50 protein-coding genes (2 of these 50 only partly in view) are annotated in these 57,671 nt (G+C 61.2%); 16 read left to right on the top strand and 34 right to left on the bottom strand.

Annotation, left to right across the window (positions count from 1 at the left end; genetic code table 11):
* Positions 1–443, bottom strand: partial view of an ABC transporter permease gene (locus I6E58_RS11330; RefSeq protein ID WP_197133687.1) — the 5' end (the start) only. It extends 1,102 nt beyond the left edge of the window; 443 of the gene's 1,545 nt are visible here — the first part of the coding sequence; the start codon lies at positions 441–443; its stop codon lies off the left edge, out of view.
* 123 nt (positions 444–566) lie between these two features.
* Positions 567–2,336: an ABC transporter family substrate-binding protein gene (locus tag I6E58_RS11325; RefSeq protein ID WP_197133685.1), complete on the bottom strand. Its 1,770-nt coding sequence runs from the start codon at positions 2,334–2,336 to the stop codon at positions 567–569.
* Between the two features lie 320 nt (positions 2,337–2,656).
* Between I6E58_RS11325 and I6E58_RS11320 the strand changes: the two genes are divergently transcribed.
* On the top strand, positions 2,657–3,244 hold the full coding sequence (locus I6E58_RS11320) for an antibiotic biosynthesis monooxygenase (protein WP_197133683.1): 588 nt from the start codon (positions 2,657–2,659) through the stop codon (positions 3,242–3,244).
* A gap of 9 nt (positions 3,245–3,253) precedes the next feature.
* On the opposite strand, the gene I6E58_RS11315 is transcribed toward I6E58_RS11320, so the two are convergent.
* Together I6E58_RS11315 and I6E58_RS11310 are read right to left on the bottom strand one after the other, a co-directional pair.
* Positions 3,254–3,541 carry a transcriptional regulator gene (locus I6E58_RS11315; RefSeq protein WP_197133681.1) on the bottom strand — a complete coding sequence of 96 codons (288 nt, stop codon included), beginning with the start codon at positions 3,539–3,541 and terminating at the stop codon, positions 3,254–3,256.
* Between the two features lie 4 nt (positions 3,542–3,545).
* The gene (locus I6E58_RS11310; RefSeq protein ID WP_197133679.1) at positions 3,546–4,214 is read right to left on the bottom strand and encodes a hypothetical protein; all 669 of its coding nucleotides are present in this window, start codon (positions 4,212–4,214) and stop codon (positions 3,546–3,548) included.
* Between the two features lie 140 nt (positions 4,215–4,354).
* Here I6E58_RS11310 and hrpA point away from each other — a divergent pair, with 140 nt between their 5' ends.
* The 4 genes from hrpA (at position 4,355) to I6E58_RS11290 (ending at position 11,290) form a co-directional block, all read left to right on the top strand.
* Positions 4,355–8,290 (top strand): ATP-dependent RNA helicase HrpA, encoded by a 3,936-nt coding sequence (gene hrpA / locus I6E58_RS11305; RefSeq protein WP_197133677.1) that lies wholly within the window; start codon positions 4,355–4,357, stop codon positions 8,288–8,290.
* A gap of 98 nt (positions 8,291–8,388) precedes the next feature.
* Positions 8,389–9,243 (top strand): CoA ester lyase, encoded by an 855-nt coding sequence (locus tag I6E58_RS11300; protein ID WP_197133675.1) that lies wholly within the window; start codon positions 8,389–8,391, stop codon positions 9,241–9,243.
* 137 nt (positions 9,244–9,380) lie between these two features.
* A complete protein-coding gene (locus I6E58_RS11295) occupies positions 9,381–10,535 on the top strand; it encodes an acetyl-CoA C-acyltransferase (RefSeq protein ID WP_129073177.1) in 1,155 nt (384 codons plus the stop codon).
* The gene (locus I6E58_RS11290; RefSeq protein ID WP_197133672.1) at positions 10,535–11,290 is read left to right on the top strand and encodes a 3-hydroxyacyl-CoA dehydrogenase; all 756 of its coding nucleotides are present in this window, start codon (positions 10,535–10,537) and stop codon (positions 11,288–11,290) included. The genes I6E58_RS11295 and I6E58_RS11290 overlap by 1 nt, the downstream gene beginning before the upstream one ends.
* 77 nt (positions 11,291–11,367) lie before the next feature.
* Here I6E58_RS11290 and I6E58_RS11285 read toward each other — a convergent pair whose 3' ends face one another.
* The 7 genes from I6E58_RS11285 to I6E58_RS11255 form a co-directional block, all read right to left on the bottom strand.
* On the bottom strand, positions 11,368–12,120 hold the full coding sequence (locus I6E58_RS11285; RefSeq protein ID WP_197133776.1) for an amino acid ABC transporter ATP-binding protein: 753 nt from the start codon (positions 12,118–12,120) through the stop codon (positions 11,368–11,370).
* Between the two features lie 26 nt (positions 12,121–12,146).
* Positions 12,147–13,196: an amino acid ABC transporter permease gene (locus I6E58_RS11280; protein WP_231595516.1), complete on the bottom strand. Its 1,050-nt coding sequence runs from the start codon at positions 13,194–13,196 to the stop codon at positions 12,147–12,149.
* A 4-nt stretch (positions 13,197–13,200) separates the two neighbouring features.
* Complete coding sequence (locus I6E58_RS11275) at positions 13,201–14,094, bottom strand: ABC transporter substrate-binding protein (protein ID WP_197133669.1); 894 nt, start codon at positions 14,092–14,094, stop codon at positions 13,201–13,203.
* 241 nt (positions 14,095–14,335) lie between these two features.
* Positions 14,336–14,863, bottom strand: a complete 528-nt coding sequence (locus I6E58_RS11270; protein WP_246837320.1) for a hypothetical protein — start codon at positions 14,861–14,863, stop codon at positions 14,336–14,338.
* Between the two features lie 75 nt (positions 14,864–14,938).
* Positions 14,939–15,418, bottom strand: a complete 480-nt coding sequence (locus I6E58_RS11265) for a GNAT family N-acetyltransferase (protein ID WP_197133666.1) — start codon at positions 15,416–15,418, stop codon at positions 14,939–14,941.
* Positions 15,415–16,413: a ribonucleotide-diphosphate reductase subunit beta gene (locus I6E58_RS11260; RefSeq protein ID WP_129073172.1), complete on the bottom strand. Its 999-nt coding sequence runs from the start codon at positions 16,411–16,413 to the stop codon at positions 15,415–15,417. The genes I6E58_RS11265 and I6E58_RS11260 overlap by 4 nt, the downstream gene beginning before the upstream one ends.
* 82 nt (positions 16,414–16,495) lie before the next feature.
* A complete protein-coding gene (locus I6E58_RS11255; RefSeq protein ID WP_197133663.1) occupies positions 16,496–18,934 on the bottom strand; it encodes a ribonucleoside-diphosphate reductase subunit alpha in 2,439 nt (812 codons plus the stop codon).
* Positions 18,935–19,181: 247 nt separating this feature from the next.
* Here I6E58_RS11255 and I6E58_RS11250 point away from each other — a divergent pair, with 247 nt between their 5' ends.
* Entirely contained in the window at positions 19,182–20,390 is a 1,209-nt protein-coding gene (locus I6E58_RS11250) for an MFS transporter (RefSeq protein WP_197133660.1), read from the top strand.
* Positions 20,391–20,464: 74 nt separating this feature from the next.
* Here the strand turns inward: I6E58_RS11250 and I6E58_RS11245 are convergent, their stop codons facing one another.
* The 3 genes from I6E58_RS11245 to I6E58_RS11235 form a co-directional block, all read right to left on the bottom strand.
* Positions 20,465–21,463 carry an aldo/keto reductase gene (locus tag I6E58_RS11245; protein ID WP_129073169.1) on the bottom strand — a complete coding sequence of 333 codons (999 nt, stop codon included), beginning with the start codon at positions 21,461–21,463 and terminating at the stop codon, positions 20,465–20,467.
* 104 nt (positions 21,464–21,567) lie between these two features.
* Positions 21,568–22,344: a polyphosphate polymerase domain-containing protein gene (locus I6E58_RS11240; RefSeq protein ID WP_197133657.1), complete on the bottom strand. Its 777-nt coding sequence runs from the start codon at positions 22,342–22,344 to the stop codon at positions 21,568–21,570.
* Positions 22,341–22,982, bottom strand: a complete 642-nt coding sequence (locus I6E58_RS11235) for a DUF4956 domain-containing protein (protein ID WP_197133654.1) — start codon at positions 22,980–22,982, stop codon at positions 22,341–22,343. The genes I6E58_RS11240 and I6E58_RS11235 overlap by 4 nt, the downstream gene beginning before the upstream one ends.
* 153 nt (positions 22,983–23,135) lie before the next feature.
* Here I6E58_RS11235 and I6E58_RS11230 point away from each other — a divergent pair, with 153 nt between their 5' ends.
* Complete coding sequence (locus I6E58_RS11230) at positions 23,136–23,843, top strand: M50 family metallopeptidase (RefSeq protein ID WP_197133651.1); 708 nt, start codon at positions 23,136–23,138, stop codon at positions 23,841–23,843.
* A 20-nt stretch (positions 23,844–23,863) separates the two neighbouring features.
* Here I6E58_RS11230 and I6E58_RS11225 read toward each other — a convergent pair whose 3' ends face one another.
* Positions 23,864–24,691 (bottom strand): alpha/beta fold hydrolase, encoded by an 828-nt coding sequence (locus I6E58_RS11225; RefSeq protein ID WP_197133647.1) that lies wholly within the window; start codon positions 24,689–24,691, stop codon positions 23,864–23,866.
* A 51-nt stretch (positions 24,692–24,742) separates the two neighbouring features.
* A complete protein-coding gene (locus tag I6E58_RS11220; protein ID WP_197133645.1) occupies positions 24,743–24,955 on the bottom strand; it encodes a hypothetical protein in 213 nt (70 codons plus the stop codon).
* Between the two features lie 241 nt (positions 24,956–25,196).
* On the opposite strand from I6E58_RS11220, the gene I6E58_RS11215 reads away from it, so the two are divergent.
* Positions 25,197–26,177, top strand: coding sequence for a DUF4349 domain-containing protein (locus I6E58_RS11215; RefSeq protein ID WP_231595515.1), 981 nt, complete (start codon positions 25,197–25,199; stop codon positions 26,175–26,177).
* Here I6E58_RS11215 and I6E58_RS11210 read toward each other — a convergent pair.
* Complete coding sequence (locus tag I6E58_RS11210) at positions 26,174–27,214, bottom strand: LLM class flavin-dependent oxidoreductase (protein ID WP_197133643.1); 1,041 nt, start codon at positions 27,212–27,214, stop codon at positions 26,174–26,176. The genes I6E58_RS11215 and I6E58_RS11210 overlap by 4 nt on opposite strands.
* Positions 27,215–27,347: 133 nt before the next feature.
* Positions 27,348–28,349: a LacI family DNA-binding transcriptional regulator gene (locus tag I6E58_RS11205; RefSeq protein ID WP_197133641.1), complete on the bottom strand. Its 1,002-nt coding sequence runs from the start codon at positions 28,347–28,349 to the stop codon at positions 27,348–27,350.
* A 217-nt stretch (positions 28,350–28,566) separates the two neighbouring features.
* Between I6E58_RS11205 and I6E58_RS11200 the strand changes: the two genes are divergently transcribed.
* The 4 genes from I6E58_RS11200 to I6E58_RS11185 all read left to right on the top strand — a co-directional run bounded on the left by I6E58_RS11200 (position 28,567) and on the right by I6E58_RS11185 (position 34,150).
* Positions 28,567–29,838, top strand: a complete 1,272-nt coding sequence (locus tag I6E58_RS11200) for an ABC transporter substrate-binding protein (RefSeq protein WP_168187249.1) — start codon at positions 28,567–28,569, stop codon at positions 29,836–29,838.
* 64 nt (positions 29,839–29,902) lie between these two features.
* Positions 29,903–30,892: a carbohydrate ABC transporter permease gene (locus I6E58_RS11195; protein WP_197133639.1), complete on the top strand. Its 990-nt coding sequence runs from the start codon at positions 29,903–29,905 to the stop codon at positions 30,890–30,892.
* A 10-nt stretch (positions 30,893–30,902) separates the two neighbouring features.
* Complete coding sequence (locus I6E58_RS11190) at positions 30,903–31,784, top strand: carbohydrate ABC transporter permease (protein ID WP_129073158.1); 882 nt, start codon at positions 30,903–30,905, stop codon at positions 31,782–31,784.
* A 50-nt stretch (positions 31,785–31,834) separates the two neighbouring features.
* Entirely contained in the window at positions 31,835–34,150 is a 2,316-nt protein-coding gene (locus I6E58_RS11185) for a glycoside hydrolase family 3 N-terminal domain-containing protein (RefSeq protein WP_197133637.1), read from the top strand.
* Between the two features lie 166 nt (positions 34,151–34,316).
* On the opposite strand, the gene I6E58_RS11180 is transcribed toward I6E58_RS11185, so the two are convergent.
* The 3 genes from I6E58_RS11180 to I6E58_RS11170 all read right to left on the bottom strand — a co-directional run bounded on the left by I6E58_RS11180 (position 34,317) and on the right by I6E58_RS11170 (position 39,615).
* The gene (locus I6E58_RS11180; RefSeq protein ID WP_197133635.1) at positions 34,317–36,170 is read right to left on the bottom strand and encodes a S9 family peptidase; all 1,854 of its coding nucleotides are present in this window, start codon (positions 36,168–36,170) and stop codon (positions 34,317–34,319) included.
* A gap of 86 nt (positions 36,171–36,256) precedes the next feature.
* Positions 36,257–37,774, bottom strand: a complete 1,518-nt coding sequence (gene glpK, locus I6E58_RS11175; protein ID WP_197133633.1) for a glycerol kinase GlpK — start codon at positions 37,772–37,774, stop codon at positions 36,257–36,259.
* A gap of 68 nt (positions 37,775–37,842) precedes the next feature.
* The gene (locus I6E58_RS11170) at positions 37,843–39,615 is read right to left on the bottom strand and encodes a glycerol-3-phosphate dehydrogenase/oxidase (RefSeq protein ID WP_197133630.1); all 1,773 of its coding nucleotides are present in this window, start codon (positions 39,613–39,615) and stop codon (positions 37,843–37,845) included.
* A 150-nt stretch (positions 39,616–39,765) separates the two neighbouring features.
* On the opposite strand from I6E58_RS11170, the gene I6E58_RS11165 reads away from it, so the two are divergent.
* Entirely contained in the window at positions 39,766–40,788 is a 1,023-nt protein-coding gene (locus I6E58_RS11165) for a sugar-binding transcriptional regulator (protein ID WP_374189193.1), read from the top strand.
* Positions 40,789–40,840: 52 nt separating this feature from the next.
* Here the strand turns inward: I6E58_RS11165 and I6E58_RS11160 are convergent, their stop codons facing one another.
* Positions 40,841–42,277 carry an NAD(P)H-quinone dehydrogenase gene (locus tag I6E58_RS11160; RefSeq protein ID WP_129073152.1) on the bottom strand — a complete coding sequence of 479 codons (1,437 nt, stop codon included), beginning with the start codon at positions 42,275–42,277 and terminating at the stop codon, positions 40,841–40,843.
* Between the two features lie 164 nt (positions 42,278–42,441).
* Between I6E58_RS11160 and I6E58_RS11155 the strand changes: the two genes are divergently transcribed.
* Entirely contained in the window at positions 42,442–43,278 is an 837-nt protein-coding gene (locus I6E58_RS11155; RefSeq protein ID WP_197133624.1) for a purine-nucleoside phosphorylase, read from the top strand.
* Complete coding sequence (locus I6E58_RS11150; protein WP_197133621.1) at positions 43,275–44,942, top strand: phospho-sugar mutase; 1,668 nt, start codon at positions 43,275–43,277, stop codon at positions 44,940–44,942. Before I6E58_RS11155 ends, I6E58_RS11150 begins: the two co-directional genes overlap by 4 nt.
* Positions 44,943–44,983: 41 nt before the next feature.
* Here the strand turns inward: I6E58_RS11150 and I6E58_RS11145 are convergent, their stop codons facing one another.
* The 5 genes from I6E58_RS11145 to I6E58_RS11125 are packed head-to-tail and all read right to left on the bottom strand — an operon-like array spanning position 44,984 to position 48,745.
* Positions 44,984–45,256, bottom strand: coding sequence for a PTS sugar transporter subunit IIB (locus I6E58_RS11145; protein ID WP_100389574.1), 273 nt, complete (start codon positions 45,254–45,256; stop codon positions 44,984–44,986).
* Positions 45,253–45,702: a PTS sugar transporter subunit IIA gene (locus I6E58_RS11140; protein ID WP_197133618.1), complete on the bottom strand. Its 450-nt coding sequence runs from the start codon at positions 45,700–45,702 to the stop codon at positions 45,253–45,255. The genes I6E58_RS11145 and I6E58_RS11140 overlap by 4 nt, the downstream gene beginning before the upstream one ends.
* A gap of 2 nt (positions 45,703–45,704) precedes the next feature.
* The gene (locus I6E58_RS11135) at positions 45,705–46,826 is read right to left on the bottom strand and encodes an adenosine deaminase (RefSeq protein WP_197133615.1); all 1,122 of its coding nucleotides are present in this window, start codon (positions 46,824–46,826) and stop codon (positions 45,705–45,707) included.
* Between the two features lie 57 nt (positions 46,827–46,883).
* A complete protein-coding gene (locus I6E58_RS11130) occupies positions 46,884–47,567 on the bottom strand; it encodes an IclR family transcriptional regulator (RefSeq protein ID WP_129073146.1) in 684 nt (227 codons plus the stop codon).
* Positions 47,567–48,745: an adenosylhomocysteinase gene (locus tag I6E58_RS11125; protein WP_197133612.1), complete on the bottom strand. Its 1,179-nt coding sequence runs from the start codon at positions 48,743–48,745 to the stop codon at positions 47,567–47,569. Before I6E58_RS11125 ends, I6E58_RS11130 begins: the two co-directional genes overlap by 1 nt.
* A 48-nt stretch (positions 48,746–48,793) precedes the next feature.
* On the opposite strand from I6E58_RS11125, the gene I6E58_RS11120 reads away from it, so the two are divergent.
* Positions 48,794–49,741: a nucleoside hydrolase gene (locus tag I6E58_RS11120; RefSeq protein ID WP_197133609.1), complete on the top strand. Its 948-nt coding sequence runs from the start codon at positions 48,794–48,796 to the stop codon at positions 49,739–49,741.
* A 70-nt stretch (positions 49,742–49,811) separates the two neighbouring features.
* On the opposite strand, the gene I6E58_RS11115 is transcribed toward I6E58_RS11120, so the two are convergent.
* The 7 genes from I6E58_RS11115 to I6E58_RS11085 form a co-directional block, all read right to left on the bottom strand.
* Complete coding sequence (locus tag I6E58_RS11115) at positions 49,812–51,347, bottom strand: MFS transporter (RefSeq protein WP_197133607.1); 1,536 nt, start codon at positions 51,345–51,347, stop codon at positions 49,812–49,814.
* A 68-nt stretch (positions 51,348–51,415) separates the two neighbouring features.
* Complete coding sequence (locus tag I6E58_RS11110; protein ID WP_197133605.1) at positions 51,416–52,732, bottom strand: thymidine phosphorylase; 1,317 nt, start codon at positions 52,730–52,732, stop codon at positions 51,416–51,418.
* Positions 52,725–53,141 (bottom strand): cytidine deaminase, encoded by a 417-nt coding sequence (locus I6E58_RS11105; protein WP_129073143.1) that lies wholly within the window; start codon positions 53,139–53,141, stop codon positions 52,725–52,727. The genes I6E58_RS11110 and I6E58_RS11105 overlap by 8 nt, the downstream gene beginning before the upstream one ends.
* Before the next feature lie 4 nt (positions 53,142–53,145).
* Positions 53,146–54,426, bottom strand: coding sequence for an ABC transporter permease (locus I6E58_RS11100; protein WP_197133568.1), 1,281 nt, complete (start codon positions 54,424–54,426; stop codon positions 53,146–53,148).
* Positions 54,426–55,697: an ABC transporter permease gene (locus I6E58_RS11095; protein ID WP_197133566.1), complete on the bottom strand. Its 1,272-nt coding sequence runs from the start codon at positions 55,695–55,697 to the stop codon at positions 54,426–54,428. Before I6E58_RS11095 ends, I6E58_RS11100 begins: the two co-directional genes overlap by 1 nt.
* Positions 55,694–57,208, bottom strand: a complete 1,515-nt coding sequence (locus tag I6E58_RS11090) for an ABC transporter ATP-binding protein (RefSeq protein WP_197133564.1) — start codon at positions 57,206–57,208, stop codon at positions 55,694–55,696. The genes I6E58_RS11095 and I6E58_RS11090 overlap by 4 nt, the downstream gene beginning before the upstream one ends.
* Before the next feature lie 124 nt (positions 57,209–57,332).
* Positions 57,333–57,671, bottom strand: partial view of a BMP family protein gene (locus I6E58_RS11085; protein WP_197133562.1) — the 3' portion only. The gene runs 801 nt beyond the window's last position; the window shows 339 of its 1,140 coding nt (coding positions 802–1,140); its start codon lies off the right edge, out of view; it ends in the stop codon at positions 57,333–57,335.

Here is a 57,671-nt window from a genome sequence, read left to right as displayed (position 1 = left end):
GAGTAGAAGACAAAGGTGAGGAACGTGACGACGTAGTCGTAACCGCTGTACTGGCGAAGCGCGGTGGTCATTCCGATGGCGACACCGATCACGATCGCGAGAATCGTGGCGGCGAGCACGAGTTGAAGCGTGGAGCCGAGCGCTCCACCAATGGCTTCGATCACGGGCTGCTGGCCGCGGGCGACGGAGATGCCGAGGTCGCACTGGCCGATGAAGCACGCCCCTACTCCTCCGAGCCAGGAGAAGTAGCGCAGCACGGGAGGCTGATCGAGGTTGAGCAGCCCGCTCAAGTACGCAATCTGGTCTTGAGCGCTGGGATCTCGACTGCCTCGAAGATCTCGAAGCGGATCACCGGAATTGGCGGTTAGTACATAGACGATGAATGAAGCCACGAGGAGAACAAGAAGAGTGGCTACAAGGCGTCTGGCGACAAAGGTCAGCACCGGAGATCCTCATTTCGGGGGCGTGCACAACAGAACAAAAACAGTGCCGACGAGCGGCATGACGACGGACTCACAAGTGGGCCGGGCGTGAAGCCCGACCCACTCGTGAGCGCTACCGAGGAGTTACTCGGAGTCGGCCGGTGCCCACTCCCAGAAGTTCCAGAAGTAGGTCGGCGACAGCGGACTCGGGTCCACGTTCGTTACTGAGTTGTTCCAGACGGTGATTCCGGGGAACTGGAAGATGGTGACGCCATAGGCGTCTTCCCACACCAGCTTCTCGACCTCGACCTGGATCTCGGTCTGAACCTCGGGGTCCAGCTCGGTCTCAAGGTCCTTGAGGAGTCCGTCTACCTCGGTGTTGGAGTATCCACCGAAGTTGCTGGGCTGGCCACTACCGAGGTACTGGTCAGAACCGGTGAGCGCGAGGCTCGTTGACTGCCACGCGAAGATGACCGCATCGTGCGGGTTGATCGGCAGTGCTTCCTTGTCGGTGAAGGCCCAAGTCGGCTCGGAGTCGTCAACTACCGTGAAGCCGGCGAGAGCAGCCGACTGCTGGATGAATTCGAACTCCGATGCGCGACGGACGTTGCCCTCGGGGTACCAGAACTTGACCTCAACCGGAGTGGTCACTCCAGCGTCAGCGAGCAGCTTCTTCGCACCGTCGATGTCAACCTCGGCGTAGGCATCCGAACCGTTCGCCTCTACGATCGCTTCATAGCCGGGAGCACCCGGGATCTGAAGAATCGAGTCACGCAGGGTGGCGTTTTCGTTCAGCGGAGTGATCAGCTTGTCGAGGATTTCCTGACGAGGAACAACCTTGAGGAATGCCTGACGAACGGCCTTCGCCTTGTCTTCGTCTCCGCCGTAGGTGGCGGGGTCGAAAGGACCGCCGTTGTTGAACGTGAGGTCGATGTGCTCGTATGTTGCTTCATCCGCGGTGACGTAGTCAGCGTTGCCGAGTCCCTTGACGAGCTCAAGCACGTCAGGAGTCGGCTGGCCTGCAGCAATCTGAACGTCGCCGTTCTCGATGGCCTGAACCTGAGCGGTTGAGTCTTCGATCTGGCGAACGATGATGCGTTCGTACTTGGGCGACGGGCCCCACGTGTAGAGCGGGTTGGCCTTGAGCGCTACGTACTCGTTCTCGACGAGTTCATCGAGAACGTAGGCACCGCTCGAGAGAGCAACGAGGTCGCTCTCGGGGGTGCTCGGCGCCTGGTACTCGTCGTTCCATGCCTTGGCGACCGGGGTGAGCCAGTCAACGTCGTCGTTCTGAACTGCCTCGACGAACATCTCTTTGGCTTCCTCGGGATCCGTGATCTCGGGGTACGCCAGCGACACGACACCGTGAGCGGCAACACCGAGGTCGAACTGGATCTCCCAGTCAACGTAGGCCTTGTCGTACACGATCGTGATGCTCTTGTCGTCGATCTCCGGCAGAGCCGAAGCGAGGTCGCCACGCGGGTTGGCGTGGGTGAAGAGCGGAGCGCCTTCAGCATCCTCAACACCGGCAAAGATGGTGGTCCACGCGAGCAGCAAGTCGGCGGAGTCGATGGGGGTTCCATCAGACCAGGTGACGTTGTCGTTCAAGGTGTACTTGACCGTCAGGGGGTCATCGCTGGTCTTCTCGAAGGTACCGAAGTCGGTGTTACGAACGAGAGCAGGTTCGCTGTTGTAGTACAGGAACGACGAGTTCATCATGTACAAGACAACGGCGTTAGCGGTGTTGTTACCCGCTGCGCTGCTTCCGTTGAAGTTGTCGATCAGGTCATTCCACGCCACCGTGATTTCGGTGTCGGCAATTACTTCTGATTCATACGGCGGAGTACACCCGGTTAGGGCGAGGGCTCCAGCCGCGAGTACAGCTATGGCAGCTGAGACGCGCTTCTTCTTCATCTTTCCTCCAGTAGAAAGGTGGTCGAAGGGACGGCGTAGACCAATCCCATGGCCGCCATTACACCGTATTGCTGAACGTGAGAGCAATAGAAACTGACGATTCGCACAATTCGCAACAAGAACGACACAATCCTGCGTGGATTCCTGTGTCTACCCCACAGCGGGGGTAACGATCGGATGACGGACATTAGCAGTTTTCGCGTTGCGAGAACTTAACATATACACAGGCCCGAAGCCGCGCATCCAACTTAGAATTGAAGTCTGCGAAGCCCACACCGGACGTCACTGTTGCCGCTGGACAACAGAGAAGGAGGGCGCTCATGTCGCCCGAAAATGCCCCGATCACGATCTCGATCGAACGCACCGTCGACCCGGCCCGCATTGCGGAAGCCACCGCCTGGATGCAAACCGGCATTAACCTTGCCACCAGCTATCCCGGCTTTCTCGGCTCGGGTTGGGTGCGCGCTGGCACCAACAGCACCACGTGGCACATGCTGTACCGATTCGCGGATGACGCCGCACTCTTGCACTGGGAGCAATCGCCCGAACGCGCGTGGTGGCTGCAGAGCGGCAGCGGGTTCGTGCACGATCAGCGCACCGAACGCCGCACCGGAATCGAAGGCTGGTTCGATGAGCCAACCGAGGTCACCGTTGAACAGGCGGGCCTCGTTTCGCCCGTGCCCGCCGCTCCCCCGCGCTGGAAGCAAGCCGTGACCATCTGGCTGGGTTTCTTCCCGCTCAACCTTCTTTTCACTCTGCTCGTGACGATGCTGGTTCCCGGCTGGGATGCGCTGCCGATCGTCGTGCGAGTGCTCCTCACGACGCTCTGCCTGACGCCGATCATGACGTACATCTTGCTGCCCGGGGTCACACGGATGCTGCGACGTTGGCTGTCGCCGAGGAGCTGACTGGGCGCGCTAGCCCAGTAGTTTTTTGAGGCTTGCGGTGTAGACCTCGAATGCTGCACGGCCGCGGGCAGTCAGGTTGAGATAGGTGACGGGGCTGCGCCCCTGATGGGCTTTCGTAACCTCGACGTATCCAGCGTCTTCAAGTTTTCGCAGGTGCGTCGAGAGGTTGCCGGGCGTCATCTCGAGCAGCTGCTGCAAGCGCGGGAAAGCGAGGCGATCGCCAGCGGGAAGGGTCGCGAGAGCTGCCGTGATGCGAAGCCGTGCAGAGGCATGGATGACGGGATCGAGTTCATCCATCGTTCTAGGCCATCCGTCGCAGCCGAAAAGCGAAGACGATCGCAGCGATGAGCATGCTGCCACCACCCAGCACTGCCATCACGATATTGTTGGCTGGCGCCCCGAAAAACGGCGACGCTGAGCCCGCGAGCAGCAAGATACTCCCCAGCACCAACTGGCTTTTCTCCTGCCAGAGGGCGGCTCCGAGGAAGTACAGGATTCCGGCCATCAGCGCAAAGGCGGAGGGGAAGTAGAGAGAGGCGAGCTCCTGAGACATACCGTTCTGGATGAGCGCAACGCCGACCGCGACGAACGCGCTGCTCGCTACCGACCACGAGATCCCGTACACCGCCCCGGAGAAAGTCGAGTTGCCCTGAACCCCGCGGCTGATGCGAATTCCCAGCACCGTCGAGATCACGATGGCGCTAGCGATGAGCACCCCGAAAGCGATGCGGGCGGGAATCACAGGGACGGAAAACCACGGGTTACCCCCATCGGCCGCTGACCAGAGCAACACGAAGCCCAGCGCCCACGCGAACCCCCACACGCCCAGCATCCACGGAATGGGTGAGAGCTGCTCGCGCATCATTATGTTCTGCTGATCATCCACCAGCCTCAACATATGTTCCGGGGTCAGCGCGGATTCATCGTCAAGCTCAGCGACGGTGCTAGCAGTGGGATCGTCGTTCGCCATGAGGGCTCCTTTGTTGCGGATGTCGCGCACCGATGCGGTGCCGGATTCGCTATCTACTTTGTAACACAAAGTACTTTGCGAGCGCAACGAAACTCCACCGATTCCATCGCCACAAGGCACAGCGCGTAAGCTGAAGGGCTATGTCTGCCTCCGACGTTCACTCCGCCAGCACTGCATCCTCCGCGCCCGCTGACGTGGTCGTGACGTACCCGCCCGAGCTGCCCGTCAGCCAGCGCAAAGACGACATTCTGGCGGCCATCCGCGACAACCAAGTCGTGATCATCGCGGGAGCGACCGGTAGCGGAAAAACCACCCAGCTGCCCAAGATTTTGCTGGAACTGGGTAAGACATCCATTGGGCACACGCAGCCGCGAAGGATCGCGGCGCGCACCGTAGCGGAGCGCATCGCCGAAGAGCTCGGCACCGAAATGGGTGACCTCGTCGGTTACCAAGTGCGTTTCACCGACCGTGTGGGCAAAAACACGCGCGTGAAACTCATGACCGACGGCATTCTGCTGAACGAGATTCACCGCGATCGCGATCTCAAGAAGTACGACGCGATCATCATCGACGAGGCGCACGAACGCAGCCTTACCGTCGACTTCCTCCTCGGCTACTTGAAGCAACTTCGCGCCCGGCGCCCCGATCTCAGCATCATCATTACGAGTGCCACGATCGATCCCGAAAGCTTCTCGAAGCACTTCGATGGCGCGCCGATTATTGAAGTTTCTGGCCGTACCTTCCCCGTTGAGATTCGGTATCGCCCGCTCGTCGCCGAAGAGCTAGAAGCAGAGGATGCCGAAGAAGAGGCCGCCAACCGCGCCGACCGTGACTATCTTGAAGGCATCAACGACGCCCTCGATGAACTCTCCCGCGAGAGCGACGGTGACGTACTCGTGTTCCTCTCGGGCGAGACCGAGATTCGGGATGCCGAAGAGTCGATCCGCGGGCGCATCAACGCGGGCAAGCTCCCCGAAGGCACTGAGGTGCTCCCCCTCTACGGTCGACTGAGCGCGGCCGAGCAACACCGCGTCTTTGAGTCACGGCGCACTCCCGGCACGCGGCGCCGTATCGTGCTGGCCACCAACGTGGCCGAAACCAGTCTGACTGTGCCCGGCATCCGCTACGTCATTGATGCCGGAACCGCGCGCATCAGCCGGTACAGCACGCGCGCCAAAATTCAACGCCTGCCGATCGAGGCGATCAGCCAGGCCAGCGCCAACCAACGTTCGGGGCGTTCCGGACGAACGAGTGACGGTATCGCCATCCGCCTCTACTCCGAAGAGGATTTCAACGCGCGGCCCGAGTTCATGGAACCCGAGATTCTGCGCACCAACCTCGCGGCGGTCATCCTTCAGATGGTGTCGCTTGGGCTCGGCAACATTGCTGAGTTCCCCTTCTTGCAGCCGCCAGACTCTCGCGGCATCAAAGACGGTCTCGACCTGCTGACCGAGCTGGGTGCCGTGGAGAATACCGCCGGCATCCGCAGCACGAAAACGTCGTCAAGCGCTAACGGCCCGCGCACGGGCGCAAGCGGCAAGGATGCGAAGGATGCCGCCCCGCGCATCACCCGCATCGGCAAGCAACTCACTCAGCTTCCCATCGACCCTCGCCTCGCGCGCATGGTGATCGAATCGAAGCAGCACAGCACCACGCGCGAAGTCATGGCGATCGTCGCGGCGCTCAGCATTCAAGACCCCCGCGAGCGCCCCCTCGACAAGCGCCCGCAAGCCGACCAGCAGCACGCGCGCTTCATCGACCCCACGAGTGACTTTCTCACCCTGCTCAATCTCTGGAACTACCTCGAAGAGAAGCAGAAAGAACTCTCGGGCAACCAATTCCGGCGCATGTGCAAGAACGAGTACCTCAACTATTTGCGCGTGCGCGAATGGCACGACGTCTACCGCCAGTTGAGCCGGATGGCCAAGCCGCTCGGGCTGGTTATTGGCGATGCGCACTCGAACCCCGACGGCATCCACCGCTCGCTGCTGGCTGGTCTGCTCAGCCACATTGGACTCAAGGATGTCGCCAAGCGCGACTACATTGGCGCGCGTCAGACCCGCTTCGTCATCTTCCCCGGCTCGGCCCTCGCCAAGAAACAGCCCAACGCGATCATGAGCGCCGAGCTCGTGGAAACGAGCAGACTCTTCGCCCGCACGAACGCTGCGATCGATCCGGTCTGGGCCGAAAAGCTTGCGGGCGACCTCGTGAAGCGCAGTTATTCCGAGCCGCACTGGGAGAAGAAGCAGGGCGCTGCTGTCGCGTTCGAACGCGTCACGCTCTATGGCGTAACGCTCGCCGCTCGCCGGCGCATCCAGTTCTCTCGCGTTGATTTGCCCGCTGCCCGCGAACTGTTCATTCGCCACGCTCTCGTGGAGGGCGAAGACGATCTCACCAAGCGCGACAAACGTGTGTGGGGCTTCGACGCGTCGAACCGTGCGCTGCGCCGCGATCTGGAACAGCTCGAAGAACGCAGCCGTCGTCGCGACATTCTGCACGACGACGAAACGATCTTTGAGTTCTACGACAAGCGCGTTCCCGCCACCGTCGCCTCCGTTCGCGACTTCGAGGGCTGGTGGAAGAAAGCACGTCACGACTCCCCCGACCTGCTGACGCTCACCACCAACGACCTGCTTGAGAATGCGGATGACGCTGAAGTCGACGAGACTGCCTTCCCGACCACGTGGGTGCGCGGCGATCAAACGCTGAGCCTCAGCTATCGCTTCGAACCCGGAACCGACGACGACGGCGTTACCGTCGCCGTGCCGCTCCCGCTATTGGCCGGCTTGCGCCCCGAAGGCTTCGACTGGCAAGTGCCTGGACTGCGCGAAGAACTCGTGACCGCGCTGATCAAGTCGCTACCGAAGCCGATCCGCCGCAACGTCGTACCCGCCGCCGACTGGGCTCGCCGCCTGCTCGAAAATGTGCCGGCCGATCCCGCCACCGCGGCCCTAGACGAGGGCCCCGGCCTGGCCGACTATCTGGCCAAAGAAATCGCGCGCCTGACCTATGTAAAGGTTGCGGCATCCGACTTCGATCTCGACCGCGTGCCCCCGCATCTCAAAGTCACCTTCGCGGTGATCGACGAGCGCGGTAAGAAAGTCGGCGCGAATAAGTCGCTGCGCAGCCTGCAGGCCAGCCTGAAGCCTGTTGCCCGTGAGAGCGTGGCGCGGGCCGTTGAAGGCGCCAGTCGCGGATCGATTGAACGCCCGACTGAGACTCTCGAACGTTCCGGCATCACCGCGTGGGATTTCGGCGCGCTCGATCGCTCTCGCGATACCAAGCACGGCGGCAACACAATTCGGGCCTACCCCGCGCTCGTGGATGCCGGCGACTCGGTCTCGATTCGCCTCATGTCCACTCCCTATGACCAGGGCATCGCCCATCAGAGCGGGGTTCGTCGTTTGTTGTTACTAGCGATCCCCTCGCCGCTCGGGTACATCAACGAACATCTCACGGGCAACGAAAAGCTCGTGCTAGCGCAGAGCCCGTACCGCTCGACGAACGCCCTCTTCGACGACTGCCTGCGCGCCTGTGTCGACTCCGTAATAGGCGATCGCGAGGTGTTCGAACAGGCCGAGTTCGAGGCGCTGCGTAACGAAATTTCGGCAGGCTTGGTCGACTCACTCTTCACGACGGTCTCCCTCGTGGCATCCATAGTGTCGGGAGTTCGACTGGCCGATAAAGCCATTCGTGCCGCGACCAGCATGCATCTGATTGCACCCCTCGGCGATGCGCGCGAACAGCTTGATGCACTCGTGTTCCCCGGCTTCGTTTCGGCGACAGGACTCACTCAACTGCGCCGGCTGCCGGTGTATCTCAAGGGCATCGAGCACCGCGTCACGAAGCTCACCGAGAACCCTGGCCGCGACCGAGGGTGGATGTCCGAAGTCGAGTTGGCGACCCGTCGCTACAAGGACGCGGGCGGCACGCTGCCGCTGGAACAGCATCCCGAACCGCAGATTGCCCGCGCCCGGTGGATGCTCGAAGAACTGCGATTGAGTCTCTTCGCTCAGCACCTCGGAACAGCCGAATCCGTGAGCCTGCAACGCATCGCGAAGGTGCTCGCTTCCTGAAGCCGTATTTTCAGCCTCAGGAGGCTCCCACCGGCTACTCTTGAGGCTGCGAGTGGCGCGAAATCGTAGCCTCTCTTCTGAAAGAAAGCAGCTCACGCGTGTCCGAAAGCACTACCACCACCCCCGCTACCCCCGAGATTTCCGCTGAGATTGCGCGTTCGTGGCTCTTGGTGGCGGCTACCCGCCCTGAAGACTTTGACGCTGCCGAGCGTTCGCGCGCCGACCAGATCATTCTCGATGTTGAAGATGCTGTCGACCCGCGCTTGAAGCCGAGCGCCCGCGACGCTGTCGTGCAGTGGTTGAGCAATGGTGGCAGCGGCTGGGTGCGCATCAATGACCGTGCTTCTGACTTCTGGTCAGACGATGTGGATGCCCTCGCCGGCCTTCCTGGCCTGCGCGGCGTCATGCTCGCCAAGGCAGAAGCCGCCGCTCACGTTTCTGAAACCTTTGACCGTCTCAAGGGCGCCACTCCCGTGATTGCCCTTGTGGAGTCGGCTCTCGGAATCGAAGAAGTTGTCTCGATCGCCCGCGCCCGCGGTGCGTACCGCCTTGCCTTCGGCAGCGGCGACTACCGTCGCGACACCGGCGCCAGCGCCGATGACCTCGCCATGGCCTACCCCCGCTCACGCTTGGTCATTGCCAGCCGCGTCGGCAACCTGCCCGGCCCGATCGACGGCCCGACCGTCGGCACGAGCCACCCCGTTCTGCGCGAGCAGGGCGACATGGCCGTTTCTCTCGGCATGACCGGCAAGCTCTGCCTCGACATCGAGCAACTTCCGATCATCAATGAGGTCATCAGCCCCACACGCTCTGATGTGGCGTGGGCTCGCGACTTTCTCGATGACTTCGAAGCTCGTGGCCGCGTCATCCGCGACGGCAGTGACCTGCCGCGCCTCGGTCGTGCCCAAAAGATCGACAAGCTGGCCCGCGCGTTTGGCGTCGAACCGGCCTAACCGTAGTGAATCAGCGGGCTCGCGAGTGCGAGCCCGCTTTTTCGTGCCTGCTTTTCGGGCGTACAGTCCGAATTTCTTTGCTCTTTGAGCAGCACCCCGCTCTTCCCCGCATCCGCCCTCGCGGTTAGGGTTGAGCCATGACAACGGCAGTCATTGTTGACGCGATTCGAACGCCTTCGGGCCGGGGCAAACCCGGCGGGGCGCTCTCCAGCGAGCATCCGGTCGATCTTCTGGCCGTCGTCTTGCGCAGTCTGGTTGATCGTCACGATCTCGACCCCGCCACCATCGACGATGTGATGGGCGGCTGCGTCACACAATCTGGCCGCCAGGCAGCCAATGTGACCCGCACTGCGGTGCTGGCTGCGGGGTTCCCCGAGTCGGTGCCGGCCACCACGATCGACCGCCAGTGCGGCTCCAGTCAGCAGGCCGCGCACTTCGCCGCTCAATCGATCATGGCCGGGGTCAATGACATCGTCATCGCGTGCGGTGTCGAGCTCATGAGCACCCACCCGATTGGGCAAGCGACGCTCGGTCAAGGTGGAATGAGCCGCCTTACCCGTAACCGCTACCCCGAAGGATTCGTCACGCAGGGCATCTCGGCAGAGCTCATTGCCGCGCGCTGGGGCCTGGAACGCGACGACCTCGACGTCTATGCGGCCCTCTCCCACGCTCGTGCCGCGGCCTCCGATTTCAGCTCGGAGATTCTGCCGCTCGCTGGCCTCGATCGCGACGAAACCGTGCGCCCCGGCACCACCGCCGAGAAGCTCTCTGCGCTCGCGCCCGTCTTCTACGATGCCGCTACCGCCGGGCGTTTTCCCGAGATTCAATGGCGCGTGACCGCCGGCAACTCATCGCCGCTTACCGACGGCGCCTCCGCTGCGCTGATCATGAGCGAAGAGCGGGCCGCGGCTCTGGGGTTGACGCCTCGCGCGCGCTTCCATTCCTTTGCAGTCGTCGGTTCCGACCCCATCGAGATGCTCACCGGCATCATTCCCGCTACCCATCGCGTACTCGAGCGCAGCGGCATCCGGCTCGACCAGATCGACAGCATCGAGGTCAACGAAGCCTTCGCCTCGGTGGCCCTCGCCTGGCTCAAAGAATTCCCCGTCGATCCCACGATCGTGAACCCCCGCGGCGGTGCCATCGCGCTCGGCCACGCCCTCGGCTCCTCGGGCACGCGCCTGCTCACGACTCTTGTCAATCACCTCGACGCCAGCGGCGGTCGCTTCGGACTCCAAGTGATGTGCGAAGGCGGCGGCATGGCCAACGCAACCCTCATCGAAAGGCTTTAATGCACATTCAGGATGCCGCAGCGCTCATCACCGGGGGCGCCAGTGGCCTCGGCTTGGCCACCGCTCGCGCTCTCGCCGCGCAGGGTGCACAGGTCACCATCGCCGACCTGCCCAGCTCGCGCGGACTCGACATCGCCGCCGAACATGGCTTCCGTTTCTCCCCCGCCGATGTGCGTTCCGAGGTTGACGTTCAGGCTGCTGTTGACATGGCGCGCTCCGTTGCTCCGCTGCGCATTGTCGTGAACTGCGCGGGGGTTGCAACTCCCGGCAAGACGCTTGGCCGCAAGGGTGTGCTGCCGCTAGAGACCTTCGAGACCGTGATCGGCATCAACCTTGTGGGCACGTTCAACGTCATCCGGCTGGCTGCGGCAGCGATGGTCGAGACCGAGCCGATCGAGGGAGAACGCGGCGTGATCGTGAACACGGCATCCGTCGCTGCCTTTGATGGCCAGATTGGCCAGCCCGCCTACGCCGCGTCTAAAGCGGGCGTCGCCGGGATGACCCTGCCGCTCGCCCGCGAATTCGCGGCAAGCTTGGTGCGCGTCATGACGATCGCTCCGGGAATCTTCGAGACGCCGATGATGGCGGGCCTGCCGCAAGAAGCGCAAGATTCGCTCGGCGCGCAAGTGCCGCATCCGTCTCGACTGGGACGCCCCGCGGAGTACGCCGCGCTCGTGCAGCACATCGTTGAGAACCCAATGCTCAACGGCGAAGTGATTCGCCTCGACGGCGCTATCCGGATGCAACCGCGCTAGCTGCCACCAGTTGCGCGGTGTGTCGAGGACACTGGTCACAGCCAGCATCCTCGACACGTCGCGAGCATCGCCAAAGGTTAGAGAACCTTGGAGAGAAACGCTTTCGTACGCTCGTGTTGCGGGTTACCGAGAACCTCGTCGGGATCGCCCGACTCCACCACAACGCCGCCATCCATAAACACGAGCTGGTCGGCGACTTCACGCGCGAACCCCATCTCGTGCGTGACAACGATCATGGTCATGCCGGATTCCGCGAGACCCTTCATGACGTCGAGCACTTCGCCCACGAGCTCCGGGTCAAGCGCCGAGGTCGGCTCATCGAACAACATGAGCTTGGGCTCCATGGCGAGAGCGCGCGCGATAGCCACCCGCTGCTGCTGACCGCCCGACAAATGAGCCGGGTAGGCATCCGCCTTATCGGCGAGGCCAACGCGAGCGAGCAGTTCTTGAGCGTGCGCGACCGCGGCCTCTTTCTTGACCTTGTTCACCCGGATGGGCGCCTCGATAATGTTCTCAAGGGCCGTCATGTGCGGGAACAGATTGAAGCGCTGAAACACCATGCCGATATCCCGACGCTGGCGAGCAGCTTCGCGCGGCTTGAGCTCGTAGAGCTTGTCGCCACGCTCTTCGTATCCGACCAGAACGCCGTCGACTTTGAGACGGCCAGCATCGACCTGCTCAAGGTGGTTGATACAGCGCAAGAAAGTTGACTTGCCCGAACCACTCGGCCCAACCAAACACATCACTTCACCCTGCGGCACCGACAGCGAAATACTCTTGAGCACTTCGTTGGAACCGAAGCTCTTCGAGACACGATCGGCGTGCACCATGGGCACGCTGCTGGTAGCTGCGTTCATCATTGGTGCTCCTTTCCTTCAGGATCGGTACTCAGGTCGGCGCTGGCATCAGAACCGGCCTCGCCAGCGGCAGCGGCTGCCGATCCCGGAGTCGTAATGACACCGGTCTTCAGCGTGATTGCTCCCGTCTCGGTCCCCGTCTTGTCGGGACGAGCCTGGCCAACTCCGCGAGAGAAGCGCTTCTCCAGGAAATACTGGCCCACCATGAGAATCGAGGTGAACAGCAGGTACCAGGCAGAGGCAACGAGCAGCAGCGGAATCGGATCGAAGATTACTACTGAGATGTCGCGCGAGCGACCGTAGAGCTCCAAGCTGAACGGGATCGCCGTGACCAGCGAGGTGGTCTTGAGCATCGAAATAACTTCATTGCCCGTGGGCGGAATGATGATGCGCATGGCCTGCGGAATCACAACGCGAGTCATTGTTTGAATCCACGACATGCCCAGCGCGGTGGCAGCTTCATCTTGGCCCTTGTCGACCGAGAGGATGCCAGCGCGCACGATCTCTGCCATGTAGGCAGATTCATTGAGCGCCAGACCGATCACAGCGAGCCAGAAAACGCTGATGAGGTCATTAGTTTCGAGTGAAAGCCACGGCTCCGTGAAGGGGATGCCGATATCGATCGTGGAGTAGATCGTCGCGAAGAGACCCCAGAATACGAGCTGCACGTAGACAGGAGTGCCGCGGAAGACCCAGAGGTAGAGCCAGGCAATACCCTTAACCACCGGGTTGTCCGAGAGGCGCATGACGGCAAGAGTGACGCCCAAGATGATCGCGATGATCATCGAGTACACCGTGAGCAACAGCGTGTAGCCCGCTGCTTGCGAGATGCGCTGATCAAAGATGTATTTGGCGAAGTTGTCCCAGCCATACGCGTCGCGCTGGGCAGCATCTAGCACGAAGAGCACGAGCATCGCCATGAGGATCACGGCGACAACGTTGCGCCAAGGGTGACGAAGACGAATCGCCTGAATAGCTTCCGCTTGATCGGCGCCGTTCGGCGACACCATCACGGGTGTCGCCGAACGGTTAGAGCCTGATGCAGCCATCTACTTAGCTAGCGGTTGCCGCGTTGATGGTGATGGTGTCAATAGCACCGCTGAAAACGCCCCAGTCATCGAGGATCGACTTGTAAGTTCCGTCGTCGATCATTGACTGCAGCGCTGCCTGAAGAGCGGCCGGGAGCGTCGAGTCCTTGGCGATCGCGATTCCGTAGGGCGCGGTGTCGAAGGAATCTCCCGCGAGCTCGATCTTGTCGGCAACCTGGCTTACGGCGTACTGCGTGATGGGCGAGTCGGCGCTCATCGCGTCGGCACGGCCCAGTGCGAGCGCGTTGGTAGCTTCGTCTTGAGTGTCGAACTTGAGGATGTTGATGGGCTCGTTGCCGGCATCTTCACACACTTGCGACTTGGCCGGAAGCTCGTCGGTCTCTTCGTAAGTTCCGGTCTGAACAGAAACGGTGAGGCCACAGGCGTTGGCCGGATCAACGTCGCCGCCGGTAACCTGAGCCCACTGGATGCCTGCTTCGTAGTAGTTCACGAAGTCGACGACCTTCTCGCGCTCTGCGTTATCCGTGAACGACGAGAAGCCGATGTCGTAGCTACCGCCGGTGACGCTCGGGATGATCTTGTCGAAGCTGGAGGGCTCGTACTGAGTCTCAAGACCAAGGGTGGCGGCCATCGCGTTGGCGAGGTCAACTTCCCACCCGATGGGGTTTCCAGCATCGTCCTTGTATTCGTTGGGCGCGTAGGTCGGGTCAATACCGATCACGAGCACGCCGGCGTCCTTGATGTCGTCAGGCAACAGAGCGGCTGCGGCTTCGTTCACTCCGACGTCGGGAGTGTTGCCTCCGGTGGTGGTTTCGGTGGTGGTGCTGTTGTCGACACAACCCGACAGCATGAGCGCTGCGGCAACAATCAGTGCCGGAGTCACGTACTTGATTCTCATGGTTCAACCTTCTCTATTTCCCGATGAATAGTGGCGTCGGTTACGAAGATCGAATCCGGAACGGACACGCCTCGCGTCAACGCCGACGAAGGAAGCCTACCGCTGGCTGCGCTCAGATCATCGTTTGGTGAGAAACGATCCGGTATCCATTGGGGGTGGCCGTCGAAATCCTGCATGACGTGCCGAAATTATGCGGCAGAGGCACGGCCGCGTCATTAGTGGGCGCGACGCGCCAGCGGAGCTAGTACTCGCCTTCGTTCGCTGCTTGCAGCTCTGCGAAGTTGATCGTGCGTAGCTCACGCAGTCGAGTTTCGCGGTCCTTCTGGTATTGCGGATCGGCAGCCGGCATGTATGCGTCCCGCAATTTGCCGATGATCGCGGTACCGATCTCGCTCCACGCCAGTTCGCGCGCTTCGTCAATAATGTTCGAGATCAGTTCGCCATCCATGGATGCTTGGCGAAGCCCCTCGGTGAGCCCCTCCTGGACTGCGCGGTTGCGTTCCGTACGCGTGACCTTGAGCAGCCGTTCCGCTTGGTCAGCCAAGTGGTCGAATTCGACGTGAACGAGACCCGCCAGCGCACCGTCGTCGTAATCGAGGTGATCGCGAGCGGCGTCGACGATGATTCGATTCTTGACCGCCATTCGAACCGCGTTGCGCGCGATGAGAACGCCCTCTTCGACAACACGTTCGATGGGCGCTTCTTCTACGGGCTCGGGCGCCCTAAATTTGCCCAAGTTAAGGCGCGGGCGCCGCCGAAAGAGTCTCACAGTGCAATTGTTCCGGGTTAGTTGGATAAGGGGTATCCCCCATCCGGTGCAGCTTAGGTGGCGAAGCTGAACGGACTACAAAGTCTTTTCGTAGCAAATACCAAATGGGATGTTGGCGTAGTCGCCAAAAGGCTCGATGTGTACGTAGCCCAGGCTTTCGTAGAGCGCCATAGCGGGCAACTGAGCGTGACCCGTTTGCAGTACGAGCGAGCGAGCCGAAGCTGCGCGAGCTACACCCTCCAGCTCATTCATGAGGCGGCGGGCAGCGCCCTTGCCCCGATGGTTCGAGCCAACGAAGACCTTCTTGACTTCAAAGGACTTTCCGAACCGGCGCAGCGCGGCGTGACCGATGACGGTATCGCCATCGAGCACCAGCAGCGTGTGACTCACGTCGTCGGGCGCGACCGTCAACGCAGCATTCACTGCGTTGCGGCCCACCTCATCGAGGGCGGCCTGACGATCGGCGTACATCGCCGTCGTCTCGACCTCCATCAGTTCACGCTGGGTAACCGCGCGTGGGTCGAGCCAGTCGACCCACTCAACGGTCAGGCTCACTCCGTTTTTACCTTGGTGGTTGCCGAGGCGTTGGCTTCATACGAGGTGTTGGTCGACTCGAAGAAGTTCACGAGCTCGAGAGTGTCGTTGGCTGTCGCCATCCACTTGGCCGGGTTCGACACCTTGTAGTGCGCGTCGAAGCCGAGCTCTTCCAACCGACGGTCAGCCAGGTACTTCACGTACTGGTTGATGTAGTTGGCGTTGAGCCCAAGGATGCCGCCGGGGAGCAGGTCGTGGTTGTAGGCCTCTTCCATTTCCACAGCATCCAGAATCATCTGGCGAATCTCGTCAGCGAACTCTTCCGTCAGGATCTCCGGGTTCTCTTCCATCACTGTGAGGATCAGGTTGATGCCGAACTTGAGGTGCAGGCTTTCGTCGCGAACAACCCAGTCCATGAGCGAACCGAAGTTGCGCAACAGGTTGCGCTGACGGAACGACAGGGCAACCATGAAGCCCGAGTAGAACCAGATGCCTTCGAGCACCACGTTGTAGGCAACGAGGTTGCGGATGAAGTCCTGCTTGCCTGCGATGGTGTCGATGTCGAGAGTTTGCTCCGTCATACGACGGATGTACTTCATCTCGAACTCTTCCTTGCGAGCCATCGAAGGGACGTCAACGTGAGAGTTGTACGCGGCTTCGCGGTCGATGGGGAAAGTTTCGAGAACGTACTCGAAGCTCATGCAGTGGTTCGCTTCTTCCCACATCTGCTTCGCGAGGTACAGCGAGCATTCTGCGGCCGAAACGTAGGGGTACACGCCAAAGGCCAAGGCCTTGTTGACAAGCAACTCGTTCGGGTTGAAGTAGCTCATAAGGAAGGTCACTGCGTGACGCTCTTCATCAGTCATCTTCTTGAAGTCGGCGATGTCTTCGCCCAGCTGGATCTCGTTGGGGAACCAGGTGTTAGCAACGGCCTGGTCATACAGGTCCATGGCCCATTGGTACTTGATGGGCTTCAGCAGCAGGCCGTCTTGCAGGCCGGTTCCTAAGATTCCCATTACTGGCAGCTATCGCACTGGAGGTCGTCCATGGGATCGACCGGTACGAAGTAGTCGTCTGTCGTGTTTTCGCGATTCATAATTATTCTGCCTTCTTTGCGAATCCGCCGAAGCCTCGGCGGGCGGGAGCTGAGCCCGCGGTTGATGTCGATGCGGAAGCTGTTGCAGCTTTGCCCGACGAAATTTCTTCTGCCTTGTTGACCTTCACGGTGGACTGCTCCGCCTGGTGACGAGGCTTCATGTGCAGGTAGTAAGTGGTCTTGACGCCGCGCGACCACGCGTCAGAGTAGATGTCCATCATGTCGCCGAGGTCACGCGTCTCGAGGTACATGTTGCGGCTGATGGCCTGGTCGATCCACTTCTGGGCACGAGCGGCAACTTCAAGGAACGAGTAGGGGGAGAGCTGGAAGCTCGTCTTGAACACGGCCTTGATGTCATCGGGGATACCGGCAACGTTCTGCACGTCACCCTGGCTGCGCAAGATTGCTTCGCGGTTCTGCTCCCACAGGCCGTGCTCTTGAAGGGTCGCAACGAGGTTGCGGTTCACTTCAAGGAACTTGCCGTTCGAGGTCGAGCGGCTGAAGATCTGCGAGAACTGCGGGTCGAGACCGGGTGTGGTGCCGGCAACGAGACCAATGGATGCGGTGGGAGCGATTGCCATCAGCGTCGCGTTACGCATTCCGCCCTTGACCTTCTCACGCATGGCATCCCAGTCGAGACGCGTCTTGCGGTTGACCTTGATCTCCATGCCACGGTCGGCTTCGGTGAGCGCGATGGAGTCGAGCGGCACGAGGCCCTCTGACCAACGGCTGCCTTCGAAGTTCGTGTACGAACCGCGCTCTTTGGCCAGCTCGGTGCTGGCGTCGATCGCGGCGTATGACACGTGCTCCATGATCTCGTCGATGAGGTCGTAGGCCTCTTCGCTCTCGTAGCTGTAGCCGAGCTTCTCGATGATGTCGGTGAATCCCATAACGCCCAGACCGACGGCGCGGTTCTGCTCGTTAGAGAAGTCAGCCTCTTTCACGCTGGAGCGCGTGATGTCGATGAGGTTGTCGAGCTGGCGAACAGCCAGGCGGGCGCTCTCCGCGATCTTCACGAAGTCGACTCCGCCTTCAGGCAGAAGGTGACGCGAGAGGTTGATCGACGCAAGGTTACAGACGGAGACGTTGTCTTCATCCTGCGGCAACGTGATTTCGGTGCAGAGGTTGGAAAGGTGGATCGTGCCCGTGTTGTTGTTGAGCGCACGGTTGTTGATCGTGTCTTTGAAGGTCAGCCACGGGTGGCTGGTGGTCTGCAGGGAGATGAGGATCGACTTGAACTGCTCGCGAGCACCGATCTTCTTGAACATGTGCATTTCGCCGGCTTCGGCCATGGCGACATATTCGTTGTAACGCGTGGAGAAGGCCTGGCCGTAGAGCTCGTTGAGGTCGGTCACTTCGAGCGGGTCGAAGAGGTACCACGAGTCATCGTTCTGAACGCGCTTCATGAACTCATCGCTGATCCAGACGGCCGTGTTGGCGGTGCGGGTGCGGCGGTAGGGGTCACCGGAATTGCTACGGAGTTCGAGGAACTCCGGGAAGTCCATGTGCCAGTTCTCCATGTAGAAGCAGAGCGCGCCGAACTTCTTGCCACCGCGGCTCACGGCACGAAGGATCGAGTCGATCGTGTGCATGAAGGGGATGGGGCCGGTGGAGGTGGTGTTGTTGGAGCGGATGGGCGAACCCTGAGCGCGCAGCTTGGTGACCGAGAGGCCGATTCCGCCGGTGCCCTTGGTGAGCCACATGACATCGCGCGTCGTCTTAGCGATGTGCTCCATGTCGTCTTGCATTTCCATGACGAAACAGTTGGCGAGCTGCGGGTAGATCGTTCCCGCGTTCACGAGAGTGGAGCCGGCAGCCAAGTACTCGAGGCTGGACATCTTCTCGTAGAACTTGAGCGCTGCCTGGTTGGGGTTGGCCTCGTTGAGCGAGAGGCCCATGGCGATGCGCATCCAGAAGTACTGCGGCACTTCAAGAGCGTCTCCGTTGCGACCCTTGATGCCGTAGCGGTTGTTGAGCGTGACAACGCCGATGTACTTGAGCAGCTCGTCGTGAGCGGGCTCAAGGTGCTCGGCGAGAGCATCCAAGTCGAACATGCTCGTGAGACGAGGGTCGAGAAGACCCTCGTCTACGCCGCGGGAAACGTTTGTTGCGAAGTGCTCTTTGTGCAAGCGCTTGAGGTCAGCGTCGTCGGTGTAGTCACCGAGAACGCGCTTGTAAATGGTCTTGAGGAGAAGACGGGCGGCGACAGTGTCGAAGGCCGGGTCATCTTTAACGTTCTGGAGTGCAACCTGGATAACAGCTTCGTCGAGCTGCTGCGTGGTGATGCCGTCGAACAGCGTCAGTTCGAGTTCAGAAGCGATCTGAGTGACCCACGTGATGTTCTCGTCGAGACCGACAGCGGCCTCTTCAATCGCGATGTTGATCTTGTTCGCATCGTACGGCTCTCGCTGTCCGTTGCGCTTGACGACTGTGATTGCCACAAATACTCCCTAAATCCCCATAAAACCCTGAAAACCGCGATCCCCGATCAAGCGGTTCCACCACTATATATCGTGGGTGCCACCGGCCGCCAACCCTAGATGTAGTGGGCGTGTCCTCCACAGGTGTGGATAACTTCGCGGAGTTGTCCACAGCCTATGGATAACCACTGACACCACGAATACCCCCGAAAAACGGGCATTGAACGGCCTAAAATCGGCCCACTTCGACGGCTAAGCTGGAACCCTTGTGAACGCATACATCGACCTGTTGAAAACTCCGGGCATCGCCAGGATTATTGCCGCGCAGCTGACTGCCCGACTTCCGAGCGGAATGCTCTCGTTGGCGATCCTTCTTCACGTCGAACAGATTCACGATTCCTATGGCGCTGCCGGCCTTGTGCTCGCTGCCACGAGCGTTGGTCAGGCCGTTGCCGGCCCGCTCACCAGCCGCTGGATGGGCATCTGGGGGATGCGCAAAGTTCTCATCCTCACCCTCGTCATCTCGGCAGCGGCCATCTTTACGATTGCGCTCGCGCCGCTGAGCGTCGGCATGTTCATGGTGGTCGGGCTCATCGCGGGACTCAGTAACCCACCCGTGCAACCAGCGGTGCGCACGATCTATCCCAAGATGGTGAACTCCAAGCAGTTGACCCCGCTGTTCTCGCTGGATGCTTCGGCTCAAGAAATCATTTGGGTTGCGGGCCCCGTTGCCGCAACCTTCATTGCCGTACAAATCTCGACAACGCTCGCGATCGTCGTCGCTGGCACGTTCCTTATTTTCGGCGGTATCTGGTTTATCGCGAGCCCCGAAGTCGGCCAGGTTCGTATCCCCCGCAGCAAGCGCTCGTTCGGTACCGTGCTGCGCAAGCCGCCCGTCATGCTCGCGACGATCACCGGCTTCCTCCTCGTCGGCGCAGCATCCGCCGTTGAGGCATCCGTCGTCGCGGTCTTCGGCCACGGTGGCCCGCAAGCGGGAATCGTGCTCGGCATTTGGGCAATCGGCTCGCTCTTCGGCGGGCTCTTCCTCGGCCATCTCCCCATCGGCCCGTGGGCTCTCGCCCGCCGCATGCTCATCGTCTTCGTGGGCATGGCATTGGCGATGATCTATCTCGATTTCTGGTGGCTCGCCATCATGCTGCTCATCGCGGGCATCGGTATCGCTCCCGCGTTCGCCGTCATCTTCGCGATCGTGTCGGCCAGCGTGAAATTCAGCGATACCGCTGAGGCTTATGGATGGGTCGGCACCGGTCAGCTCATCGGTGCGGCGCTCGGCTCCGCTATCGCCGGATTCCTCATCGACGCCAATGGACCCATCGGTGGCTTCTGGGCCGCGACCGTCATTGCAGCCCTCGGAGTTCTCGTGCCAACGCTGCTGCGCGGCTGGCACCCCGACCTGCGCGGCAAAGACGCGAGCCCCATCCCTGACACGGAACCGATCAGTACTCTGCGCCAATAGCAGCCAGCACGGCTACGAACGCGACCACGCCACACAAGGTGCGGCGTGGTCGCGTTCGTTCTATCCCGGTGCGACTACCAGCGCGGATGCACCGCAGCACGGAAGTGGCGGTCGTAAATGTCGCGCACGCCGGACATGAAACCGTCGCTCAGAGCAGGCACTTGACCGGCACCCGCGTTGGACTGCGCCTGTGCGACATTGCGTGCGCCCGGAATCACCGAACTCACGCCTGGCTGCTGAGCAACCCATGCCAACGCCACCTGCGGCGTCGAGAAATCAGCAACGGCGGGTTCGCCAGCGAGCAGCGCCGCAAACTCTTGGGCCGCGGCAACGCCGGTCTCGAAATCGACACCGGAGAACGTCTCCCCCACGTCGAACGCTTCACCGTTGCGGTTGTAGGTGCGGTGGTCATTCTCAGCGAACGTCGTGTCGACGCGATACTTGCCACTGAGCAATCCGGAGGCCAGCGGAACGCGGGCGATGATTCCCACGCCGGCGTCCACGGCGGCCGGAAGAACGACATCCAAGGGCTTGAGGCGGAAGGCGTTGAGGATGAGCTGCACGCTCGCAACGTTCGGTCGCGCGATGGCGGCGAGCGCCTCATCCGCGGTCTCGACGCTCACGCCGTAGGCGGCGATGGCGCCGTCAGCGACGAGCACGTCGAGGTCATCGAAGACGCTATCCATGCCGAAAACGGCGGTGGGCGGGCAGTGCAATTGCACGAGGTCGAGAGTGTCTACGCCGAGATTCTGGCGTGAACGATCCGTCCATTCGCGGAACTTCGCGAGGGTGAAGTTGCTGGGGTCTTGTGCTTCGCGGCGCCCCATCTTGGTCGCGACAGTGATGTCGAGCTCGGGGCGATCGGCAAGATAACTGCCGATGAACTTTTCGCTGCGACCGTCGCCGTAGACGTCGGCAGTGTCGAAGAAGGTGACCCCGCCATCCGCCGCGGTATCGAGCACGCTGCGGGCATCCGCCTCGCTTACGTCACCCCAGTCGGCACCCAGCTGCCACGTGCCCAAACCGATAGCGGATACAGAACGGCCGGTGCGGCCCAGAGTGCGAATGTCCATGCCCCAACGCTACGCCTCCCCGGCGACACAGAGCGACCACGCAATAAACGTCGCCAGTCCGCAAGGGACGGTCACGGACTGGCGACGAGTTTAGAGAGCAACTTTTAGGCTGCGACGCTGTCGAGTGCAGGCATGAAGTGGCGGCGCAACACGCGCGACCACCGGTTGCGCGGCAGCTCCGGGCGAAGAGCGGCGAGGCCCGTTGCGAACTTAGAAATTCGATCGGGGCGGTGCCCCATCCTCCAGAGCAGTCGGTCGACTTCGCTGGCCTGGCCTGACGACTTCGTCTCTACGATCACCGTGTCATTGAACTGGAGCATGTCTGCGTCGCACTCCCACGCGAGTTCGCTATCGATCGTGCACCGGCTGCCACTTCCCGGTAAGAAGAGGGTCGTGCGGGTGTAGCGGGTGGTCAGAACGGGCTCCATGCTGCCCGTGTCGATACCGCCGACAGACGCATCATGCAGCAGCTCGTCGATGTACTCGCGGCCTTCGGCAGTGAGGCTATTACGCTCATCGAAGCTATACGGAAGGCGCTGCTTCGCGGTCGTTCCGCGCGAGCCCTTCGTTTTCACCTCGAGGTAGCAATCACCGGTATCGAGGTAGCTGCGAGTGCGAGCCTTAAAACGACGACGTCGCGGATGCGCGGCCAACAGGTAACTCGCTGCCTCCGGAGTATCGAAGTACACCGACTCGTAGTCGAAGTGCTGTCGCCCGTCGATCTCGAGCACCCGCGCTTGAGACTCGAGCTCGGCCAGCAGCGCTACGAGGTCAGAGGCTGGCACCACATATTTGCGGTCAACCCGCGTCAGCAGAGATGCACGTTCGGCCAGTTCCTCTAAAGAGATCGTCGCGAACTGTGTCGTGGATGGCGTGCTCATCGACGTGATCCTTCCAGAGCGTCATCGAGAGTCCGCGGCATCGCCGTCGCGACACCGCGGGTTGGCGCGGTAAGGCGGTAGCGAACATCCACCACCGTGATGTCGTTGACAAGGTCAAGCTTGTTGATGGTGAGCGAGTGCACGCGGGCACCCAACAGGTTCTCGAGACGCAGCCGGAGGGCGGGCTCGTCGGCAATGGCGGCATCCAGAGTCACCGTCTGTTGACGGTATGCCCGGAACAGGTGGGGGCTATCGCCAAAAGCGATCACGAGCAGGATCATCGCCATCAACGCTGGTGCGACGTAGACCGAGACGAGCGACGTCGTGTCGCTCGCGAAGCCGGCAGCGCCGAGGCCCGCGATGAGGCCAAGAGCGAGGGAAGCGAAGTAGTACGCGACTTCGTGCTGCGCGATCTCCGACGAACGAAGACGGATGATCGAGAGAACTCCGAACAGGCCGAGACCAAGGCCGACACCGACGGCACTATCGGCCAACATGACCGTGACTGCCATCACCCCGACGTTGACGATGAGATAAGCGACGACCAAGTCGCGGCGTCGGTGGCGCGCAAAGTACAGAGCGAAAGTGAGAAGACCGACGGCGACAAGGTCGAGGGCGATCATGGTGAGTTGGCTCATGGCGGGGCTCCTGAATTGTTACGAAGCGTGGTGTTCTTCACGCTGGTCCCCATTGAGCCGGAGAACTCTATGGACTTTCTATGAACGATCTCGACGCGGCGTGGGAGTTCCCAAAAGACCTCACTCGTGGGTTCGAGGTGAGACAATTCCCGAATGGACGCCCTTCTCGACTCCCTCGCCCGCACGACCCCGGTCGACATTTCGCCGACCCTGCTGATCGTGATCGTGGCGGCAGCGGCCGTTCTGAGCATCCCGAACCCCATCTGGAAATGGTTCGGCCTCTTCACGACCCTCGTGCACGAACTCGGCCATGCCGTCGGCGCGATTCTCACCGGTCGCTTCGTGCACGGCATGAAAATTCGGATGAACCACTCCGGCGAGGCCGTCAGTAGCGGCCGCGGCAAACTCGGCTCCGTGATCAGCGGATCGCTCGGCTACCCCGCGCCGGCCATCGTCGGCGCCGTGCAACTCTGGTGCGTTACCCAGGGCTACACCGCTATGGCCCTGTTCATCGGCGGCATCATTCTCGTGCTCACGCTGCTCGTGATTCGCAACCTCTTCGGCTTCCTTGTCGTCGCCGTCTCCGCCGCCGCGAGCGCCGCCCTCTGGGTGTGGGCAACGCCTGAGCAGCAGAGCTACGTGCTGCTCGTGATTGCGATCGCTCTGCTCGTCGGTAGCGTGCGCGGCCTCGCCACCGTAATCGGCGTGCACACCCGCCGCCGCGACCAGCTGAGCACCTCCGACGCCTACCTGCTCTTCAAGCGCACCGGTGTTCCTTCGGTGTTCTGGCTCCTCGTCTTCGCCGCCCTCATCGGCGCCAGCGTCGTCTGGGCCGTCACGATGGTGCTCGAAACGTACTGACCGCGCGGGACCAGCCACACCTAATCGTGCTTCGCCGCCAGTTCGTGACCGCTATCTATCACGGAGACAAGGCGCTTAGCCAGACGTTTGCGTACGAGGTGGTCGTTCGCTTCGACGCGATGCATCGTCACTTGCCGCATTTGCTCGACGATGCGCATCGTTCCCGGCGCAATGAACTGATCGAGCGACCCATAGACCACGTCGATCGGCACCCGCACCGAAGCGATATCGCTCACGGTTGTTTGGGTTTCGATGCAGTTTTTGAGGCTCATCACGAACGCCTGCCAGTTGCGTTCTGAGACATCGAGAATGTCCTCCAACTGAAACAGGCGCCGCAGGGTGTCGACGGTGGCCATCGTGAAGTCTTTGTTGTCTCGCAAGAACTCGTAAGCGCGCATGTACGCACCGACCCGCGCGCGCACGAGCGGATCCCCGATCTGGTTCGGCGGCACATAAATGGGCGGGCTCACCAGCACGAGCCGACTGACCTTGCTGGGATGCATCGCGGTGTAGCGAGCTGAAAGCAAGCTGCCGAGGGAGTGCCCCACCAGAATGAAGGGGGCGTCGAGCTTCAGCGAATTGATCGTGGCACGGATGGAATCAACGTGCTCTTCGATCGTGAAGGTGGCATCCGCCGGACTCGGCGATTCACCAAAGCCAAGCAGATCGAAAGAAATGCAGCGGTAGCGGTCGGAGAGTTGCGGGATGACGTGGGCGAACGTCGCCGCAGATGAGGCGATCCCGTGAAGAAAGATAATCACGGGGCCTTCGCCCTCATCTGCAGCGATATTCAGCAGCGGCGCTCCCGACGGAGTAACCCACCGTCGAAACGCCGTCCATAAACCCATGTGCTCAGTATCCCAGTCCCAGGCGGGTGGATGCTGAGTTAGCGAACCACTTTAGCGAAGGTTCTCTTTGTACTCGTTCTTCGCTTCCGTCGCTTCGCTCTCGGCTTTCGCTCGCTCGAGGTCGGCTTCCGCCTTCTTCACCTCGGCATCTGCTCCTGCCTGATCGGCCGCGTCGCTGACGCGTTCCTTGGTGTCGTCGACGAATTCTCCGACCTTCTTTGCGGTCGCTTCGCCGGCATCCTTCGCGTTATCAATGAGACCCATGATTCCTCCGATGTAAGTAATCCGTGTCGTTCAGCGCCTCTCGTTGAGGCACTATTTCACGATATCCGCCGGACACTAGCGGCATCCAATTTTTCAAGAAATACCGAGAGTGCTTTCAGACAACGTGAAGCTCGCGTCCACCGCGCGGAGAGGTTTCGAACAATAACGATCGGGTGGTGACGACCGAATCGTGACAAACGTTGGGTAGTTTTTCTGAACCAGACAGCCCACGATTGACAGCATGAGGCGCACACTAAAGATCACTACAGCACTGGTACTTTCCCTCCTCGTTCTCTCCGGTTGCTCGGCGGGCATGAGCGACATGTCGTCGAGCGAGTCAGGCGACTATCTCGTGGAAGAGACGGGCGAAGGACTTTCGGGCACCACCGGCAATGATCAGGGAATCGCCGCACCCGCCGCAGACGGCGCACTCGCGAACGAGTCTGATATCAGCCGCGAGGTCATCACGACGGGCTACATGGCCGTGACAGTAACGAGCCCCGACGAATCAACCGCCGAAGCGATCCGCATCACGGAGTCGGTGGGCGGCCGCGTTGACGGCCGCAACGAATACGCGCCTTCGGAGGGCAACCGTGGCAGTTCGACGCTTACGCTGCGCATTCCGGCATCCGACCTCACCGCCACGCTCGACAAATTCAAGGAATTGGGCGAGCTGCAAGAGGTGTCGATCAACGCGCAAGACGTCACGATGCAGTCGCGCGATCTTGAGGCACGCATCACTGCTCTCGACGCTTCCGTCGACCGCTTGCTCGCTTTGCTGACGAAGGCCGAAGACACCGACACCCTCATTAAGCTGGAGACCGCAATCTCCGATCGCCAAGGTGAGCTCGAGAGCTTGAAGTCGCAAAAACGATACTTCGACGACCAAGTCGCCATGTCGACGCTCACGCTGAGCCTCGTCTCCGAAGCGGATGCCCCCAGCACCGAGCCGAACACGTTCTTGGACGGCCTCGCCGCTGGCTGGGCCGCACTCGTCGCCTTCTTCTCAGGACTGCTCGTGCTGCTTGGAGTGCTGCTGCCCTGGATCGTCTTCCTCGCGATCATCGCAGGCATCATTGTGGTGATCGTGCGAGCATCCATTCGCTCCCACCAACGATCGACAACTGCGACGGCACCGGCACCCGCAGCCGCAGCCGCAGCCGCCGAAACGGTCGACACTGACGCCGCGGCCACGACCCCCGAGGAGTCGAAGGCCGACTAAGCCTTCTCGGCCAGCAGTTCCCGCACCCGAGGAATGACCTCGGTCGCATACAACTCAATACTGCGCATCATGCGTTCGTGAGGCAGGGTTCCTGCGCTGTACTTCATGTCGAATCGCTGGATGCCGAGGGCAGAGATAGTGTTCGCTATCTTGTGCGCCACGGTCTCCGGCGATCCGGCGTACATGGAGCCGTGCTTCACTTCGCCGATAAATTCATCAACGCTCGACTCGGGCCAGCCGCGGTCGCGACCGATGCGGTCACGCATCGTCTTGTAGTGCGGCCACAGCTCCTCGACGACTTTGTCGTCGGAGTCGGTGATGTAGCCCGGCGAGTGAACGGCGATCGGCAGGTCGGGTTGCCCCAACTCGGCGAGCGCGTTGTGAAAGAGCTGCGCGTAGGGCGCGAACCGTTCGGGCTGGCCGCCGATGATGGCCAACACGAGCGGCATCCCGTAGCGGGCGGCTCGAACGACAGATTCGGGGCTTCCTCCGACGCCAATCCAGGTCTTGAGCGAACCGGATTCGGTGCGCGGAAAGACTTCTTGGTTGTTCAGTCCCGCACGCAGGGTGCCCGACCACGTCACCGGCTCTTCTTTGATGAGCTCAGAAAAGAGGTCGAGCTTCTCGGAGAACAACGTTTCGTAGTCGGCGAGGTTGTAGCCGAAGAGCGGGAAGGACTCGGTGAACGAGCCGCGGCCCAGAATGATCTCCGCGCGGCCGTTCGACAGAGCATCCACCGTGGCAAAGCGTTCATAGACGCGCACGGGATCATCCGAGCTCAAGACCGTGACGGCCGAGCCAAGTTGGATATTCGTGGTGGCAGCGGCGAGTGCGCCCAAGACTGTCTCCGGAGCAGTGATCGCGAAGTCATCGCGGTGATGCTCGCCCACACCGAAGTAGTCAACGCCGAGCTTGTCGGCCAGTACTCCCTCGGCTACGACATTGCGGATGACTTGCGCCTGACTGAGCGGCGCACCATTTTCGTCTACCGTGACGTCGCCAAATGTGCCGAGTCCAAACTGAACCTGCTGATTCACGAGCTCCCTTTCGCTGAGACGCCGATCGCGTCTGTAGGCAAAACCGTAGCCGGGCATCCGCTATTCCACGATTGTGGAGCAGGCACCCGCCAACTGGCGGTGTCCGGATGCTCGGGCTCGCCAGCGCGGTGCCTTAGACCGAGTCGCGCCGCACGAGAGTGGTGGGCAAGGTGTCCCTGATCGGAGCCGCCGTCGGAGCAGCGATCCGTTCGGCGAGCGCCGTGACCATGCGCGCACCGAGCTCGCTCAGCGGCTGTCGCACCGTCGTCAGCCGAGGTTCAAGAGTGGTCGCGATCACGGTGTCGTCGAACGAAACAAGCGAAATGTCTTCGGGCACTCGACGCCCCCGCGCTTTAAGCGTTCCCACTGCGCCCGCCGCCATGAGGTCGGACATCACGAACACTCCATCGAGATCAGGATGCTGGTCGAGCAGCGTCTCCATCGCTTGCGCGCCCCCGGATGTCTGAAAGTTCGATTCGGCGACAAGGGAACTATCGAGGCCGTGAGCCTCGAGCGTCTGCTGAAATCCTCGAAGCCGGTCTTGAGAGACTCCCATTCCGCTCGGACCAGCAATCACCCCAATGCGACGGCGGCCCGCAGCGATCAGGGCTTCTGCGGCGAGCATGCTGCCGCCAGCATTGTCGGAGTCGATGTATGACAATTCGGAGTCCACCGACTCGACGGGGCGACCCAGAAAGACGACGGGGAGAGCAGATTGCGCGAGCAAGCGCGGAAGCTCGGTGTTGTGAGATTCGAGAATCACCATAGCCCCGTCAACGTGGCTAGCTTCGAGAAAGCGGAGAAATTTCTCGTCGCTCTCGTCATTAGCGCGCAGCAGCATCACAAGTTGTTGCTCGGTCTTAGCGATTTCGCGGATAGCGCCGTGCAGCACCATGGCGAAGAACGAGTTCGTCATTTGCTCGATGTTGGTTTCGGAGACGATGAGAGCGACAGAGTCGTGGCGCCCACGCGCTAGCGAGCGGGCGGCCGGATTCGGCCGAAAGCCCAACCTTTCGGCTGCGCGCTGCACTGCAGCACTGCGTTCGGGGTGAACCGTGAGCTTGCCGTTGATCGCTCGAGAGGCCGTAGTGCGCGATACACCGGCTTCACGCGCGACGTCGTCGAGGGTAACCATGTGCACATCATCCCCTGCGTGGTCGTAGTTCGCGGAATCCGCAACGCGTAAAAGTATGAGTTTTAGGGAAGCGCAATCTTTTTGTTGTGATTCCCGACATAAGCCTATACGGTTGCACTACCTCATCAAGGAAGCGCTTCCTCGACCAAACCTCGACGATCGCCTCCGAGACGAATGCCCCCGTAATTCCCAATCACACCTCAATGTGGAGGACGCAATGACAGCGAAAAAATTTGCCAAATCAGTGATCGCCGGAGCCGCAGCTCTCGCGCTTCTCGCCGGATGCTCGGGCGGAGGTGACACCGATGGCAAGATCACACTCGACGTCTGGACCTTCGGTGGCATGGGCCTCGACGAAGCATTCGCAACGTACCAAGAAGAAAACCCCAACATCATCCTCAAGGTCACCAATGCCGGAGGATCTGACGAGCAAGCTCAGGCACTGACCACCGCCCTCGCCGGCGGCAAGGGACCAGACGTAGCGGCGATCGAAGTCGGCTACATGTCTCAGTTCAAGGCTCAACCGCAAAACTTCGTCGACCTGCGCACTCTCGGTTCGGATGACATTGAGAGCAGCTTTCTCGACTGGCGCTGGTCGCAGGGCGTTGCCGCTGACGGATCGGTAGTCGGCATCCCGACCGACGTGGGCGGGCTCGCAATGGCCTACCGCACCGACCTCTTCGAAGCTGCCGGGCTCCCCAGCGACCGTGACGAAGTCAGTGCACTCTGGCCCACGTGGGACGACTTCATCGAGGTCGGCGCAGAGTACCGCGCAGCCACCGGCAAGGGCATGATCGACAACGTTAACAGCGCGATCTTCAACCCCGCGGTGCGCCAGGGCAGCGAAATGTACTACGGCGCCGGCGGCGACGACGACCTCATCTACGACAGCAACCCTGACGTGCAAGAGGCGTTTGGCTATGCGCTCGAGGCTATCGATTCGGACATCAGCTCGCGCACCCCATCATGGAGTGAAGCGTGGAATGCTGGCATGAACAACGGTGACTTCGCCGTGCTCGCCGCTCCAGCGTGGATGATGACCTACATTTCTCAGCAGGCGCCAGACACCTCAGGAAAGTGGGATATCGCAGCGGTTCCCGAGAACGCCGGCAACTGGGGCGGTAGTCAACTCGCTATCCCCGCTAAGTCGGACCACCCCGAAGAGGCATTCGCCTTCATCGAGTGGCTCATGTCGCCGGAGCGTCAGCTCGAGATCTTCCAGGCCCACGGTAATTTCCCGTCGACCCCGGAACTTTACGACACCCCTGACATCCAGAACTTCACCAGTGAGTTCTTCAACGATGCCCCCGTCGGACCGATCTACGCCAACAGCGTGGAATCCATCGAGCCGATCTTCGAAGGTCCGCAGCAGCGCATCATCGACACCGCGATCTTGAACTCGCTCTCGCAGGTCGAGAACGGTGAAGAACCTGCGGCCGATGCCTGGTCCAACGCACTCAAGAATGTTAAGACTGCCCTAGGCGGCTAGTGCTCCCGGGGCGGGCTCACTCTCGTGGGCCCGCCCCTTCCCATCCCCTGTCAAGGAGTTCGCCATGGTTTTGTCTGCCCCTCCCCGTTCTGCCCCCGCGCCTCAGCGCCCCAAGAGCACTAAGAGCACTAAGAGCACCGGTCTCAAGCCTCGCCGTCGCATCAAGTCGGCGACGCGCATGGATGCTTTTGCTCCCTACATGTACATTGCGCCATTCTTCGCGCTCTTCGCAGTGTTCGGCCTGTTCCCCACCGTCTTCACGTTCTATGTCGCTCTCTTCGACTGGAACCCCATCGGCGGCCAGACGTTCATCGGCCTGGATAACTTCGTCACCCTCTATGGCGACGAGCGTTTCTGGAACGCGATGCGCAACACTTTCAGCATTTGGATTCTCTCGACGGTTCCACAGCTATTGCTCGCCCTCTTTCTCGCGCAGCTACTGAACAACGTTCGCTTGAAATTCGCCAACCTGTTCCGGATGACGATGCTCGTTCCGTACATCACCTCGGTTGTGGCGACAACGATCGTTTTCGCGTCGCTCTTTGGTCGCGACTACGGCCTCATCAACAGCTTCCTCAACCTCTTCGGCGTTCAATCCATTGACTTCGCCGCGAATACCTTTGCGAGCCACATCATGGTCTCGACCATGGTGCTCTGGCGTTGGTTCGGGTACAACACTCTGATCTATTTGGCGGCGCTCCAAGCGATCCCGAAGGACATCTATGAGGCTGCCGCCATCGATGGTGCTGGAGGGTTCAAGCAGTTCTTCTATGTGACGATTCCGTCGCTTCGTCCGGTCATCATCTTCACCATCATCGTCTCAACGATTGGTGGACTTCAGGTCTTCACTGAGCCTCTGCTGCTCTCCGCCCCTGGCCTCACGGGCGGTGCCGGTCGCCAGTTCCAGACCCTCAGCCTGTTCATGTACGAGCAAGGGTTCGGCAACTTCCAGTTCGGCTATGGCTCCGCAATCGGTGTGACATTGTTCGCTCTGATCGTCGTGTTCTCTGTCATCAACTATCTGCTCTCTCGTCGCATCACCTCAGACGAATAAGGACGCCATCATGACTACTTCCACCCCCGACTCTGTCGCCACCACTCCACATCGCCCCCTCAAACGTGCTTTCGCCGGTCGCGTGCGCTGGTGGACCTATGCGTTCCTCTTTGGCTCGGTGCTCTTGAGCGCATTTCCGCTCTATTGGATGTTCGTCGTCTCGACGAACGATTCCGCTGCGGTATCCCAAACGCCTCCGACTATCGTGCCCGGCGGCAACTTCTTCGTTCTAGCGGAGCAGGTCTTCACCACCGTGCCGTTCGTGCAGAGCCTGCTGAACTCGTTCATCGTTGCCGGCAGCATCGCAATTTCTCAAATGATCTTGTGCACTCTGGCCGGATTCGCTTTCGCAAAGTTGGAGTTTCGCGGGCGCGACCCACTCTTCATCGTCGTTCTCATCACCATGATGGTTCCCACCCAGCTCGCCGTAATCCCGCTCTACATGATCATGTCGAACCTTGAGTGGATCGATACTCTGCAGGCGCTCATCGTGCCGGGAATGGCCAGCGCCTTCGGTATCTTCTGGATGCGCCAGCACCTCTCGACCGTTCTCAACAACGAACTCATGCAGGCGGCGAGAATCGACGGTTGCAGCACCTGGCAGATCTACTGGCGCATCGCCTTCCCCCTCGTGCGCTCCGCTGGATTCGTGCTCGGACTCCTCGCGTTCGTCACCGCCTGGAATGACTTCCTTTGGCCGCTCATTGTGATTCAGTCGCCCGAAAACTACACGGTGCAATTGGCCATCAAGGCTCTGCAGCGGCAGTACTTCGTTGACTACGGTCTCGCGATGTCGGGATCGTTCCTCGCAACGATTCCGCTGCTAATCCTCTTCATCTTCGTCGGCCGCAAGATGGTTGCCGGCGTCATGGATGGCGCCTTCAAGGGGTAATCACCCTCCCTGTCGACGCCACTCCCACGCTTCCACCCCAGAAAGAAACCATGACTCTCTCTATCACCACGCCCGCTGACGCCAGCGAAACCAACGATCAGGTCGAGAATCTCATCGCGCAGATGACCCTCGAAGAAAAGCTCGCCCAGCTCGTCGGCATTTGGGTGGGCGCGGGCGTCGACGGCGAGAGTGTCGCTCCGATGCAGAGTGCACAGGAAGACGGCGTCGACGACTTCAACGAATTCTCGAAGAACGGACTCGGTCACCTCACTCGAGTGTTCGGTACGGTTCCGGTCAGTCCCGCCGCTGGTCGCTCCGCGTTGGGCCGCACCCAACGGTGGTTGCGTGACAACACTCGGCTGGGAATCCCGGCGATTGCCCACGAAGAGTGCCTCACCGGTTTGGCGGCGTGGCAAGCGACCACGTTCCCCACTCCCTTGGCGTGGGGCGCAACGTTTGATCCGGCCCTCATCGAAGAGATGGGGCACGCGATCGGCGAGAGTATGGCCAAGCTCGGGGTTCACCAGGGCCTCGCTCCCGTGCTCGATGTTATCCGCGACGTGCGCTGGGGCCGGGTCGAAGAGTGCATTGCCGAAGACCCTTTCGTCGTTGGGGAACTCGGTTCTGCCTACGTCCGTGGACTGCAATCCACGGGCGTCATCGCCACCCTCAAGCACTTCGTCGGGTACTCGAACTCGCGAGCGGGGCGCAACCTGGCTCCCGTGCATGCCGGCCCGCGCGAAGTGGCCGACGTGCTGCTTGTTCCCTTTGAGATGGCAGTGCTGGATGCGGGCGTGGGCTCGGTCATGCACTCGTACGCTGAAATTGACGGCGTGCCCGTCGCATCCGACCCCACCCTGTTGACCGACCTTTTGCGCGATCGTTGGGGCTTCGAAGGAACCGTCGTCGCCGACTACTTTGGCGTCGCTTTTCTTGAATCGCTGCATCAGGTTGCCAGCGATCTGGGCGATGCGGCCGCTCAAGCCTTGACCGCGGGCGTCGATGTCGAGTTGCCCACGGGTAAGGCCTACTTGGCACCGCTCGCTGCGAAGGTCCACAACGGAGAGGTCGATATTACACTCGTCGATCGGGCTCTTCGCCGAGTGCTCACGCAGAAGCAAGAGCTCGGCTTGCTTGACCCCGAATCGGCTGCTTTCTCGGTCGATGCCACTGACGACGAGATCGATCTCGATCCCCCGCAGCACCGCGCGATCGCCGCGGCTATCGCCGAAAAGTCCATCACGCTCTTGAGCAACGGGGGAATTCTGCCGTTGGCTCCGGATGCTCGTATCGCTGTTGTGGGTCCCAACGCGCACCGCACCGCTGCCCTCTTCGGCTGCTACTCCTTCACCAATCACGTGCTGGGACAGCATCCGGATGTCGCCATGGGCATTGAAGTTGAGACGGTGCTCGAGAGCCTCAGCCACGATTTCAGCGGGGTGCTTGGCTACGCGCAGGGCTGCGCTGTAGACGACGACGACACGTCGAGAATCGCGGAGGCAGTTGAGCTCGCCACTACTGCAGAGGTTGCCGTCGTCGCCGTCGGTGACCACGCCGGCCTCTTCGGCCGCGGCACCTCAGGTGAAGGCTGCGACCGCGACTCGCTCGAGCTTCCCGGCGTTCAACGCCAGCTCGTCGAAGCAGTGCTCGACACCGGAACCCCGGTCGTACTCGTAGTCATTTCCGGACGCCCCTATGCCATCGACTGGGCTGCTGCTCGCGGCGCCGCCATCGTTCAAGCCTTCTTCCCCGGCGAAGAGGGAGCGAAAGCAATCAGCGGTGCGATCTCCGGCCGCATCAATCCCTCAGGCCGACTCGCCGTTTCGGTGCCCCGCTCAGCAGGGTCGCAACCGTACTCGTACCTTCACCCACGCCTCGGCGAACCGAGCGAAGTATCCAACCTCACGACCGCTCCCGCCTTCCCCTTCGGCTTCGGGCTCAGCTACACGAGCTTCCGCTATTCGGATGCGGGCATCGCCTCGGAGACGATTGCTGCCGACGGTAGGTTCGACATCCACCTCACCGTAACCAACACGGGCACCCTCGAAGGTGACGAGGTCGTTCAGGTTTATGCACACGATGTCGTGAGCTCTGTTACCCGGCCCACGCGTCAGTTGGTGGCGTTCACGCGAGTGACGCTGCAGCCGGGAGAATCGCGCACTCTCGCGATGAGCATCCCGACCACGCGTATCGCGTTCAGCGACCGCAGCCTGACGCGCATCGTCGAACCTGGCGACGTGCGGCTGTGGCTCGGCAGCGACTGCGAGACCGAAGCGGTGCCGCTCGGAACGGTCACCATCACGGGGCCGGTTCATGCTGTGACGACGGACGACAGCCGAAACGTCGATATCACCGTCGTCACCTAAGCCGCCTGGCTTTCGGCGGGCGACCGAGCATCGCCCGCCGAAATAGCGGATGCCGCACCGCCCGTATTTGTCCCACGAGTATGCGGGCTCCGCACACAACAGCGCCCCGGTCAAGATGGTGACCGGGGCGCTGCTGGAGCCGATCAGCTGATCGGAGAGGGTGTACTTACGCCGCGGTGAGCGTGTTCGTTACCGAGATGAGGGTAACGATTGCCGCGTTGATGAAGCCGGCGATGTACGGGTTGTTCGTCTCACGGTAGATCTTGCGCGAGATGACTGCGGTGACGGCCAGGATGAGAATGACCGGGTAGAGCCAGATACTGAAGATTCCGCCGAAGCCGTCGATCGTGTACCCCGTGGTGAAGAAGTTGGTGTACTGAGCAACGACGAGAACGATGGGTGCCAGAGCGTTGAAGAACGCGAGCAGTGCCGTGTTGATCCATTCCTTACCGCGGATGGAGAAGCGGTTGAAGGCGTTGACCGCGACCGAGTTCGCCACGAAGTAGATCGCGAAGAGCGGCAAGTACATGAGCGCAATGCCGACCTTGTCAGGGGTGAACGCCTTGACGGCGATGACCCACCAGCGGAAGTCGGTCTTGAAGAAGTAATCGAGCACGAAGACGATTGCGTAGGCCGACACAACGACGACCAGAGCGAGACCGATTCCGTGGAAGAACTTCTTCCAGCCCGGCAGAACTCCGGATGCGCGAAGGTCAAGACCGTTCTTGCGTCCGAAGACGAGGTAGGAGATCGTCATGATGATGATCGCAGCGATCGCGTTGACCGCGGCCCAGAAGGCTACGAAGAACACGGCGCCCTGAGGCATAAAGAACGGAACAGCGTTGAACGCGATCGCTCCCACCCACGGGGTGTTAGCAAGGATCAACCAGCTCCAACCGGAGATGATTGCCGAAACGACTAGTCCGCCCCAGAACCAGGCGAGTCCCTTGCGGGTAGCCGGAACAACGGCAGCAGCCGGAGCGCGCAGACCAGCGAAGGCACGGGTCGACAACATGGCGCGCGTGAAGGCGAGCAGGAAGATTCCAAAGCCGATCAGACCGAAGAGCGTGAAGGTCTCCTTGACCTGCCACACCTGCGAGCCTGCTGCGATCTCGTTGGGGGCACCAAACGCTTCTTGGAAGAACTCGATCTGGCTAGCAACGGTCGTCTTGGAGATGGTTCCCCACGGGTGGTTCTCTGCCGGCGTGTACACAACGCGCAGGGCGTCCTGGCCGTCGACCGAGTCGGTGAAGAACTCACTCGCGCCGCGAACATCAGACGACACGTCTTCAGGGTTTGCACCGAAGTGGAGGAACGACTGGGCGTTCGGGGTTCCGATGTAGTCACGCGGCGGGGTGAGAACTTCGCCCTCGGCGCTGTAGCTGCGGAAGAAGAACTCGTCGTACTGGTCAGCAACGATTCCGACATCGCGGGCACCGTAGAGGTTGAAGTACGCGTTCTCAGCTTCGGCATCCGTGTAGACAGCGTCATTGTCGACGAGCAGGATGGCCGAGATGAGCTGTTCATCAGCGGCGTTGTCGAGCACGGTCGAGAAGTTTGCTGCGCGCGCACCGTTCGAGTGACCGCTCACACCAATCTTGTCGGTGTCGACGTAGGGGAAGTCGGCGACGAGCTTGACAGCGTCGTACATTCCGGTTCCGCCGAGCGTCAAGTTGTCCGTCAGCAGCGGCGAGGAGTTGCCGTGACCGTACATGTCGATCGACACAACAACGTAGCCGCGACGTGCAAGCTCGACGTAGTTGGCGTCTTGCATTTCGCGGTTGTTCCACCAGCCGTGGCTCACCACGATGACCGGAGCCTTGTTGTCGACGGTTGCGGTGTCAGGCTTGAAGAGCAGCGCGCTCATCATCTGACCCGATGAGGTCTCCCAGCGCATGTCCTTCACGCTGATTGAGCCTGCACCGGTTTGAACGATGGACGCACCGATGGATGCGACCAACATCATGACTAGCGAGAGAACGAGCCAGAAGCTGTTCCTCTTTACTAACGAGGTTTTCATTGATTCCCTACCCCTTCGTGGGTATCGATTGCTGTGTGGTTATGAACGTGACTGACAGCACGTTCGTCATGGGTAAAACAGGCAGATTAGGTCTCCACGTCCTCATCAACCCAGCCCATGGTCTTGGTTACCGCCTTTTTCCAATTGCGGTAAAGCTGATCTCTCTCGAGGCGAGCCATTTGCGGCTTCCACCTCTTGTCTTCGTTCCAGGTCGACAGCACATCGTGCTCGCTCTCCCAGAAACCGATCGCGATCCCGGCCGCGAAGGCGGCTCCGAGAGCAGTCGTTTCGGTGATGCGGGGGCGGATGACATCCACGCCCAGCTGGTCAGCCTGAAACTGCATGAGAAGTTCGTTGACCACCATGCCGCCATCGACGCGGAGTTCCGCAAGGTCGACTCCGGCATCCGCGTTCATGGCGTCCATGACCTCGCGCGTTTGGTACGCGGTGGCTTCGAGAGCGGCACGAGCGATGTGGTTCTTAGTGACGTAACGGGTGAGGCCGAGCAGCGCTCCCCGAGCATCCGGTCGCCAGTAGGGGGCGAAAAGGCCGGAGAAAGCCGGCACAAAGTAGGCACCACCGTTGTCTTCGACTTCGAGAGCGAGGCGCTCGACGTCAGGAGCGTCAGAGAACATGCCGAGGTTGTCCCGCAGCCACTGGATGAGCGATCCCGTGACAGCGATCGATCCCTCGAGGGCGTACACGGGAGCGGCGTCTCCGAGCTTGTAGCAGACAGTGGTGAGCAAGCCGTTGTTGCTGTGAACACGCTTCGTACCGGTGTTCAGCAGCAAGAAGTTGCCGGTGCCGTACGTGTTCTTCGCCATGCCTTCGCTGAAGCAGGCCTGGCCGAACGTCGCGGCTTGTTGGTCGCCGAGGATGCCCGCGATGGGCACTCCGGGAAGCGAACCGTGGTCGCGGCAGTGGCCGAAGATCTCGCTGGACGAACGAATTTCGGGCAGCATCGACAGCGGGATTCCCATGTCTGCGGCGATATCTTCGCGCCACTGGAGAGTGTCGAGATCCATGAGCATGGTGCGGGAGGCGTTGGTCACGTCGGTCGCGTGCACTCCCCCGTCGATGCCACCGGTGAGGTTCCAGAGCAACCAGGTGTCGATCGTTCCAAACAGTAGCTCGCCGCGGTCCGCTGCCTCTTGGGCGCCATCGATGTAGCGCAGAATCCACGTGACCTTCGGGCCCGCAAAGTACGGCGCGAGTGGCAAGCCCGTAATGGCCTTGTACTTCTCAAGGCCGTCGTTGCCTGCAAGCTCCGTGATGATGTGCTGGGTGCGAGTGTCTTGCCAGACGATGGCATTCGTGACCGGGACACCGGTGATCTTGTTCCACACCACCGTGGTTTCACGCTGATTAGTGATGCCAACCGCGGCAATGTCCTGATAAGTCAGGTTGGCCCGCGAGAGCGAGAGACCCACGGTCTCCCGAACGTTGTCCCAGATCTCCATCGGGTCGTGTTCGACCCAGCCGGCTCGAGGAAAAATCTGTTCGTGCTCAAGCTGACCGCTCGAAACGATACGCGCGTCGTGATCAAAGATGATCGAGCGCGAGCTCGTCGTTCCTTGGTCAATCGACAGTATGTACTGTGTCATCGTCGGCGTATCTCCATTGATCGTCTGTACTTCGCAGGGTGCTTGCGCACCCCATTCCAGTAGTTCGGTTATTTTGCTTCGGGTGCTGCCGGAGTGACGAGCGGCACGATTTGCGGTGCTGCTTCGCGCACGTCGGAGGCGCTCTCGTCGTCGCGGGTGAGCGCCGCAGCAGCGACTGCTTCTGCCATCTGGCTATAGGTAGCAACTTCATGAGCGGTGGTTTGCTCATCCCAACCGAGAAGCGTTGCGGCAATTTCTGCCACCTCGGGAACGGCAGCCATGGCCTCGTTGAGGTACTCGTAGTTCATGCGGGTGCGGCGAACCATGAGGTCTTCGAGGTGAAGGGCACCTTCGTGAGTGATCGCGTACGCGATTTCGGCCCGGAGATAAGCGGAAGCCTGCGCGAGCGGCTTGCCCATGGCGGGCTCCTCCTCCGCGATGGCGGCGATCTCGGAGATTTTCGCGCCGTAGCGGTGCAGCAAGTGGTCGACCATCTGGGCGCTCCAGCCGAACTTTGCGCCGAGCGCAGCGGCACCGGCGGTTGCTTGCTCGAGGCCCTCAGCTCCGAGAAGCGCGACGGTGGCGGTCGTAGAGGGGTTGGCCTTGGCCGCTTCCTTGCCGATCGCAAAGTCAACAGCATCCTTCGCCATCACGCGGTAGGTGGTGAACTTTCCACCGGCGATGACGGTGAGCCCGGGAATCGGGGATGCCACAGTGTGCTCCCGCGAGACCTTCGCAGAGTTCGTGCCCTCCATCGTGCCCGGCTGCAGTAGGGGGCGAAGGCCCGCCCACGTGCCGATCACGTCGGTGCGATCGATGGGGTTCGCGAGCACGGCGTTAGCTTCAGCAATGACGTAGTCAATGTCATCGGCAGTGGCCGCGGGGTTGAGAAGGTTCTCTTTCCACGGGGTGTCAGTAGTGCCGATGACCCAATAGCGTGACCAGGGAATCACGAAGAGCACGCTCTTGGAAGTTTGTAGAATCAGGCCGGCTTCACCCTTGATGCGTTCGCGAGGAACAACAATGTGGATGCCCTTCGAGGCCAGAACCTTGAGCCCGCCGCTTTCGTTGGCGAGAGCTTGAGTCTCACCAGTCCAGACGCCGGTGGAGTTGATGACGGCCTTGGCGCGAACCGGGAAGCTCTTTCCCGTTTCGAGGTCGACCATGACGGCGCCGTTGACGACGCCCTCATCGTTCTTGGTGATCTCAACAACCTGCATCCGGGTTGCAGCGCCGGCTCCGTGAGCCGAAGCGGTGCGGATGACGCTGACGACGTACCGAGCATCATCGACGTTGGCATCCCAGTATTCGATCGCGCCGACCGCGGCGTCGTGAGCAAGACCGGGGAAGCGAACAGCGAGCTGCTTGCGCGACAAGTGGCGGTGCCACGGCACGCTGCGCTTGCCCGATGTGCTCTTGACTGTGACGGAGGCGAGGAAGTCGTAGAGGGCAATGCCGGCGCCGACGAAGGCGCGCTCCCAGACGTGGTGACGCAGGGGGTACAGGAACGGCAGCGGGCGCACGAGGTGCGGTGCCACGTTGTTGAGCAACAAGTCGCGCTCGGTGAGTGCCTCGTGCACGAGCTTGAAGTCGAGCATCTGCAAGTAGCGGAGTCCGCCGTGGATGAGCTTGCTGGCGCGGCTGGAGGAACCGGCAGCCCAGTCTTGGGATTCGACAACGACAGTGTCGAGACCACGCGTTGCAGCATCCAGAGCAATTCCGGCGCCGGTGATTCCACCACCAATGACGAGAACGTCGAGTTCACGACCTGGTTGTACGCTCTCCATCAATCGCTGGATGGCGCTGTCGCGGGTTTCGCGGGTGAGGGATTGATCAGCCATGAACACTGCTCTTCTATCGTGTGGTGGTGGTTACCGCCGAGGCGGCTGTGAATCTTCTGGGATGATCCACTGCTCAGCAGCGTATTACGCTGAACCTGTCTACTGACAAACTGAGCAGCACATCTGCACGAACGTGCAAGGATGGACGTTATGGAACGCGAAGAGGCGATGCTCGCCGCATCATCGATGTATTACCTGCAAGACATCAAGATGGACACCATTGCCAACCATCTGCACATGTCCCGCTCGAGCGTGTCGCGATTGCTGCGGGATGCCCGCGAGAGCGGTCTCGTCGAAATTACGCTTCGCCCCACACCCACCCGAGGTCCGGGCTTGGGCAAGAAGATCGAAGCGTGCTTCGGTATCGCCACTCATGTGGTGCCGGTCGCCGACCTCGCGGATGAAGCCGAGAAGCTCGAACAAGTAGCCAAAGCAACCGCCCGCATGGTCACTGGCTGGTTCGATTCCGACATGATCATGGGGGTCGCCTGGGGAACCACTTTGGCCGCAATTTCGCGCCACTTGGGCAAGAAACCCACCCGCGGAAGCGCCGTTGTGCAACTCAACGGAGCCGCAAACGTGCGCACCTCCGGCGTGGAATACGCCGGCAATCTCATCGCCAACTTCGGCGACGCTTTCGATGCTCAAGTGCACTTATTCCCGGTGCCCGCCTTCTTCGATTACGCCGAAACGCGCAATGCCATGTGGTCGGAACGGTCAATCGTACGGGTGCTCGAGTATCAACGTCGGGCCGACATCGCGCTCTTCTCCATCGGCGCCATCGCGGGTGAAGTGCCCAGCCACGTTTACTCCGCCGGCTACCTCGAAGCGAGCGACATCGAAACCCTCGACAGCGAAGGCATTGTGGGCGATGTGTGCACCATATTTCTTCGCGCCGATGGTAGCTACGAAGACCTTTCCCTGAACGCACGTGCAACCGGGCCGACCCCTGCAGAATTGCGCGCAATCCCCCGCCGCATCTGCAGCGTGGCCGGTGACAACAAGGTCGTTCCACTGCTGGCAGCTCTGCGCGCCGGCGTCATCACCGACCTCGTGATCGATGAACAAACCGCCACCACGCTCGTCGAACACGTCATGGATCTCAAAGAAGGCTCAGCATCCGCGGGCGAACTCGCCTTCCATGAAGGCCAGAACACCGCGGGGCAGGCCTAGAAATCGCTAGCGCGGAGGCCGCGGCGTAGTTAAGCCCGCTGGGCTGGCAACGCTAGTGAGAGACGTGCATGGCGCGGGCGGCATCCGTAATGCTGCCCGTCAGTGACGGGTACACGGAGAAGGCGCGAGCCATCTGGTCAACTGTAAGGCGGTGCTCTACTGCGAGCGCGATCGAGATGATGAGCTCGGAGGCGTTGGGGGCAACGATGACTCCACCGATCACGGTGCCGGAGCCGGTGCGGGCGAAGAGTTTCACGAAGCCGTCCTTGATGCCCATCATCTTGGCGCGCGGGTTCGAAGCGAGAGGCAACTTGTAGATGGTGCCCTGAACGAGCCCCTCTTCGATCTGCTTCTGCGACCAACCAACCGTAGCGATCTCAGGCTGAGTGAAGATATTCGATGCCACGTTGCGCAGTTCGATCGGCGTCACGCCGTCGCCCATGGCATGGAACACCGCAGTGCGACCCTGCATCGAGGCGACGGAGGCGAGTGGGAAGAAGTCGGAGCAGTCTCCGGCCGCGTAGATCGACGGCATTGACGTGCGTGCTACGCGGTTGACGCGGATGTGGCCAGATTCGGTCAGCTGCACGCCAGCCTCTTCGAGTCCAAGATCTTCTGTGTTCGGCAGCGAGCCAACGGCCATGAGGCAGTGGCTGCCTTCGACCGTGCGGCCGTCGCTGAGCGTAGCGATCACGCCATCCGCGGTGGTCTTGACAGATTCGGCGCGGGACTTGGAGAGCACGGTCATACCGTTGCGCTTGAAGACATCTTCAATCACGCGGGCAGCGTCTTCGTCTTCACCCGGCAGCACGCGGTCACGCGACGAGATCAAAGTGACTTTGGCGCCGAGCGCAGTGTAGGCCGAAGCGAACTCGGCACCGGTAACACCGGAACCGACGACGATGAGGTGCTCTGGGGTCTCTTTCAGCGTGTAGAGCTGCGTCCAGGTGAGGATGCGCTTGCCGTCAGGCATGGCGGAATCGAGCACGCGCGGGCGGGCGCCGACGGAGACGATGATGGTGTCGGCATCCACTTCATCAAAGTCGGTTGCCGCTTTGCCCTTACCGGTCGACACGACCAGGCGCTGAGGACCATCGAGGCGACCCTCGCCATGGATGATGCGCACCCCAGCCTTGATGAGTTGCGACTTCATGTCGTCTGACTGCTGCTGAGCGAGCCGCATGAGGCGGGCATTGACCGCGGCGAGATTGACGGTGATGTCGGGGCGAACGGCACGGCCCGAGTCAGAACGGGAGTAGAACTGCACGCCCAGATCGGCCGCATCCCGAATCGCGTTTGTCGCTTCGGCGGTCGCGATCAGAGTCTTCGAGGGCACCACGTCGGTGAGCACAGCCGAGCCACCGACGCCGGCACGTTCAACAAGGGTCACTTCGGCCCCCAGTTGTGCGCCCGCGAGGGCTGCTTCGTAGCCACCGGGGCCACCACCGAGTACTGCGATTCGTTGGGTGCGCTCAAACTCATAGGCCATGCCCTTATTCTCGCGCGGTTCTCGCCCAGCAACAAACCGCCCGTGTACAGCCACGGTCCCGCTTCGCTTGGATGCTCGAACGCCAGCGACACGCGCACTCGACTGCTCACATTCGCGCCGCACTGCTCGGTCAGTTCACTGCCCCAGCGTTTAGAGTGGATGCCATGTCACAGTCGCCCCTCACAAACCCCCTCGACGACCCCACTGCAGACCCGTTTGAGGTCGCGAAAGAAGCCGCTGCCGCAATCGCCGCTGCGACCGGAGTCGAGAAGCACGACATCGCCCTCACGCTCGGTAGCGGCTGGAGTAAGGCCGCCGATCTGATCGGTGAAACCACCGCAACGATTCCTGCGTCCGACATCCCCGGTTTCTCCAAGCCCGCCCTCGAAGGCCACGTCGGTACCCTGCGATCGATCCTGTTGCCGAGCGGCAAGCGCGCCCTGGTCATCGGAGCTCGTACCCACTACTACGAGAACCACGGCGTTCGTCGCGTTGTTCACTCGGTACGCACTGCTGCCGCTACCGGCGCCACGACCATGATTCTCACGAACGGCGCCGGCGGCATCAAGGAAACCTGGACGCCGGGAACCCCCGTACTCATCAGCGACCACCTCAACCTCACGGCAGACTCGCCCCTTGAAGGCGCGACGTTCATCGACCTCACCGACCTCTACAGCAAGCGCCTGCGCGAGATCGCGAAGTCGATCGACTCGAGCCTCGACGAGGGCGTGTACACGCAGTTCCGCGGCCCGCACTACGAGACCCCGGCCGAAGTTCAGATGGCCAAGACCATGGGTGGCCACATCGTGGGAATGTCCACGGCCCTCGAGGCGATCGCTGCGCGTGAGGCCGGCATGGAAATCTTGGGAATGTCGCTCATCACGAACTTGGCGGCCGGCATCCAGTCCACTCCCCTCAGCCACGAAGAAGTGATTCAAGCCGGCAAAGACGCTGAAGTACAGATCAGCGGCCTTCTCGCCCAGATTGTGAGCGCCCTATGAGTGCAGCACCCCTCAGCACCGACGAATTGATTACCGCCGCCAGCGCCTGGCTCGAGCAAGACCCCGACGCCGTTACTCATACCGAGCTCGAAGCGTTGATTGCGGATGCCGCCAAAGGCGACGAGGCCGCTATCGCTGGCCTCCATCACCGCTTTGATACGCGACTCGCGTTCGGCACTGCCGGGTTGCGCGGCGAACTGGGTGCCGGCCCTAACCGCATGAACCGAGTGTTGGTCACTCAGGCGGCTGCGGGACTTGCCGCCTACCTGCTCACTCACGAACTGAGCCCCAGCATTGTGATCGGCTACGACGGTCGCGTGAACTCCGAGGTCTTTGCCCGCGATACCGCCACCATTATGGCCGGTGCCGGAGTGCGCGCCATTCTGTTGCCGCGCCTGCTGCCGACTCCCGTGCTCGCCTTCGCTGTTCGCCATCTCAACGTCAGTGCTGGCGTGATGGTCACGGCAAGCCACAACCCGGCTATCGATAACGGTTACAAGGTTTATCTGGGCGGCGACAACCACGGATCGCAGATCGTGACTCCCGCCGATGCCGACATCGCCCACGCGATCGACATCGTTGCTAAGGGGTCGATTGCCGATCTGCCTCGATCGACGGACTTTGTAACGACCGATGACGGCGTCGTTGACGAATACATCGCACGCACGGCTGCTCTGGCCGGACCGGTCAAGGATGTTGTGTACACGTACACCGCCATGCACGGTGTCGGCTGGGAGACCAGCCAAGCGGTCTACGAGAAAGCCGGATTCCCGGCTCCCGCTCTGGTCGAAGAGCAAGCTCACCCCGACGCTGCATTTCCGACCGTCGCCTTCCCCAACCCGGAAGAGCCTGGCGCCATGGATCTCAGCTTCGCGAAAGCTCGCGAGGTCGGCGCCGACCTCGCTATCGCGCACGACCCTGATGCCGACCGCCTTGCGGTTGCCGTTCCGGGCCGCGACGGTGAATGGCGTCGCTTGAGCGGAAACGAAGTGGGCATGCTGCTCGGCTGGCGTGCAGCGGAGCGCGCCCATGGCGTGGGAGTGCTCGCGGCATCCATTGTCTCGTCTCCGGCTCTGCGCACGATTGCCGCCGACTACGGCATGGAATACACCGATACCCTCACCGGATTCAAGTGGATCTCCCGCATCGACGGACTCGTGTTCGGCTACGAAGAGGCCCTTGGGTACCTCGTCGACCCCGATAAGGTTCGCGACAAGGATGGCATCTCAGCCTCGGTCGACTTTCTGTCGATGGCCGCTGAGCTCAAGGCCGAAGGCTCAACGATCCTCGATCGTCTCGACGCTTTCACCGCACGCTTCGGCGCCTTCGCTTCGCGCCAGGTCTCGCTGCGCTTCGCGCAAATCTCCGAGATCGGCGAGACGATGACGCGCTTGCGTGCTGCGGCACCCAGCAGCGTGGGCGGCCTCGCGATCGAGTCGTTCGATGACTTCGAGAACGGTGTTGACGGGTTCGCGCCCAGCAACATCATCCGCTTGCAGATTGCGGGCGGCGCTCGAGTCATCGTGCGCCCCAGCGGCACTGAGCCCAAGCTGAAGTTTTATGTGGATGCCTCGAGCACGGCCGGTGACGGCGCCGAACGGCAGGCTGCCGCCGAGGCCGTCGCGAGTCAGCTCGAGACAGGAATGCGCGAGCTTCTCAGCTAGCGCTCACGCGCATACAGACACTCTCAGAGGGCGTCCTTGGTTTAACCGAGGGCGTCCTCGAGTTTTTGGGCGAGCTCTGACGTATCGAAGAGATTGACGATCACGATGACGTCGGCGTTCGTCTTGCCGATCGCTTCGACGAATTCTTGGCTCGTGAGAATGATCTGGGCGTCAGCGGCGACGGTGCGCACGGTGCTGACATCGGCGGCCACCACAGTGGCTTCGAGATCGAGAGCCTTCAGCGCCCGCTCGGCGTTGATTTTGAGAACACCGGAACTGCCGATACCAGCACCACAGATGGTCACGATCTTCATGCGGGGGTCACTCCCATGATGCGTTGTACCTCGGCGGGGGTCGTGGCGGCAGCGAGTTGATCTATGGCGGAGGAGTCATTGAAGATGTTCGCCACCGCAGCAACGGCGGCCAAGTGAGCGCCCGCCTCCGTGATGGCGAGGCCCAGCACTACTCGAACGGGGTCGTTGTGCGCGTGCCCGAAGCGTACGGGCTCCTTGAGCGTGACGATCGACAGTCCGTTGGAAATGACTTGCGGGCCGGGGCGAGCATGAGCCAGCGCCAAGCCAGGCGCGATCACCACATACGGGCCGTGATCCTCAATCATGCGAATCATCTCCTGAGCGTAACCGGGATGAGCCGCTCCGGAACGCGCCAACGCTTCGCCGGATAGTGTGACGGCGGACCGCCAATCAGCCGCGAAGGCAGCAATTTCAATCGCTGATTCGGGCAGCGGAGGAAGCGACATAGCTACGCTCTCTCGAAACCGACGCTGATTGCTTCGGAAAGCTCTTCGCGGTCTTCGATCGGCAAGAACGCTGCCGCGGCGGCGTTGATTTGAAATACCTCAAGGTCGGTGAGGTCGTACCCGAACGCTTCCGTGAGCAGCGCGAGTTCGCGGCTGAGGGTAGTGGCACTCATAAGACGGTTGTCGGTGTTCACCGTCACGCGGAAGCCGAGCTGGTAGAGCAGGTCGAAGGGGTGGTCGACCATCTCGTCACCCCACTGCTCGATGGCACCGGTCTGCAGGTTCGACGAGGGGCTGAGTTCGAGCGCGATCTCGCGATCTTTCACCCACTGCGCCACATCCCCCAGCGTGACGTACGTGTTCTCATCGTCTTCGTTGGCGATCGTAATGTCTTCGGCCAAGCGCACACCATGACCGAGACGAAGCGCGCGACCGTCAAAGAGAGCACTACGGATGCTGTCGAGGCCAGCCGCTTCTCCCGCGTGGATGGTGGTGGGCATGTAGCTGTGCGCGAGCAGATCAAACGCTCCGCGCATGCGACTCGGTGGGAATCCTGCTTCGGGGCCGGCGATGTCAAAGCCGATGACGCCGCGGTCGCGGTGACGGATGGCGAGCTCAGCGATGTCGGTGCCGCGGTCGGTCTGGCGCATGGAGCTCAAGAGCTGACCAACGCGGATGCTGCGGCCGCTCGAGCGCACCGCATCCACACCTTCTTCGAGTCCCTGTTGCACAGCGGCGACAACTTGATCCAGGTCGAGGCCCTTCTGCAGGTGCTGCTCGGGTGCCCAACGGATTTCTCCGTAGATGACGCCATCGGCGGCGAGGTCGTGAACAAATTCGCTCGCGACCCGCGTGAGACCGGCGGTCGTTTGCATCACGGCGATCGTCGCGTCGAACGTCTTGAGGTAGTCAACGAGAGAGCCCGAGTCGGCCTGGCTCGAGAACCACTCGGTGAGTTTGCCCGCATCGGTCTCGGGAAGTTCGTAGCCGATTTCGTCGGCCAGCTCCACGATCGTTTGGGGTCGAAGCCCGCCGTCAAGGTGGTCATGCAAGGAGATTTTGGGAAGCGCCGTGATGCTGGCGCCACTTCCGGGCATTACAAAATTCTCAACAGCGGCGTTCATATCTACAAATCTACCGTGCCGATCGCTGAAAGCGCCCTGTGGCTTCGCTGGATGACGTTACGATCTCGTGAAAGCTTCCTCGCTGAGAAGATTCGAGATTTGCTTCACGGCGTCAGCCACAAGTTCACGCACAGCCTCCGGGGGAACATCGCTGAACGCACTAGCGACATAGGGAACTGTGATTGCGGCGAGAACCGCGCCATCCGCGCTGCGGATCGCAGCCACGATGTCGGTAATTCCCGGGTGGAGAGTATCGACGCCCCCGACGGGAGTATCGACCGTGGGGGCGCGCTCGGCCAGCACGGCACCGGTCGCCGTCGTGTGCACGTCGAATGTTGCACCGACCCGCACCCGGAACCCAAAGTCGGCGGGAGATTCGACCTGCGCGAGCACCCGCACAAGGGCTCCATCGAGCACGGCGAGGTTGCACGATTGCCTGGCGCGCTCGGCGAGCTGCTGCATGACGGGAAGCGCCACACTCACCAAGCTGCGAAGGGGTGGATGACGGTGGGCGAGATCGAACAGTTTCATCGCAAGCTCGTACAGCCCCGACTGTTTGTTTCGAAAAATGTAGCCGCGTCGTTCCAGCGTTGATAAGACCCGAAAGATCTGACCAGTACTGCGGCCGGTGGCTTCTGCGATCTGCGATTGGCTGAGCGAGCCTGCAGTCTCGGCCAGAAGTTCGAGAATATCGAGCCCTTTATCGAGGGCGGGAGCAGTGTACTCGGGGCCACCCGTCATCAGCGGTCCGCTTTCATCGCGGCGAGCATCCGCCGTGCCGCTTCGCGGTTGATCGAGTCCGGCACCGGCTGCGCGCCAGTCTCGAGCGTGCTGGCCGCCGTGGCGATGCGTTCAAGCGACAGTGCCTGAAGCATGAAACCGAGATCCATCGAGTCGATGGAATTACCGCGCGGCTCGCGCCCGGCAAGATTGATCATGCGGCCGTCTGCGAGCAACGTCACGTGCCGATTTCCCGGAAGGTCGATTCGCTCGATGGCACCGTCGATGATGGTGCTACTGGTCGCCAAGTCGCGAAGCGCCATGACGTCAATCTCCCAATCGAAGTGACCACAGTTGACGAGCATCGCCCCGTCGGCGACGATCTCGAAGAAGTCGGTAGCGAGCACTTGCGGATGCCCAGTGGCGGTAATGAAAACCTCGCCCCATCCCGCAAGGTCGAACATCGTCGCCACTCGATAGCCATCGAGCGCAGCCTCAAGCGCCTTGATTTCGTCCACTTCTACGATGGCGACCTTGCCGCCCAGCGCGCGGAGATACTGTGCGACTCCGCGACCGCACCAGCCGTAGCCCGCCACCACAAAGCGCCGCCCAGAGACCATCACGTTCGTGACGCGCATGAAGCTCTCGACCACCGACTGGCCTGCCGCGTGCTTGTTCTCGTTAATCACCGTCAGCGGGTTTTCGTCGATGACGATGATGGGAAAACGAATATGAGCGGCGAGTTCGTCTCGCAGCCGGTAACGCCCTGAGGTGGTTTCTTCGGTGCCGCCGACAACATGGTCGGTCTGACCGAGCTCTACGAGACGGGCGACGAGGCCCGCTCCGTTGTCGAGGAGAATATCTGGCTTCGACTCCACCACGCTCCAGACATGAGCATCGTATTCGTGCTCCGAATCGCTACGGGCACCGAAAATCGTCATTCCTTGCGCACGCAAGTAGGCCGCGACATCGTCTTGCGTCGACCCATGGTTGCCGGTCGCCACGATTTCGGCTCCCCCGGCACGCAAGGTTTCGAGCAATACTGCGGTCTTCGGCTCGAGGTGCATCGCCATTCCAATGCGGTGCCCCGCGAACGGTTGCGTCTGCTCGAACCGTTCGCGCACCTCGGCCAGCAGCGGCATCCGCGATCTAACCCAGAGCAACCGCGCCGCGGCAGCCTCGACAAGATTATTCGTCATGTCATGATCTTACATATATGAAGATGGCTTTCATATATGCTTTTCGTTATGACCGAAAAAATTATTCTCGACTGCGACCCTGGACACGACGACGCGATTGCATTGCTGCTCGCGCACGGCAATCCAGAGATCGAGCTCCTCGGCGTCACTACCGTCATGGGCAACCAAACCATCGAGAAAGTCACCCGCAACGCTCTGGCCATCGCTCGAGTCGCCGGCATCACCGATGTTCCCTTCGCTCGGGGAGCACACCGCCCGCTGGTGCGTCAGATTGAGGTCGCCGAGTCGATTCACGGCGAGTCAGGACTCGACGGGCCCGTACTGCCCGATCCCACCATTGAATTGGATGCTCGGCACGCCGTCGACTTCATCATTGACACCGTCATGAGCCACGAACCTGGCACCGTAACGCTCGTGCCCACCGGTGCCCTCACCAACATTGCCCTCGCTGTGCGCAAGGAGCCGCGCATCGCCGAGCGCGTCAAGCAGGTCGTTCTTATGGGAGGCGGCGTCAACGTCGGCAACTGGAGCGCGACGAGCGAATTCAACATCGTCATCGACCCCGAAGCTGCGCACATCGTGTTCAACGAGTGCTGGCCGCTCACGATGGTTGGCCTCGACCTCACCCACGAAGCTCTCGCGACAGACGAGGTCGCGGCTTCCATCGCAGCCGTCGGCACCGGCCCCGCTCGCTTCGTCGGCGAACTACTTGAGTTCTTTGGCGAGACCTACCGCGATGCGCAAGGTTTCGACCACCCACCGGTGCACGATCCCTGCGCCGTCGCCTTCGTCATCGACCCCACTGTGATGGAGGTCGTCAAGGTGCCGCTGGATGTCGAACTCGCCGGCACGCTCACGCTCGGTATGACCGTGGCCGATTTTCGCGCCCCGGCCCCCGCCGACTGCACCACTCAGGTCGCCCGCAAGCTCGACCATGGCAAGTTCTGGGGAATGGTTGTCGACGCTCTCGAGCGCATCGGTGACCCGCAGCTCTAGCCGGATTGGCGGCGCGGCTGCGGCTGCGCCGCTGCGCCGCTGGGCCGTTGGGCGACGGCTAGGCCGACCGCTAGCCCGCCGCCGGAACGCGGGCGCGCCGCTTGCGCGCCCCTAAATCGACGACTCCGATGAGAATGGCGATCGAGAAGAACACCGTGGTCGCGATCATTCCCATGCCATAGGCGTGGTGGTAAAGCTCGACCGTGCTCTCACCGCTGTTGCGCTCGTTGTAGAGCGTGGAGTAGAACAAGGAGAGTGCGACGGCTGTTCCTATTGCTGTGCCGATTCGTTGCCCTAGCTGCCCCACCGAGCCTGCGAGGCCACCCTCGAGCGGCGGGATGTCGTGGAGAGTGAGCGTCTGATTGGGCGAGATGACGAGCCCACCGCCTGCACCCCCGATAAACATCGCCGCGGCCATGACGAACGGCGTCATCGCCGGCGGGGTAAGGATCGCTGCGGCCATGAGCACGCCGATACCGACCATCAGAATCGCAAGCCCAACCACCACGAGCGAGCGTCCGTAACGTTCAACAAGAATGCCGCCGCGCCACGAGGAGAACGCACTCGTGAGAGCGAATCCGATCGTCACCATGCCGGCGAACACCGGTTCGAGTCCCAGCCCCAATTGCAGGTACAGCGTCGTGAGGAGGAACATCGCGGGCATGGCGGCGAAGTAGACGGTCGCAAGCAGAGTGCCGTTGCGAAAAGAGCTGATGCGAAACAGTCCGAGAGGCACGAGCGGGGCACGACCGCTCTCCGCATAGCGGCGCTCCCACCAGATGAAGGCCGCAGCAGCCACGACGAATAGCGCGAGAAGCCACCATCGATTCGGATCATCCGTCGGTGCACCCGTCGTAAACAGGAACGGCCACATGAGAGCGAGCACCGTCACACCAAAAATCGCGATGCCGACGGGATCAAGGTCGAGGCGAGCGTAGGTGGTCTTGGCCGTCGAAGGCAGGATGCGCCAGGCAAGAATGAGCGCAATGATACCGAGCGGAACATTCATCCAGAAGATGTAGCGCCAGCCATCCTGCGCGCCGCCGATGGCGATCATGAGACCGCCCAGCGTGGGGCCAAATGCGGTCGAGATGCCGATCATGGCGCCGAACAGGCCGAACGCTCGCCCGCGCTCTGGGCCCTGGAACAGCTGCTGAATTAGCCCGATCACTTGAGGCATTTGGATGCCGGCCGCGACGCCCTGCAGCAGTCGGAACACGAGCAACATAGCCGCATTCGGCGCGAGAGCACAGGCAATGCTGGCCAGCGTGAACACCGAGAGGCCGATGAGGAACAGCGTTTTACGCGATCGTTGGTCGCCGAAACGCCCTGCGGGCACCAGCACGAGACCGAAGGTCAGAACGTAGCCAGAGACAATGAGTTGCAGTTGAGTTGAAGTCGCACCGAGCGCGTCTTCGATCGAGGGCAGCGCCACGTTGACCTTCGACAGGTCGAGAATCGTGATGGCTGCGACCACGACGCACACCCAGAAGGCGCGCCATTTAGTGGAGTGGTCGCTATCGGTCTCACTGGGCGATCCGGTGGTGCGCCCGGAAGCGTTCTGCGCTGGTTCAGCGCCGGGAACGGTCTCATCCGCTGTCGTCATTTCAACAACTGTACGTCAGCGGATGAGACCCCTCGTTCAGCCTCAGAATTGCGTTCTTAGCCGACGTGCTAGTCGATGCGTCCGGCGATCAGCGGACCACCATCGTGCACCGTGTCGCCGGCGTCGCCGATGCGGTAGGCGCCTTCGAGAGACTCAAGTGCGCGTTCAAAGCGAGCTGGTTCGTCTGCGTGCATCGTAAAGAGCGGCTCGCCCTTGCGCACGGTATCTCCGGGCTTTGCGTGCAGGTCGATGCCGGCAGCGTGCTGCACGGGATCCTGCTTGCGGGCACGACCGGCACCCAAGCGCCAGGCGGCGATACCGAACGGCAGCGCTTCTTGTTCGACGAGAACACCGTCACGGTCAGCCAGAACGACCTGGCTTTCCTTCGGCTGCGGTAGAGCGGCATCCGGGTCGCCACCTTGCGCGCTGATCATGCCGCGCCAGGCATCCATCGCTTGACCGTTGTCGAGAGCAGCCTCAACATCGGCGTCCTCGTGCCCGACCTGGGCGAGCATCTCGCGAGCGAGAGCGATCGTGAGTTCACGAACATCAGCGGGGCCACCACCGGCGAGTACCTCCACGGATTCACGTACTTCGTTCGCGTTACCGATAGCGAGGCCGAGGGGAACGTTCATGTTCGTGAGCAGAGCCACCGTCTTGACGCCGGCATCCTTACCCAAACGAACCATGGTTTCGGCGAGCTCGCGGCTGCGGGCAGCATCTTTCATGAAGGCACCCGAACCGAACTTCACGTCGAGCACGAGCGCCGAAGTACCTTCTGCGATCTTCTTACTCATAATCGAGGATGCGATCAGCGGGATCGCCTCGACGGTTCCGGTGATGTCGCGAAGGGCATACAACTTCTTGTCGGCCGGAGCGAGGCCCGAACCAGCGGCACAGATGACACCACCAACGCCACGCAACTGCGCGTAAAACTCTTCGTTGGTGAGGTCGGCGCGCCAGCCGGGAATGCTCTCGAGCTTGTCGAGCGTGCCGCCGGTGTGACCGAGCCCGCGGCCCGAAAGCTGCGGAACGGCAACGCCGAAGGACGCGACCAGAGGGGCGAGCGGCAGGGTGATCTTGTCACCGACGCCACCCGTGGAGTGCTTGTCGGTTGTGGGCTTGCCCAGTCCCTCAAAGCTCAGGGTCTCGCCGCTGGCGATCATCGCGAGCGTGAGGTCGCGAATCTCTTCGCGCTCCATGCCGTTGATGAAGATGGCCATTGTCATGGCAGCCATCTGCTCATCGCCGACGTAACCGCGAGTGTACGCATCCACAAGCCAGTTGATCTGGTCGGTGCTCAGCACACCCTTGTCACGCTTGGTGTGGATAAGGTCGACGGCGTCGAAACGTTCGATACCGGATTCTGCTGCGCTGTTATTCACCGCGGTACTCCTCTAAGGTTCGTGGCCCGAACGCGTCGGGAATTACTTCGTCAATCGTTTTGATGCCCGACACGGTCTCGAGCAGCATGCCTTCGGCAGAGTGCTCGAAGAGCAGCTGGCGGCAGCGGCCACACGGCATGAGGGCATTGCCCTTGCCGTCGACACACGTGAACGCAACGAGCTTTCCGCCGCCCGACATGTGTAGCGCCGACACCATGGAGCATTCGGCGCACAGGGTGAGACCATACGAGGCGTTCTCTACGTTCGCGCCCGAAATTACCCGGCCGTCGTCGACAATTGCGGCGACGCCGACCGGGAACTTCGAATAGGGAACGTAGGCGTGGGTGAGGGCATCTTTGGCGACGAGCCTCAGCGCATCCCAGTCGATTGATTGCGGCTCGATCGTCATAGCGTTACCCCTTTATGTATGGTGTTCCGGATGCTGCTGGCGGTCGAGACTTACCGACCAGACCGGCCACGGCGATGATCGTCACGACGTACGGCAGCATGAGCATGAACTCACTCGGCACCGGCGAACCAACAACGCTCAGCGCGTTCTGCAAGTTGCTCGCGAAACCGAACAGCAATGCAGCGAGCGTTGCCTTGATCGGATCCCAGCGACCGAAGATCACCGCGGCGAGGGCGATGAAGCCGGCGCCCGCCGTGACATCCTTGCCGAACTGACCCGTCTGGCTCAGCGTAATGAACGCTCCACCCATTCCGGCGATCGCGCCCGCGAGGGCAACGTTCCAGAAGCGCGTCAACGTCACGTTGATACCGACGGTGTCTGCAGCCTTGGGGTGTTCTCCCACAGCGCGAAGACGCAGGCCCCAGCGCGTGCGATACATCGCGAAGGCAACCGCAGCAACGATCACATAGAGCATGTACACGATGATCGTCTGTTTGAAGAGCACCGGCCCAATGATCGGGATGCCGCTGAGAATCGGGATCGGTAGCGTGGAGAAGCCTTCAGGGTTGTTCAGCTGCCCGGGGCTCTCCGTGAGCCACTGCGAGTACAGGAAGCCAGTCAGTCCCGAAACCAGAACGTTGATGACAACACCCACGATGATCTGGTTGACGAGGTACTTGATCGCAAACACCGAGAGCAAGAACGAGACAAGCATTCCCGCCACGGCAGCGGCGAAGAGACCAGCAAACGGCGATCCCGTGACGGTGCCAACAACCGCGGAAACGAACGCACCAGCCAGCAGCTGAGCTTCGATCGCAATGTTGACCACTCCGACACGCTCGGAGATAACGCCGCCGAGCGCACCGAACACGAGAGGCACTGCAAGAACCAGCGAGCCAGCGAACAACTCAGGAACGCGCAGAGTCTCATCCGCAGCGGCCCAGGTCAGGAACCCCGTGAGCGCGAAGACCGCACCGGCGGCAGGAATCCACGTGGGAACACGGCGATCCTGAGAAATCATGAACGCTGAGCCGACCGCAATGAGCGCGGTCAGAATCGTCACGACGATACCCGTCGCCAAGGCTGGCAGGTGAATTACCGGCAACTGGATGAGGTCGGTACCGGTCGAGAGGTTGAAGCCGGTGGCAGCATCCTCAGCGAAACCGATGAAGAGAACGCCAGAGATCAGCGAGACGATCGCAAACGCAATTGGCATCTTCCAGCTACGGCGATCAATCTTCGATGCGGCCGTGGTCTTGCTTTCAGTGTTTTTTGTGAAAGTCATTAGCTCAGCACCTTCTTTGCGCGAGCGCCGGGCTGCGGCAATCGGAACACAGCACGCACGAGGGGCGGTGCTGCGATAAACAGAACGATGAGCGACTGCACAACGAGAACGATGTCAATCGGGATGCTCTGTGAGGCCTGCATGGTGAAGCCACCGGCCTTGAACGCACCAAAGAGGATTCCGGCGGCGAACGTACCCCACGGAGTCGAGCGCCCCAAGAGCGCCACAGTGATGGCATCGAAGCCGATGCCGGCATCCACCCCAGACGTGAACCCGCTGGTAGTCGTTCCGAGCACCTCGGTGCTCGCCGCGAGACCGGCATAGCCACCCGCGATCAGCATGACGTAGACGTAGATGCGCTCAACCTTGACGCCAGCGACCCGAGCCGCGTGCGGGTTAAGACCGACGGCGCGGAACTTGAAGCCCAGGCTCGATCGATCAATAAGCCACCAGGCCAGAACTGTCGCAGCGACAACGAGGATGAATCCCCAGTGCAGCTTGAATCCATCACCGAAAATCGGTTGCAAGATGGCGTTCTCTGCTGCTGGCGGAGTCTTCGGGTTGTTCGAACCGGGGTTCTTGAGCAGATCCGTGCGCAGCAAGAAGCTGATCAGGTAGTACGCCACGTAGTTCAGCATGATCGTCACGATTACCTCGTGGGCACCGGTACGAGCTTTCAAGAGCCCCGCAATGGCACCCCAGAGAGCACCACCGATGATGCCCATGATCACCGCAACGGTGACGTGGATGACGATCGGCAGGTCCCAAGCAAAGCTGGCGTACCCGGCGAAAGCTGCACCGACGATGATCTGGCCGCGGCCACCGATGTTGAAGAGTCCGACGCGGAAAGCGATGGCAACTCCGAGGCCGGCTGCGATCAGCGGCGTCGCAAACACGAGAGTCTGCGTCAGCGGCTTGATGCCAGACAGGAAGTCATCGCGACGGAAGTCGTAGACCGATCCTTGAAAGAGCGCGAGGTACGCGCCGCCGACAGCGCTGCCGATTGCCGTGAACAGGTCTCCAGGGCGAGCGAAGAAGTAACCGGCCGCCTCTTGAACTCCGGGATCGGTAAACGCGATGAGTACGCCACCGATCAGGATGGCAAGCACGACAGCAAGCACGGACAGCAGGGCGCTTCCGGACGCAATCTCGCGGAATGCGTTAGTCCAGCGCGCACCGTCAGGGTTGATCTGCGAACCCTCGGCTTTGTTCAGCGAGACGACATCCTCCGGCTTCTGCTCTTCGGGCTTCTGGGGTGTTGGCTCGCTCATGCTGCCTCCTCCGTAATACGTTCGCCAGCCATCATGAGGCCGAGTTTTTCGCGGGGGGTATCCGCAGGCACAATTCCCACGATTTGCCCCTTGTACATGACCGCGATGCGGTCTGCCAAAGACACAACTTCGTCGAGTTCTGTTGAGACGACGATCACGGGAACACCGCGATCACGCACTCCAACGATTTGCTCATGCACGAACTCGATCGATCCGACGTCGAGTCCACGAGTCGGCTGCGAGACGACGAGCAGCGAGAGTTCGCGGCTCATTTCGCGCGCCAGAACGACCTTCTGCTGGTTACCACCCGAAAGCTTTGAGACGTGCTCGTGGATGCTCTGCGCACGGATGTCGTACGACTCGAGCTTTTCAGTCGCGAACTCGTTCAGAACCTCAGTTTGCAGAGTTCCGAGCTTCACGAACGGCTCGCCGTCGCTGCGGTCGAGCATCAAGTTTTCGGCAACGCTGAATTCTCCAACGAGGCCGTCGACGGTGCGGTCTTCGGGTACGTAACCGACACCAGAGTCGAGAATCTGACGCGGGTTGAGCCCGAGAAGCTCTTGTCCGTTGAGCGTGATGGATCCGGAGGCGCGCGATTGCATTCCGAGCAGCGCCTCAGCGAGCTCAGTTTGACCGTTGCCTTGCACTCCAGCGATTGCCAGAATTTCGCCGCCACGGATCGTGACAGTGAGATCTTTCACCGCGCGATGACCATGCTCGTCAGCGATCGTGAGGCTGTCAATGACCAACGCGTTGTCGGTGAGTTGCGCCGGCGCCTTGTCGATCGTGAGGTCAACCGCACGACCAACCATGAGCGAAGCGAGTTCTTCCTTGCCCGCGTTGGGGTCGGCTTCGGCGACGACCTTTCCGAGGCGAATTACGGTGATCCGATCCGCTACTTCGCGGACCTCACGCAGCTTGTGCGTGATGAAGACGATAGAGGTTCCCTCGCTCTTGAGCTGACGCATGATCGCCATGAACTCGTCAGTTTCCTGCGGGGTAAGCACAGCGGTCGGCTCGTCAAAAACGAGAACCTTGGCTTCGCGGGAGAGCGCCTTGACGATCTCAACTCGCTGCTGAACGCCCACGGGAAGGTCTTCCACGAGAGCATCGGGATCGATGTCGAAGCCGAATCGTGCGGAAATTTCACGCACGAGGGTGCGAGCAGCTTCTAAGTTCAGGAGGCCGGGGCCGTAGACCTGCTCGTGCCCGAGAGCGACGTTTTCAGCCACGGTGAAGACGGGGATCAGCATGAAGTGCTGGTGGACCATACCGATTCCAGAGCGCATCGCGTCTCCGGGGCCAGCGAAGTGGCGCACCTCATCATCGATGAGAATCTCGCCCTCTTCAGCCTGATACAGGCCGTAAAGCACATTCATCAACGTTGACTTGCCCGCGCCATTCTCGCCGAGGAGACAATGAATCTCGCCCTCTTCGACAGTGAGATCAATATGATCATTCGCGATTAGGTCACCGAAGCGCTTGGTAATACCTCGCAGCTCAAGCTTCACAATCTCTCCTCAATGCTGTGATGGCGTCCTCGCCATCGTGGGATTCACACAATTAGCCTCAGAAGGCTAATCGAAAACGAAGGGGGCTGACCCTCTCGAGCCAGCCCCCTGTAGTGCTATCTAACTAGTTGAGGTACGACTTGACGACGATGTCGCCGGAGATGATGCCGTCCTTGACCGTAACGAGTTCAGCCTCGAGGCCTCCGTCAACCATCGATTCGAAGTCGTGGAACGGCGCGATGCCAACTCCACCGTTTTCGAGGGTTCCGATGTACGGCGTGGTGTCGAGCGATCCGCTCGAAGCCTCGGTGACTACTTCTTCAACAGCAACCTTGATCTGCTTGAGGATCGAGGTGAGGAACAGGTCTGCTGCCTCGGTCTCGGTCTCGGTGAGGTCAGCGTCGACGCCGATCATGGCGACGTCCTTGCCGGAGTCGCGAATTGCCTCAACCGCGCTCTGGAA

The organism is Salinibacterium sp. SWN1162 (genome assembly GCF_015864675.1).
GTDB lineage: Bacteria > Actinomycetota > Actinomycetes > Actinomycetales > Microbacteriaceae > Rhodoglobus.
The sequence above is the reverse complement of the archived record's forward strand: the minus strand, read 5'-3'. Positions and strand labels throughout refer to the sequence as shown.

Excerpts from the sequence above, each read along its gene's own strand:
- I6E58_RS11130 (WP_129073146.1), bottom strand. The coding sequence starts at position 47,567 with ATGACGGGTGGCCCCGAGTACACTGCTCCCGCCCTCGATAAAGGGCTC.
- I6E58_RS11220 (WP_197133645.1), bottom strand. The coding sequence starts at position 24,955 with ATGGGTCTCATTGATAACGCGAAGGATGCCGGCGAAGCGACCGCAAAG.
- I6E58_RS11185 (WP_197133637.1), top strand. The coding sequence starts at position 31,835 with ATGACTCTCTCTATCACCACGCCCGCTGACGCCAGCGAAACCAACGAT.
- glpK (WP_197133633.1), bottom strand. The coding sequence starts at position 37,774 with ATGACACAGTACATACTGTCGATTGACCAAGGAACGACGAGCTCGCGC.
- I6E58_RS11165 (WP_374189193.1), top strand. The coding sequence starts at position 39,766 with ATGGAACGCGAAGAGGCGATGCTCGCCGCATCATCGATGTATTACCTG.
- I6E58_RS11120 (WP_197133609.1), top strand. The coding sequence starts at position 48,794 with ATGACCGAAAAAATTATTCTCGACTGCGACCCTGGACACGACGACGCG.
- I6E58_RS11215 (WP_231595515.1), top strand. The coding sequence starts at position 25,197 with ATGAGGCGCACACTAAAGATCACTACAGCACTGGTACTTTCCCTCCTC.
- I6E58_RS11240 (WP_197133657.1), bottom strand. The coding sequence starts at position 22,344 with ATGAGCACGCCATCCACGACACAGTTCGCGACGATCTCTTTAGAGGAA.
- I6E58_RS11095 (WP_197133566.1), bottom strand. The coding sequence starts at position 55,697 with ATGAGCGAGCCAACACCCCAGAAGCCCGAAGAGCAGAAGCCGGAGGAT.
- I6E58_RS11135 (WP_197133615.1), bottom strand. The coding sequence starts at position 46,826 with ATGAACGCCGCTGTTGAGAATTTTGTAATGCCCGGAAGTGGCGCCAGC.
- I6E58_RS11285 (WP_197133776.1), bottom strand. The coding sequence starts at position 12,120 with ATGGTGCACGCCGATCGTGTCTCGAAGAGCTTCGGTTCCAACGAAGTG.
- I6E58_RS11280 (WP_231595516.1), bottom strand. The coding sequence starts at position 13,196 with ATGGCTGCATCAGGCTCTAACCGTTCGGCGACACCCGTGATGGTGTCG.
- I6E58_RS11205 (WP_197133641.1), bottom strand. The coding sequence starts at position 28,349 with ATGGTTACCCTCGACGACGTCGCGCGTGAAGCCGGTGTATCGCGCACT.
- I6E58_RS11225 (WP_197133647.1), bottom strand. The coding sequence starts at position 24,691 with ATGGGTTTATGGACGGCGTTTCGACGGTGGGTTACTCCGTCGGGAGCG.
- hrpA (WP_197133677.1), top strand. The coding sequence starts at position 4,355 with ATGTCTGCCTCCGACGTTCACTCCGCCAGCACTGCATCCTCCGCGCCC.
- I6E58_RS11200 (WP_168187249.1), top strand. The coding sequence starts at position 28,567 with ATGACAGCGAAAAAATTTGCCAAATCAGTGATCGCCGGAGCCGCAGCT.
- I6E58_RS11320 (WP_197133683.1), top strand. The coding sequence starts at position 2,657 with ATGTCGCCCGAAAATGCCCCGATCACGATCTCGATCGAACGCACCGTC.
- I6E58_RS11310 (WP_197133679.1), bottom strand. The coding sequence starts at position 4,214 with ATGGCGAACGACGATCCCACTGCTAGCACCGTCGCTGAGCTTGACGAT.
- I6E58_RS11295 (WP_129073177.1), top strand. The coding sequence starts at position 9,381 with ATGACAACGGCAGTCATTGTTGACGCGATTCGAACGCCTTCGGGCCGG.
- I6E58_RS11315 (WP_197133681.1), bottom strand. The coding sequence starts at position 3,541 with ATGGATGAACTCGATCCCGTCATCCATGCCTCTGCACGGCTTCGCATC.
- I6E58_RS11290 (WP_197133672.1), top strand. The coding sequence starts at position 10,535 with ATGCACATTCAGGATGCCGCAGCGCTCATCACCGGGGGCGCCAGTGGC.
- I6E58_RS11125 (WP_197133612.1), bottom strand. The coding sequence starts at position 48,745 with ATGACGAATAATCTTGTCGAGGCTGCCGCGGCGCGGTTGCTCTGGGTT.
- I6E58_RS11195 (WP_197133639.1), top strand. The coding sequence starts at position 29,903 with ATGGTTTTGTCTGCCCCTCCCCGTTCTGCCCCCGCGCCTCAGCGCCCC.
- I6E58_RS11105 (WP_129073143.1), bottom strand. The coding sequence starts at position 53,141 with ATGACGATCGAGCCGCAATCAATCGACTGGGATGCGCTGAGGCTCGTC.
- I6E58_RS11180 (WP_197133635.1), bottom strand. The coding sequence starts at position 36,170 with ATGAAAACCTCGTTAGTAAAGAGGAACAGCTTCTGGCTCGTTCTCTCG.
- I6E58_RS11190 (WP_129073158.1), top strand. The coding sequence starts at position 30,903 with ATGACTACTTCCACCCCCGACTCTGTCGCCACCACTCCACATCGCCCC.
- I6E58_RS11245 (WP_129073169.1), bottom strand. The coding sequence starts at position 21,463 with ATGGACATTCGCACTCTGGGCCGCACCGGCCGTTCTGTATCCGCTATC.
- I6E58_RS11230 (WP_197133651.1), top strand. The coding sequence starts at position 23,136 with ATGGACGCCCTTCTCGACTCCCTCGCCCGCACGACCCCGGTCGACATT.
- I6E58_RS11235 (WP_197133654.1), bottom strand. The coding sequence starts at position 22,982 with ATGAGCCAACTCACCATGATCGCCCTCGACCTTGTCGCCGTCGGTCTT.
- I6E58_RS11155 (WP_197133624.1), top strand. The coding sequence starts at position 42,442 with ATGTCACAGTCGCCCCTCACAAACCCCCTCGACGACCCCACTGCAGAC.
- I6E58_RS11275 (WP_197133669.1), bottom strand. The coding sequence starts at position 14,094 with ATGAGAATCAAGTACGTGACTCCGGCACTGATTGTTGCCGCAGCGCTC.
- I6E58_RS11160 (WP_129073152.1), bottom strand. The coding sequence starts at position 42,277 with ATGGCCTATGAGTTTGAGCGCACCCAACGAATCGCAGTACTCGGTGGT.
- I6E58_RS11145 (WP_100389574.1), bottom strand. The coding sequence starts at position 45,256 with ATGAAGATCGTGACCATCTGTGGTGCTGGTATCGGCAGTTCCGGTGTT.
- I6E58_RS11115 (WP_197133607.1), bottom strand. The coding sequence starts at position 51,347 with ATGACGACAGCGGATGAGACCGTTCCCGGCGCTGAACCAGCGCAGAAC.
- I6E58_RS11325 (WP_197133685.1), bottom strand. The coding sequence starts at position 2,336 with ATGAAGAAGAAGCGCGTCTCAGCTGCCATAGCTGTACTCGCGGCTGGA.
- I6E58_RS11150 (WP_197133621.1), top strand. The coding sequence starts at position 43,275 with ATGAGTGCAGCACCCCTCAGCACCGACGAATTGATTACCGCCGCCAGC.
- I6E58_RS11170 (WP_197133630.1), bottom strand. The coding sequence starts at position 39,615 with ATGGCTGATCAATCCCTCACCCGCGAAACCCGCGACAGCGCCATCCAG.
- I6E58_RS11140 (WP_197133618.1), bottom strand. The coding sequence starts at position 45,702 with ATGTCGCTTCCTCCGCTGCCCGAATCAGCGATTGAAATTGCTGCCTTC.
- I6E58_RS11260 (WP_129073172.1), bottom strand. The coding sequence starts at position 16,413 with ATGGGAATCTTAGGAACCGGCCTGCAAGACGGCCTGCTGCTGAAGCCC.
- I6E58_RS11100 (WP_197133568.1), bottom strand. The coding sequence starts at position 54,426 with ATGACTTTCACAAAAAACACTGAAAGCAAGACCACGGCCGCATCGAAG.